We start from the raw sequence: 57,671 nt of genomic DNA on the forward strand, positions 1-57,671 counted from the left end.
AACGCCATGTTGCCGTTATCAACCGCAGAGACTTTGCCGTCCGCCGAAACGGTCAGCTCACTGCCATTAATGCCATAGAGCCAGTAAAACAGCCCATTCCAGCGAGGTGCGTTTTCCAGGACTGTGAGTACAGACTCCATACGGGTGATCGCATCCGCATTTCCGCTGCGCTGCATTTCTGTCAGCAGGTTCAGGTACAAACCGACACCGGTAATATTGGTGTAATTCGCAACTGTGTTACCCGTATCTGCCACCATTATGTGGTCGTATGGAACCCGGGCCGACGGTGAAACGCCAACGCCATCGATAAAGAAGTTCAGGTTCGACTGCAGCTCTGCACTAAAACCAGCGGGATAGTATTTGGAAGCGATCCTGACCTGAGTGATAACTTCAGGTTTTATCTCTGCCGCAGCCGACTCAGCTCCGCCGCACCCGACTGCGCCAAGGGATAACGCTCCCGCCACCAGCATATTGATTGCCTTTGCCATAGCTATCTCCTGCTCAGAAAGTCCAGATCACGCCAACTTTTGCAAACACACCTTTTTTATCACCCCAGGTGTACTCGTTGCCGTTTTGCTGCTTGTGGTCACGATAAGCCAGATCAGCCAGCAGGCTGACAGTGTCATTGACCGGGATCTCTGAGTAGAGGGCGTAGTTGTTATACTGGTAGCCGGAACCGTCATGGATTTCCGTATCGCCACGTTCGTATCTGAGCTCCAGGTAGACCTCATTGTCAAAGCGGAACTGAACCAGCGGCTTGATCGCCTTTTCTGTCCAGGCAAAGTCATTGTTATCTTTATGATACAAAGCCTTGGCACCCAGACTAATCCAGTCGTTCAGACGGTAAATATACAGAGGCTCGGTTTCATAGAAACTGGCGTTTTCTTCCTGCCAGTGGCCCATTTCCATATTGAGGTGAACGAAATGCTTTCCAAAGGTGAAGTTCGCCTCAGGCGTCACCTGATAACGGGTTCGCTCTTCCAGGCCCGTCATCTTCTCGTAGCCCACTTCCAGCGCGTAACTGAAGGCTTCGTTAACCCACTTCTCATAGCGGGGCATCAGTTCAAGACTCAGTGTTGGCTGACCTTCCGGCGTTTTGTCTTTGCCTTTGTAACGATGGATTTCCTTCAGCACATAAGCCACACGCCAGTTTTCCGCCAGCTTAGTGTTACCATCAGCAAAAATGTAAGACTCAAACAACTGACTCGGCGCGTTATCGTAGACATACTCTTCATACTCAAAACCTGTCAGTACGCGGGTGCGTTTGGCTGATGACTCCGGCGCTGCTACCAATAGCTGACCAAAGCCCCCGACCTTTTCAATACCGCTGAACTGAATTTCAGGCTCGCCGTAACCTGGCAGCTCAATATTTTCCCAAATTCCGTCCTGTGCCATCGCCGCGCCACAAGGAGCCAGCCCGACAACCACTGCTAATAAATGCTTTTTCATCCTGTATGTCCCTTATCAGTTGTTTGGTACGTAGCTCTGGTACATAGCTTCGACTGCCGGTGTGTACCCTTTGGCATCGAGGTAACGCTTCACATCGGCATTGATCTCTTGCGCCAGAAACGCGCCCACAAACATGCCCTGATCCAGAGACAGGATCTTGGTTGAGATACGGCCTTTGTTATCCAGTGCGTCATACCAGCCGTATGGCGATTCAATTTCAGGATAGTGAGCTTTTATCGATTTGAGCGCTTTAACCGCGGTGTCCGGGCTCACCAGGTAAGAAAGTGCGACCGCGTGCGGTGTCCCGGTTTTTCCCTCGTCAATCTTGTTGTTGAACTTCACCTTGCTTTCCGAAAGGTAAGGCACACCAAAAGCGGCGTACTCATCGTCAACTGTGGCAGCAGAAGAGACCAGAGGAATGTTGTGCTCAGCGGCATACGCCATCTGAATGAAAGTCATGTCCTGAACCATGGTGTAGTCAGGCATCAGCTCTTTTTCATTCAGCCAGATAGCCGGCAGCATGGCCTGAAAATACGCCCCATCCCAGGTCAGCATTGGATTGTAAGTCCGCCCGTTGTAGGAATACTCCTGAGTGTAGAGCTCCATATCATTGAACGCGCTAGCAGGAACTGCTTCCTCGCCCATATCTGCGGTGATCAGGGCTGCCCACATAGGAGCCAGACGGCTCTCGTTAGCTTTACGATCGACAAAATAGCTCAGTTGCACGTCATTCTGTACCGACCAGCCCGCGACCATTAATCCGCGGCTCTTGTTGTACAGTTTCACCCAACCCGGCTTTTGCGCTTCCAGCAGAGCATCGATACGCTGAGAAATACTCTGTTTCAGCGCATCATCACTGCCGATAAAGGCGCCAGCCACCCCTGCAAGTGCAAAGGCCAGGTTACCGTTGTCAACTGCCGGCACCGTGCCATCATCAACTGGCTTAAGCTCCTCGCCTTCTATGTCGTAAGGCCAGTAGAACAGACCATTCCAGGTCGGTGCTTTCTCCAGCGTATCCAGTACTTCTGCAATACGCTCCAGCGCACCAGGTGTGCCACCCTTGTCAGCTTCGACCAGAATGTTGAGATACAAACCGATCTCTGTGGTGTTGACGTAAAAACGGTGTTCGATATTGCCGTCTTTTACCAGAATGGTGTCGTAGGGAACATTGGCTTTCGGATCGACGCCAACACCGTCAACAAAGAAATCCAGGTTGTTTTGTAACTCAGCCTTAAAGCTGGCCGGGTACAGGTGGTCCCTGAGCGTCAACGAGTCAATGGTGACAGCGGCAGCGGATGTCACTCCGGCAAATGAGAGCACCATAGCGCCTGCCAGACTGGTCAATCTTGTCTTCATCGTTTGTTTGTCCTTGTGGTGAATTACAATGCAACCTGCTTAAACGTTTCGATAAGATTTCCAGATTTGAAACGTTTCGTCAATCAACATGCCACCATTTCTGTGATCCGGTTAAATTTATTTTTTCTACACAAACCCCGTAAACTGCTCACAAAGCAACCATAAAACACTTTAAAAACAACAAATAAAACTAACAAAATCATTAAAAGCCGGAACTCTCCCCCCTGAAACCCACCAGAATTCTGATTAACAGCAGCAATGCGACCCACAAAACCCATAGACCCGGCACATACCAGAAAGAGTGAAAATTGGCGAAATAATGTCCTTGATCACAGATCTGTCACCAGGAATTCCACTTTTTCTTGCATAAGAGCAGTGATTACATCATCGTCACAGTCGAAACGTTTAAACTCAACCCTACAATGGAACCTGGCACCTGTAACACTCGCTAAAACAGAAGAGATAAAGGACATGGAAAAACACACTAAAACCCTGTTAGCCGCCGCAGTTTCGCTTGGCTTCCTGAGTGGCTGTCTGGACGACCCCTACAACTACCCCGAGCCAACACCACCCTCGGCACAAAAGGAGATCTACAGTGCACAGAGTGACGGCACCTATGCACTGAGCATTGTGGATCAGGCCGATATTGAAGCTCAGGTAGACAGCAGCGGTAACGCTTCACAGGGTAACGTCTCAGTAACGGGCCTGAATACAGGCACCAATCCTCCGGTAAACTTCCGGGTGACAGGCTCTGCCAGGGGACGCCTGCAGGCCAAATCAGCCAACAACAATCCGGTAGATATGGGCGTGGATAAAAGCAGTTCAACACTGCAGTTTGATTTCCGCCCGCTGGACAAACCAGCTCTGAAACAGGCGATCTATGTATCCGCTCAGCAGACCGCCGGGACGGATTCGTCTCAGGTATCCCTGAGCAGTGCGGCCATGGCATTGAGTCAGTCTTCAGGTCAGACCCTGAAGATCCCACTGTCCTGCTTCAACATGGACTTCAGCCAGACGGTAACGCCATTTGTGCTGCATTCAGATGGCAATCTGAACGCGGACGTGAGTAACATTCGGGTAGTAACCAATTCTGTGGAAGGGGATAAATCGGTACTGGAGTGCAGTAACAACAGTATTCTGGTTGAACCTGACGCAGGCTCGGAGAACTCCAACCTGTTTATTATCGGTAACCCTTCTCAGGGATGGGCTACCAACCTGACGACCTGGATGACTGACGGCTCTGCTTTGCAGCTGGACTGGGGACACGACAGCTTTTCCATTACTTACCCAAGCCCCGCGGCAGGTGCCAACGGCGGGGTCATTCTGCAGCCACAGGACAATAATCCAAGAGATGTCGCTGCGTATGTCGCAACCGGCGTTCTGGAGTTTATGCTTAATGTTGAAAGCTATGGCAGCCACCCGACCAAACGTCTTCAGGTTCAGATGGAGTCAACGGTCGGCAACTCTCAGCCCTACCTGTTACCGCAAGGGTTTGCAGAAAATTCCTGGCAGCAGGTCCGGGTTCCGCTTAAAACCCTGTTTACTCAAAAAGATGGCAGCGTTGATATCAACGTACTGAGAAATATCAACAAACCTTTCTCACTGCTGCCGGAGTGGATTTCTGAAAGCGACACTCTTGCAGGCATGAAGTACACCATCGCAGGCGTGAAACTGGTTATGAATCCATAACCAAAGCGAAAGGGGCATATCCGCCCCTTTCCCTGCCTCATACTTCCCGGAGCCGGATTAGCAAACCACACCCAACGCTTCCAGCTCCAGCTTCGCCTGCTCTGCATTCTCAAACACAATCGCATGGATCCCGGCTGCCCGGGCGGCTTCCACATTGGCCGGATTGTCGTCCAAAAATACGGTTTCTCCGGCAACCAGACCGAGGTCTTCGAGCAGATGCTGATAGATCCTGGCTCCAGGCTTAAGACAGCCAACTTCCGCAGAGATAATCGCGCCATCAAACAGTGGCCAGAAGTCATATCTCTGTTTCAGGAACGCCACGATCTCATGCACGTTGTCAGTCAGTGCGCAGGCCCGGTATCCGGCGACTTTCACCGCTTTCAGCAAATCTTCACAGCCATAAAGCGGAAGCTGGGTTTCCTTGATGTAGTAAAACAGCTTATCCATCTCGTGGGCAGAAAAACCCAGCGTCTGCTGATAGGCCAGTTTGGTCTCCTGCTCACTGCGCTCTCCCCGGTTCAGTGCCATCCAGATATCGTGTTCGAAAATCTGCTTCGCCAGGGCGATATCACCACGCTGCTCACCGAAAGTGAGCCGGACAATTTCCAGCGGTGCCCAGCGCACCAGTACGTTACCGACATCAAACACCACATTTTTGATCTGCATAGCTTCTCCCAATAATAAAAATGGCCACCTTAACGGTGACCATTTTATCGGTTCTGACCTACTCAGGTATGAGTATTCTGTCAGATTTCAATCATTTCAGGTCAGTACGATAACGGGCCATCACGCCGGTTGTCTGTTTCATCTGGGCGCTGACTTCACCTGCCAGGTCCGGGCGGTCCGCTTTAATGGTGTAATTTTTACCATTATTGAGCTTGTTGAAATCTACTGCGTACTGGGTATAACTGTCGCCGTACTGGTAACGAATATTCATCACTTTCTGGTCCAGGTTGTACACCAGACCGTAGATGGTCGCGTATGGTGTCATAACACCGTTCAGCTCGCGGTTGGCCGCATCGAGCGGAATTTTGTATGTCACACTGTCGATCTTGGCGATACCGTTGGTGTAGCTGCCAGGCTCGGTCAGCTGGCTCTTCATGTACTTATTCCACACAAAACGCTGAGATGACTCAATGTTACCTGGTATTTCGAACCTGGCACTGTAGTCTGATTTAGACTTCGGTTTGACCTTTTCCCAGTTTTCCAGATGGTTAGCAAATTCCGGACTGTTGGTCATCACGTCATACTGCTTACCGTGGTGGATCTGCCATTTACCATCGATGACTTCCAGAATTGCCGAATCACCGGAAGCATCCTGAAGCGAGTAATGGCCTTTCAGTGCCACACCGTTGTGACTGAACTGCTGCAGCTGGATCTGGTCAAGACCTTCCAGCGCCTGCTCTACCGTAGCAAAGTTATCCAGGAAATAGGCAATAAGGGCCAGATTTTCAAGCTGTTGCTTGCTGCTGTCCTGCTCTCCCGGGCTCTCTTCATCCAGGTAAAGTGCATTGGCTGCCAGGCCGGCTTCATTGAAGCCATCCACCAGCCCCATACCGTAGATGGATACACCCAGTGACGCATACTTCGAAGTCCAGCTCGCCGCATTTTCGCCTTTGGCACCGGCGTAGCTCTGCCCTTTGGGGCGAACATCAACGGTTGGCTGATTCTCTTCCATCCAGTCCATAGTACGGCTTACAAATACGCCGTGAGTATCGGTTTCCCACACCAGGCGCGAACACGCCGAAGCCGTGGTTGAAACGCCCGCCATCATTGCCGATACAGAAGCCGCCAGCAGCCATTTCTTTGCATTCATTTTCATTGGTTGTTTCCTTTGACTGGTTAACTGAGCTCCATTTTTATGATTATCACCACACAAGTAATCTCAGATATGTTGTAAAGTTTGCAACGAAATCAGCAGAAGCCCGGAGAAGGAAGCATGCCAAGAGCCAGCCTGGAACAACTCACCGCCTTTGTCGCGGTAGCCGAACACGGCTCATTCAGTGCCGCAGCGCGGGCGATAAGAAAAGACCGGGCCACCCTGCACCACCAGGTAAGTGACTTGGAGGCCGACTGGGCGGTGACCCTGTTTGAAAGGGAAGGAAGAAAGCCACAGCTGACCGATGCCGGAGCCATGCTGCTCACTCAGGCCAAGCATATCCTTTACCAGATGAGCGCACTGGAGCTGGCGTGTGACAACCTGTCAGACGGCAATCCAACCCGGCTGACGGTGTGCCATGATATGTCAGTGCCCTGCGATGCTATTGCCCACTTTGAGCGCAACCTGCATCAGGACTTTCCCCAGACCAGCATAAACTGGCTGCACACCAGCCGGGATAACGCGGTCAAAGCCATTCTGGAAGGAACGGCTCAGTTTGCAATTACCATCAACCAGAACCGGCCTTTTCCCCGCGATGGCATGAGCTTTATTAACCTGGGTTACCCGAGGTTCGCATTCTACGTCCACAGGGACTCGCAGCTGGCTCAGAAGGAAAAGGTTACTCTGGCTGATTTGGCCGAGCACCGACACTATATCTCTGAAAATACAGCGGAAAGCTGGATGGCGGCACAACTCGACTTTTCACCCTATACATCAACAGTCAGCAACATTGATGTACTGCTGGCCCTTTTGAAAAACGGTGGCTACGCCCTGCTGCCTTCGCACCTGTTCTTCTCGGAGGCCTATCAGGGACAGTACCGCAGGCTGGATGTCGATTTTCTGAATCATGACGGACGCGCGGGCTATGTGCTGCTGGCCCCGACATTTCAGGGCCAGAGTGAGCTGCACGGCAGGTTTGCAGAGATTGTCCGGGAGTGGTTTAAGCCTCTGGGGTGAACTGGCCAGCCTCTTCCACCAGCCAGTTAACAAAGCGCTGCACTTTCTGCGAGCGCTTGCCCGGCCCTGTCGCCAGATAATACTTCTGCTGGCAGCGTACTTCGGTCCCTTCAAATGGCGTGATCAGCTCACCACTCTTTATCCTCTTTTCGACCAGACTGAAACGCCCCATCGCGACACCGGCATTATGGATGGCGGCAATCACCGCCAGATCGGAACGGTCAAATCCGATACTGGGGATCCCATCGATCGCAGGCAGGCGGTTGGCTTCGGCCCACTGGGTCCACTCGTCAAAATCTGAATCATACTCCCAGGCCTGATTGTCGTGCAGCAGGGTCGCGTTGACCAGGTTGTCAGGATTCCCGCAAAGCGCATACTGACTGGCATACTCCGGGGTGCAGACCGGAATAATGGTCTCGTTCATGATTTCCGTGCAGTCGAGTTTTTCCGGCATCCGGTCATCGAAATAGAGCGCCACATCAATGCCATAACCCTGGAAGTTCACGTTCTCGTTACCTGTCAGGATCTTAAGGTCAATCAACGGGTAGCGCTGCTTAAAACGGTAGATCCGGGGCACCAGCCAGCACTGGGCAAAAGACGGGCGGGAGTAGATGGTCAGCACGCCCGAAATATCACCGCTTTTCACGTCCAGGATCTCCTGATTGAGCTCGTTCAGGGTTCGCCTGAGCGACAGGTAGATCCGCTCGCCTTCTTCGGTGAGGCTGATCTTACGGTGCGAACGGATAAACAGGGCGATACCCAGCTCCTCTTCAAGCTTCGAAATACGGTGGGAAATCGCACTCGGCGTCATCGACAGCTCTTCGGCCGCCAGGGAAAAAGAGGCGTGACGCGCTGCCACTTCAAACGTATGCAGCTTGGACAACTGGAAGCTGTTCAGCCTCTGATTGCGGGCAAACATGGTTTCTCTGCTGTACATCCCGATCTCCGGTGCCTGTTCGAATTGGGGCGAGTATAGAGCCATCGGTTGAGCAGAGATATAACAAAAACACCCAACCCGCCCAAACATGGACCAGATCACACACTTGTTTCAATTCAGTTCATCTGAATGTGAGTTTTGATCGTTTGTCAGTCAGACCATTAATTCGTCTAATTGATACAGAACACAACAAACACAAAGGTCTGAATATGGATTCTCAACTCTGGGTTATCGGAACCCTGATAACCAGTATTTTAATGATCGTCTTTGCGATCGTCCGCTTTAAGCTGCACCCTTTCCTCGCCCTTTTGATGGCCAGCTTCTACGTCGGAACCATGATGGGCATGCAGCCACTCGAAATGGTCAGTGCGATTGAAAACGGCATCGGCGGTACCCTTGGTTTCCTCGCCACTGTCATTGGTCTTGGCACCATCCTGGGTAAAATGATGGAAGTCTCAGGCGCCGCAGAGCGCATAGGCATTACCCTGCAGAAAATCCGCTGGATGTCGCCGGAAGTGATCATGGTACTGATCGGTCTGGTCTGCGGTATCACCCTGTTTGTCGAAGTGGGCGTGGTACTGCTGATCCCACTGGCATTCTCTATCGCCAAAAAGACCAACACCTCGCTGCTGAACCTGGCGATCCCGCTGTGTACAGCCTTGATGGCGGTTCACTGTATTGTGCCTCCTCACCCGGCAGCCCTGTTTGTCACCAATGAGCTGGGCGCAGATATCGGTTCGGTGATCTTCTACGGTCTGGTGATAGGCCTGGCGGCTTCGCTGATCGGTGGTCCGCTGTTTCTTAAAGTGCTGGGCAGCCGCCTTCCGTTTAAACAGGTGCCTCAGGAGTTCACCTCGCTGGAAGTCCGCGACGAATCTGAACTGCCGTCTCTTGGCGCTACCCTGTTTACCGTGCTGCTGCCTATTGCGCTGATGCTGATGAAAACCGCGGCAGAGCTGAATATGGAGCACGGCACTGCGCTTTACACCACGCTGGAGTTCATCGGTAACCCGATTACCGCCATGTTTATCGCTGCATTTGTCGCCTACTACACCCTGGGTATCAAACAGAACATGGGCATGAGCACCCTGCTGGAGAAAACCGAAGGCGCGTTCTCATCTATCGCCAACATCCTGCTTATCATCGGTGCCGGTGGTGCGTTCAACGGCGTACTGAAAGGCAGCGGCCTGGCCGATGTACTGGCCCAGATCCTCTCAAACCTGGACATGCACCCAATCCTGCTGGCGTGGCTGGTTGCGATTGTGCTGCACGCCGCGGTTGGTTCAGCCACCGTTGCCATGATGGGTGCAACCGCCATTGTTGCTCCGCTGCTGCCGCTCTACCCGGACATCAGCCCTGAGATCATCACCCTTGCGATCGGCTCCGGCGCTATCGGCTGCACCATCGTGACCGATTCCCTGTTCTGGCTGGTGAAGCAGTACTGCGGCGCCACCATCACCGAAATTTTCAAGTACTATACGACAGCTACCTTTATCGCATCCTTCGTGGCGCTGGCCGGCACGTTCCTGCTGTCGTATATCATTTAAGGTAAGGTACCACTATGACAACAATTAACACCCAACAACTGATCGCGGACTTCCCTCTGGTTGAAAGACTGATCGCCCTGGAAGAGCTGGCCTGGTTTAACCCGGGCACCACAGGCCTGACTGACGCGCTGCCTTATGTGGGCCTTGGCAAAGACGATATTCAGGATGCCAGTGACCGCCTTAAGCGCTTTGCTCCGTATCTTGCTAAGGCTTTCCCGGAGACTGCGGAAACAGATGGCATCATCGAATCCGAAGTCGTCGATATCCCGGCGATGAAGCAGGCGCTGGAGTCACGCTATGACATGCAGATCACCGGCCGTCTGATGCTGAAGAAAGACAGCCACCTGCCAATTTCCGGCTCAATCAAAGCCCGTGGTGGTATTTATGAAGTGCTGACTCACGCGGAAAAACTGGCGATGGAAGCCGGTCTTCTGAGCGAGTCTGACGATTACAGCAAACTGCTTGGCGAAGAGTTCCGCAATTTCTTTAAGCAGTACAGCATCGCCGTTGGTTCGACCGGTAATCTGGGCATGTCTATCGGTATCATGAGCGCCAAACTGGGCTTCTCTGTGGCAGTGCACATGTCTGCCGATGCCCGCCAGTGGAAGAAAGATAAACTGCGTTCTCACGGCGTTGAAGTGGTGGAATACGAGCAGGATTACGGCGTTGCGGTTGAGCAGGGCCGTAAGGAAGCGGAAAAAGATCCGAGCTGCTTCTTTATCGATGATGAAAACTCAAAAACCCTGTTCCTCGGCTACTCGGTAGCAGGTGAGCGCCTGAAAAAGCAGTTTGATGAGATGGGCGTTAAAGTCGATAAAGAGCATCCGCTGTTTGTCTACCTGCCCTGTGGCGTTGGTGGTGGCCCTGGCGGCGTCGCCTTTGGCCTTAAGATGGCGTTTGGTGACAACGTCCACTGTATTTTCGCCGAGCCAACCCACTCCCCTTGTATGCTGCTGGGCGTTCACACTGGCCTGCACGATGCAATCGCGGTGCAGGACATCGGTATCGACAATATCACTGCCGCAGACGGCCTGGCAGTAGGCCGTGCTTCCGGCTTCGTGGGACGTGCCATGGAGCGTCTGCTGGATGGTTTCTACACCATCTCAGACCCGCACATGTATTCTCTGCTGGGTGAACTGAGCAAGCAGGAAGATATCCGTCTTGAACCGTCGGCACTGGCTGGCATGATCGGCCCGGTGGAAGTCACCCGCGCCGCTGAGTACCAGCAGCGCCACGGCTTCGATGCTGACACCATGGCCAACGCAACCCATCTGGTATGGGCAACCGGCGGCGGTATGGTACCTGCGGCAGAAATGGCCTCCTACCTGAAAAAGTCCCGGGCTTAAAAAACAACCCAGGCTAAATAAAGAAGGCGCAGCATAAGCTGCGCCTTTTTTGTTCTGTCACAAGCCCCCTGGCCTGCTGACAACAGCTCAGTAAACCCCTGGCTCCCCCCTGAACAGTACCCTGTCGTTACCACGATAAACACCAAAGGTCAGCACCGCCCGGGGGCTCTCATCCCCCCGGCCATCCCAGTTGTAATAGAGGTACTCCTGACCTCCGGTGTTGACGCCATAACAGTTCAGACCGGTTTCATGACCGGACTGAGCCGTACCAATCCGCAACCAGAGTTTGACCTGCTCCCTGCGGTCCGCCACGTTCTGACTGGCGCTCAGCGCGCTGCTTTCCCCACCCGTGACGGAGCCCGCGCCACTGAGAGAAGCCAGAGAAGCACCGTCCCCCGGCCACAGCTCTTTGCGGCAGTAATTTGCTCCGTTAAACGCACTGCCACTGTCGAGCGGATTAGTGACAAAGTCGCTGCCATTCCAGTATTCCGCCTCAACCGGCACCGGAAGGTCGGCACCACTTACACCACCGATATCAAACAGCTTCAGGCGTCCATAGCGCACATCCAGCGGGCTGCCCAGCTTTGTCCCATCAACGGAAGCCGTGCCATTGTTACGGTATGTATCCAGAGTCTGGAAGCCGGTGCAGCCGTCCTGACTACAGTCAACAGTACCACTGCTCACCTCAAGCCCGATCTGCAGCTGATACGGCCCATCCGGCACGGTTTTCCTGGGTGAAGCTGCCGTTTGTACCCGGTTGAACTTCAGAGCAGACAGTGGCAATCCGAGCGTACCGCCGGACCAGTCTGACTGCCAGCCCGGCGCGGTAATCGCGCTGGTATCCAGCCGGGGGGTGAGATCATTTACCGCCGGAGAAGTTTTTGTGGAATCCAGCCCCGTCAGCCCGAGCAGCATCTGATACGCGGTCATAAACTCGTAGTTAGTGGTCGTCGTTCCACCAGAGCTTCGGGCGGCCACTTCAAACTGAACGCCGAAATCCTGCTCCATATAAGTAAAGCTGGCCTGCCCTTCACTGACTGTCTGAGAAGTCACCACAAACTCGTACGGATAGAAGCGCCCGATCGCCGCTACGCCCTGCTCCAGGCCCCCCAGTGCGTAGCCGGCATATTGCGCCTGCAGCCATAGGCTGCCCACCTCGTTCCAGCTCAGGCCGCCGACAGCAAGACCATTTTGTGCCTCATTGCGGTTAGTAAACTCATAAGTGCCACCAGATACCATTTGACTGAGCGTGCCCGCTACTCCACCATCCGGAGAGTGCAGTGTATGACTGAGAGTAACTTTTGCCAGTTGTCCGCCCTCACTGAAATAGTTCGGAGTAACCGGATGGGAGCATCGTGAATCGGAGATCAGGTCTGCGGTACCATCCCTGGAACTGTCACCACTGATAGCAGAGCCGGTCCAGGTCAGCGGATGGATCACCACACTGAAGGTTTCACCGGCTCTGGCAAAACCCGGTCCGGATTCCGCAGTACCGTTGTAACCGGTATTGATCCCGGACGACTGAATATCACAGATAGCAAAAGTATGCGGCCGCGAATGAACCAGAATATCCCCGGCATAGCCGTCACTGGCTTCTTCAATGCCGAGCGTCACTTTACCCGCATCAGCATAGTTCACGCTGATTTGTGCCACGCCCTTGCTGAAGATGACCGATTTGGTCAGCAATGTTGCGTCTATCGTGCCGGTTGATGGCAATACTTTGGTGGTATCGGTCAGTTTAAGGGTTTTGCTGCCCTCATAAGTCTCTACTACCACCCCATTTTCATCCACAGCTTTGATGGTCACCGCTGTATCCTGACCGGCGATCATAGTCAGCGGACTGGGCTCAAACATATAAGCATTAGCCAAAAACTCATAGGAGCCACTGCTGGCAGTCACTGCGGGCTTTTCCACCCATAAAGCCGTCACATCTGCCTCTGCAGCAATCGGAGAATACAGGTAGTAAGTCACGCTTCCCGCGACAAATGGTGAAGAGGAGGTGTCGGTGATACAGCTGCCTGTTGCGCTCTCTTTCCAGCACACTTCAGCAGGCCCGTCGTGGACAATATCCAGATTACCGGTGGCGTTCGTATCAACTTGCCCCTGGCTGTTAGTAATGGAAAAAGTCACCGGAATAGTTTTACCCACAACCTCACTGGCTGATACAGGGCTGATACGAAGCTGCTGAATGTCGTCATCGCAACTTGAAATATCACCGATAAGCTCTGCGCTTCCCCCCATTTTCAGATACAGGGAAGCCACTGCCCCGGTAATTCTGGTAAGGCCACCATACATATCGACGATGGACTCAGAGATCACAAACGCTATCGCCTGACCACTGCCAGAGAAATAAACTCCGTTAGTTGCCGGAGCATTTGCAGCCAGATAATCGACCTGATAATTAATCCCATGTGAAATCAGATACAGGTCGTCCGCCACACCAGCTGGATTTACTCTGGAGTTACCGGATACCAAAATCTTGTTGGCATGAACGCGGACTTTACCATTAATGTTTACCGTGGCTCCTCCCCCTACGGTAAAGGTTTCCATAAAGTAATCACCCGCTTCCAGAGTCACCGTTTTCCCGCCGATAATATCGATACTTTTGTACTGCCCGGGGACCAATACATCACCGTCCATAGCCACAACATTGCCTGAACCTGGAATAAAACCAGAAAAGTCATAAGCAGGAACTTTCAGGCCGGGATCTGCCACACAACGGGTTCCGTCACAGAAATTGGTCGAATTATCAGGCTGAGTGACATTATCAAACCCTACTCTCCCTGTGGGTACCGTTCCCGTAATAATCGAATCCCAGCCCAGTTCCATCTCCCCCGCGGTACTCCAGGTCTGGGCCGCACCGGTAAACTGGGTGCACTGCGCAAGTGCCTGGTTGTTGATACAGAGCAACAACAGGCCAAACAGCAATTTTCTCAGCAATCCTTTCATATTCAGCCACCCTGAACAAAAAGTCGGCACACGTCCTTTCAGTTTAGACCAGCCATATTAAGTTAAATGTCTATAAGCACTGATAATCTGTCATTTTATGTTAAAGCTCAGTTATCCCTGTTTTCAGACAAAAAAATCCCCGGAACTCAGTCCGGGGATTTGTCTTTTCAGGTGCGCTTATTTCAGCTTGTAGAACACGGTCGCCAGCGGCGGGATGCTCAGCGACAGTGACTGATCCAGCCCTTCGCTCTCAACCTTGCTGGTTTTGGCGGTCTTCTTCACTTTGAAACCGCTGCCGTTGTACTTGCTGTCATCGGTGTTCAGCAGAAGCTGGTAAGTACCTTCAACCGGCATACCCAGACGGAACTCTTCGTGTGGTACCGGGGTGAAGTTAGAGATCACCAGAATACGCTCGCCGTTTTCACTGATACGCTCGTGAGCCAGGATACTGGCATCGCGCGCGTCCTGCAGACGCCATTCAAAGCCCGCCGGCTCGCTGTCCTGATCGTGCAGGGCAGGCTGGTTTCGGTACAGGAAGTTCAGGTCACGGGTCAGGTCGCGTACGCCCTGGTGACGTTCGAAGTCCAGCAGGAACCATTGCAGCTGGTCATCGTGGTTCCACTCACCCGTCTGACCGAATTCCGCACCCATGAAGTTAAGCTTCTTACCCGGCTGAGCGTACATGTAACCCATGTAAGCGCGCAGGTTAGCGGTTTGCTGCCACTCGTCGCCCGGCATCTTGTTGTGGATAGAACGCTTGCCGTACACCACTTCATCGTGTGACAGTGACAACACGTAATTTTCACTGTGTGCGTACACCAGCGGGAAAGTGATGGTGTCGTGGTGGTATTTACGGTGAACCGGATCTTCCTGGATATAAGACAGACTGTCGTGCATCCAGCCCATGTTCCACTTAAAGCCAAAGCCCAGACCACCCATAAAGGTTGGCGCAGATACGCCAGGGAAAGCGGTGGATTCTTCAGCAATGGTCATGGCGTTCGGGAAGTGACGGTACACCTCTTCGTTCATCCACTTAAGGGTCCAGATAGCGTCGTGGTTTTCACGGCCGCCGTCGATATTCGGGATCCACTGGTCATGGCTGCGCGAGTAATCCAGGTAAAGCATCGATGCAACCGCATCAACACGGATACCGTCAATGTGGAACTGCTCGAACCAGTACAGGGCATTAGAAACCAGGAAGCGGCGTACGTGCTCGCGGCCCATATCGTAGATATAAGAGTTCCAGTCCTGGTGCCAGCCGCGGCGTGGATCCGGGTCATGGAACAGTGGCGTGCCGTCAAAGTCTGCAAGACCGTGGCTGTCAGCCGGGAAGTGTGCCGGAACCCAGTCCAGAACCACACCCAGGCCAGCCTGGTGACACTGGTCGACAAAGTATTTGAAATCATCCGGTGAGCCGTAGCGGCTGGTCGGTGCAAACAGACCAACCGGCTGATAACCCCAGGAGCCGTAGAACGGGTGCTCTGATACCGGCATCAGTTCAACGTGGGTATAACCCATGTCGGTCAGGTACGGGATCAGCTCATCAGCCAGCTCACGGTAGTTAAGGAAATCGCCATTATCATTACGCTTCCAGGAACCCGGGTGCAGCTCGTAAAAAGAGAGTGCTTCCTTGTTCTTGGCGGTAACCGGACGTTCCTGCCACTTTTTGTCCTGCCACTGGTAACGTGCGTGGTCGTAGGTCAGGGAAGCAAATGAAGGGTACTGCTCAGCGTGGAAACCCCATGGGTCCGCCTTGTGTGGCAGGCCTTCACCGTCTGGCCCTTTCAGCTCAAACTTGTACTGGGTACCTTCCGGCATATCCGGCATAAAGATACCCCAGATGCCGTAGTCCAGACGCTGCATCGGGTTACGACGGCCGTCCCAGTTGTTAAACGCACCGATCAGGCTTACCGCGCTTGCGTGCGGTGCATAAACCAAAAAGCGCGTGCCTGAGATCTGCTCTCCGCCGCGCTCAAGGGTGACAAACTGTGCGCCCATATGCTTGTACATTTCAACCGGGGTATGAAGGTCTTCGTATTCTGCGTACAGGGTATGATACTGGTAAGGGTCATCGACGATTTGCTCGGCACCATCCCAGTCAACTGCTAACCGGTAGTGAGTGAAGCGAAGGTCGTGATTATTTAGTGTAAAGCCGCTGGTCTCTTCGCGCTTAAGCGTCACGCGCTGACCGTCTCCTAGCACCAACTGAACGCCATTAGCTCCCGGCATCCATACTCGCAGTGATACGTCCTCTTCCTGATTGAAAGGACCTAAAAACGAAAATGGATCCGCAAAAGCCGCATGGGATAGTTGGGTGTAAGCCTGAGTAAATTTTGCTTTTTTAGTCAATGCCTTTTCCCCTGACATATTATATTCCGCCCATTTTCTCTGGTTCAGAAAAAAAGGGTTATCTCCTTGCAAGAAAGCCCGCCATATTATGGCGAGCATAAAAAATTAGGTAGGGCTGAAAAACGTGTTACGCCATACGCTAAAACGCCACCAGTCTAACATGGTTTCTATAAAGTGAAAGACATTGCATAGTTGTCTGACCAACGCCTGACACTTTAATTTCTAACTATTCCCCCGGCCAATACCTGACCGGGGGAATATCCCATTATCGGCTGGCTTTAGCCCGCACTTCTGTGAGGCGCTTAGCAATATGATTGACGTCCGGGTTGGCAAAGACCTGATCCAGGTTCATTGACAACTTACGACGCCAGTTTGGATACTCATCAACGGTACCCGGGATGTTGACCGGCTTATCCATTTCCAGCCAGTCTTCAAGCTGTACACTCAGCAGTGAGCTTGAACCCGCTGCCACGTGCACCTGAAGCGCTTCGCTCAGATACTTGTCCATCGGAACCAGAGTTGCATCACGGCCGATACCTTCAGGCAGGTTACCGTGACCGGCAACGCTGTTGAGGATCTGCTGCTTGCTCTCCAGACGATCCTTAAACAGACCTTCCAGTTGCTCTGCATCAGGGTAGAGACCCAGCTCCTGGCCCATCTTCAGGTCATCACAATGCCAGAAACCACGCAGGGTTGGCATATCGTGAGTACACAGAGCGGTCATGGACTGCGCCGTGTAGTGCTCCGGTGAGTAGAAGCCGCCATCTTCTGCGGTTTCGAAGAAGAACACCTTGTAAGAGTGAACACCGGCATCAGCCAGAATGTCCACGATCTCATCCGGCACGGTACCCAGGTCCTCACCAATCACAGAACAGTTGTGACGGTGGCTTTCCAGCGCCAGGATTGCCAGCATGTCTTCTACCGGGTAGTAGATGTACGCGCCATTGGTCGCGTCTTTACCGCGCGGGATCCACCAAAGGCGAAGCAGGCCAAGAACGTGGTCGATACGCAGAGCGCCACAGTGCTTCATGTTGGCACGCAGCAGCTCGATGTACGGGCCGTACGCAGTCTCCAGAAGCTTCTGAGGGTTCAGCGGAGGCAGACCCCAGTTCTGACCCAGAGGACCCAGGATATCCGGCGGAGCACCGATGCTCACGTCCTGACACAGGTCACCTTTATCAGCCCAGGTTTCTGAACCGGAATCAGCAACGCCTACCGCAAGGTCACGGTACAGACCAACGCACATGCCCTTCTCTTCTGCCAGAGCCTGAGCTTCGTTGATCTGAATGTCCGCCAGCCACTGCAGATACATGTGCAGCTGAACTTCATCCTGATTCTTATCAATAAATTTACGAACCGCCGGGCTGTCGAACTTGCGGTACTCTTCAGGGAACACCGGCCAGCCCCAGACGTTTTCATCTTCTGCACGCAGTTTACCGTGCAGCGCATCAAAGGCCGCCTGTTGCAGCAGGCTGTCACCGCCTTTCTCAACAAACGCCAGGAAATCATCAGCACGTGCGCTGGTCTTCGCCAGGTGGCGGGACTTGAACTCTTTGTACAACAGCGGCAGTACGCTCATCTTAAGCGCAGATACTTCGCTGTAGTTCACCCAGTGTGAATCACGGGCTTTTTGTAAACGCTGCTGGAAATCAGCACTGCCAACCAGTTGCTGAGCCTGAGTGCTCAGGGCAAATTCCGGTACAGAGCTCACATCAATGTACAGCACGTTCAGCCAGCGGCGTGAAGACGGGCTGTATGGGCTCGCACCTTCCGGGTTAGCCGGGAACAGCGAATGGATCGGGTTCAGACCCACAAAGTCACCACCGCGGTTTGCGATTTCACTTACCAGCTGTTTCAGGTCACCAAAGTCACCAATACCCCAGTTGTGGTTGGTACGCAGCGTGTAAAGCTGAACACTCGGGCCCCAGATCTTCTTACCGGTTTGCAGCGGCTCCTGCTTGTAACAGGCCTGCGGCGTGATCACCAGTGTCATTTCGTAAGGGGTCTTACGACGCTTACGGGTCACGATCAGTTTGTGGTAACCCCAGGAAAGGTTGTTTGGCAGTGAAAACACTAAAGGGCCACCCTGTTCACGCTCGTCTGAAACGATTTGTGATTGAAGATAGCCCTCAAGGGTCTCACCCTGCTCGGTTTCCAGTTTCCAGCTGAATTCGCTCTCGCGGGCGCTGGTTCCCAGATGAAGGGGTACATGGACCGGCTGGTTGTCTTTCAGCACCAATACCGGAGGCAGTACATCTTTCTTGTGCTTTTTCTCTGCGGACTTAAGCAGTGCTTCATCGTCAGAGGTGTCGTAGCCTAACGCACCAAGCAAATAACGAATGGTTTCATCCGACACAAAGGCTTCGTCGCCCCATGCGCTGACGTAGCTGTCGGTAATACGAGCCATTTCAGCGACTTGTTTTAATACTGATTGTTGTTTCATCGCTCTCTCCGAAGGCGGGACGAGCCCGCCTTCATGGTAGGGTGGAATACTCTCTTAACGTTTAACCGCTTCAAGTTTCCAAATGTTGTTAACGTAGTCACGGATACTGCGGTCAGAACTGAACTTACCAACCAGCGCAGTGTTCAGGATGGCTTTGTGTGCCCAGCCAGCCTGGTCGCGGTACTGCTTGTCCATGTCTTCATGCGCTTTCACGTAAGAAGCAAAGTCAGCCAGTACCAGGTATGGGTCACCACCGTCCAGCAGGCTGTCGTATGTTGCGCGCAGCTTGCCTGGTTCACCCGGAGTAAACTCGTCGCCCAGCAGCAGGTCCAGAGAAGACTTCAGCAGATGATCTGCGTGGTAGTAGTCGTATGGGTTGTAGCCAGCCGCTTTGGTCGCTTCAACCTGATCAACTTCCAGACCGAAGATGTAGATGTTCTCGTCACCCACTTCTTCACGGATTTCCACGTTCGCGCCATCCATAGTACCGATGGTCAGTGCACCGTTCAGGGCCATCTTCATGTTACCGGTACCTGATGCTTCTTTACCTGCAGTAGAAATCTGCTCAGAAACGTCAGCCGCCGGGATGATGATCTCAGCCATGCTTACACGGTAGTCAGGGATGAATACCACTTTCAGCTTGTCGCTGATGCGTGGGTCGTTGTTCACCTTCTCTGCGATCTTGTTGATTGCGTAGATGATCTCTTTCGCCAGGTGGTAGCCAGGCGCCGCTTTCGCACCGAAGAACACCACACGTGGGTGCATGTCGAACGATGGATCGTTCAGCAGGCGGTGGTACAGAGACAGGATGTGCAGCATGTTCAGGTGCTGACGCTTGTACTCGTGCAGACGCTTGATTTGTACGTCAAAGATAGCATCGGTATTCAGCTCGATACCCATGTTGTCAGAAACCCACTCAGCCAGACGCTCTTTGTTCTGCTTCTTAACGGCCATGTAGTCTTTCTGGAACTTCTTGTCGTCAGCGAACTTGGCGATTTCAGTCAGTTTATCCAGATCTGCCGGCCACTTGTCACCAATCTTGTCAGTGATCAGAGCAGACAGGCCAGGGTTACAGAACTTCAGCCAGCGACGCGGAGTTACACCGTTAGTCACGTTGTGCAGACGGGTCGGGTACAGTTCGTGGAACTCAGGGAACAGGTCACGCTTAACCAGCTCTGAGTGCAGCGCAGCTACGCCGTTCACCGCGTAAGAACCAACCACACACAGGTTAGCCATGCGAACCATACGGTGGAAACCGTCCTGGATGATAGACAGCTTCTGCTGTTTCGCTACATCACCAGGCCACTTGGCACGAACTTCCTGCAGGAAGCGGTGGTTAATTTCAAAAATGATTTCCATGTGACGCGGAAGCAGACGCTGGATCAGAGACTCGCTCCAGGTTTCCAGTGCTTCAGGCAGCAGGGTGTGGTTAGTGTACGCAAAAGTATGCGAGCTGATTTCCCATGCTTTTTCCCATGACAGGTGCTTCTCATCGATAAGGATACGCATCAGTTCAGGAATCGCGATAGTCGGGTGAGTATCATTCAGCTGGATAGTTTCGTACTTAGGCAGGTCTGCCAGTGCGTGGCCAGCGGCTTCGTGACGACGCAGAATATCGCGGATTGACGCTGCACTGTGGAAGTACTGCTGCATCAGACGAAGAGTCTTACCTTTTTCGTGGTTATCGTTCGGGTACAGAACTTTGGTGATGTTACCTGCGTCGATCAGCGAGTGCTGAGCTTCGAAGTAATCACCGTTGTTAAAGCTTTCCAGAGAGAAAGGCGCAATTGCACGACATTCCCAAAGACGCAGCGGGTAAACCGTATCGCTCTCGTAACCTACGATTGGCAGGTCCCATGGCATACCCTGTACCGCCATGCCTGGTACCCAGCGACGACGGGTTACGCCGTTTTGCTCGTATGACTCAACATGACCGTAGAAGCCGATTTCCTGAGCCAGCTCAGGACGTGCAACTTCCCATGGGTAACCTTCAACACCACACCATGCATCCGGTGCTTCCTGCTGATGACCTTCTTTGAAAGACTGCTTGAACAGGCCGTACTCGTAGTGCAGGCCGTAACCTACAGTCGGGAACTCCTGCGCAGCACATGAATCCATAAAACACGCAGCCAGACGGCCCAGACCACCGTTACCCAGCGATGGGTCACGCTCTTCTTCCAGCAGATCAGACAGGTTCTGACCCAGCTCTTCCATCGCTGCACCGATTTGCTCGTACAGACCCATGCTGATCAGGTTGTTCCCGGTCAAACGGCCGATCAGGAACTCAAGAGAAAGGTAGTTTACGCTTTTCGCTTTCTTAATTTTTGGGTCGTTCTCAGTCGCCAGCATGTCAAAGGTGGTCATCTCAGCCAGGGCACGGCCCATAGCCAGGTACCAGGCACGGCTGTCAGCCGTTTCTTCTGTCTTTGCATACGTCGATGCCAGATGCTGTTTTACTGCACTTTTAAAGTGCTCCTTGTCGAACTTTTTCTGTTCACTAGGCTTCATGATAAAAATCTCACTTCCTGATGTAATCCAATACGCTATATCGTGCATGGACGACGTGGTTGAAACATCCTCCCGCAGCAAGGGCGGAGGAGGATGAGAAGCGAGGGCGTAGAGGAGGACTCCCCCTCCCGGGAATGAGCTGCGTCACAAATTCCTCCCGTGATACAGAGGTTTGACGTGATTCATCTCACACACATTCTTTACCCTTCAGGCGCAACGGTTAATCTTTGTTCAGCACACTAAATCGCTTCTCATCGTCAATAATGCAGCCCCGATCACATTTCGCTTTCAGATAGACGCTGCCCCGATTAAAAAAACAGCACATTCTGTGCAAATATCAATGTTGCATAGATAACAATTCAACCCAAAGGTGACCAGGATCACAAATACAGGGCGTACCCCATGTCACAAACGGTTACATCTGCTCAATTAAGAGGTGGATCATAGTTGGGGGGATTACTGATAAGTATATTCGCCCGAGGTCAACACAACATAAAGACGATATAAAGACAGATTATGTGGATTCCTTCTAAACTGACCCGGCCGGGACGCCTGCACAACGCCATTTTGCGACCGCGGGTACTGGACCTTTTGCAACAGGCCCCCTGCTACAAGCTGGTTCTTTTTCGCTCGCCTGCCGGATATGGCAAAACTACCATGGCAGCCCAGTGGCTGGCTGACAAAACCAACGTAGGCTGGTTCAGCCTTGATGAAAACGACAACGACAGCTTCCGCTTCGTAAACTATTTCATCCAGGCGCTGAACAAAGCCACCAACAACGCCTGCCCGAATGCCCAGGCACTGGCTGAGCGCCGCCAGTTTTCTTCGGTCACCAGCCTGTTCAGTGAGCTGTTTGCGGAACTGAGTGAGTACCAGCAGGAATGTTATGTGGTACTCGATGACTACCACGTGATCCATAATGATGAAGTGCATGAGGGAATGCGCTTTTTCCTGAAACACATGCCTGACTGCATGACCCTGATGGTAACGACCCGGGCAACCCCGCCGCTCGGCACCGCTAACCTGCGCGTACGTGACCTGATGATCGAAGTGGATAATGACTCACTGGCCTTTGACAACGAAGAAACCACGCGTTTCTTTAATCAGCGCGTCACCGATGGCATTGATGATGCCACAGCCAATACCCTGCGCAGCTATGTTGAAGGCTGGCCGTCCGCCCTTCAGCTTATCGCCCTTCAGGCCCAGCACCAGAAACGCACGCTGGCTCAGTCTGCCGAGTCTGTTTCCCAGTTCAACCACGCTCATCTCTGGGAGTACCTGGTAGAAGAAGTGTTTGAACTGCTCGACAGTGAAACCCGCCAGTTCCTGATGCAGTGCTCGGTACTCGATACCTTTAATGACAGCCTGGTAGCAGAACTGACCCAGCGTGATGATGCGCTTGGTATGATCGAATCGCTCAACCGCTACGGCCTGTTTATCTACCCGCTGGAAGGGGAGCAAAACTGGTACCGCTTCCACAACCTGTTCAGCGAGTTTCTGTCTCACGAACGTCAGGCACGGATCCCTCAACAGGAAGAGCAGCTTCACCTGGCTGCATCCAAAGCCTGGCTGCACCAGGGCAATCCGAACCAGGCACTCAGCCATGCGCTGAAGTCGAAAAACGGCGAACTGGTCGGCGGGATCCTGACTGAATACGGCTGGAAACTGTTTAACCGTGGAGAGCTGGTACTGGTAGAGAAAGCCATTCTTTCCCTGACCAGCGATCAGCTGTATGCCTCACCTAAACTGCCATTGCTGCGCGCCTGGCTGGCACAGAGCCAGCACAGATATAACGATGTGGGTGACATGCTGGCGCTGGCAGAAAAAGAGATGCAGGCACGCAACATCAAACTGACCAGCGATGACGAAGGCCAGATCAACGCCCTGCTGGCTCAGGTCGCCATTAACCAGAACCGTCCGCAAAAAGCGCTGGAGCTGGCTGAACTGGCACTGGAGCAAATCGACCCGACCACCTACCGAAGCCGAATCGTGGCAACCTCTGTCGTGGGAGAAGTCAACCACGTACTGGGACGCCTTGACCGTGCCCTGCCACTGATGCAACAGACCGAAAAGCTGGCTCGCCAGTACCATATCATGCCTCAGGCATTGTGGGCACTGTTGCAACAGAGCGAAATTCTTATCGCCCAGGGTTTTGTTCAGGCCGCTTATGAAGTACAGGACAGCGCGTTTAAACTGGTCGAAGAGCAGCAGCTGCACCAGCTTCCGCTGCACGAGTTCCTACTGCGCCTGCGCGCTCAGGTACTGTGGTGCTGGAACCGTCTGGAAGAAGCCGAAGACTGCGCTTACAAAGGCATTGACGTTATCGGCCCGCAAAACACCAGCAAACATCTGCACAGCCTGTCGATGCTGGCCCGGATCGCGATGGGCCGTGGTGAGCTGGACAAAGCCGCCCGCTTTATCCAGCAAATCCAGCACCAGCTGGCCCACTTCAACGATCACATCGACTGGCATGCCAATGCTTCGCTGGCCCTGCTGCTTTACTGGCAGCATCGCGGGGAAGGTGCGGAAATCGAGCGCTGGACAGAAGAAACCGCCAGGCCGGAAAGTGCCACTAACCACTTCTGTCAGCTGCAGTGGCGTAACTTCGCCCGGGCGTACATCAACCTGGGGCGTTATCAGGAAGCAGAAGAAGTCCTGGCACTGATGCAAAAGCAGGCTCAGGCGCATCACCTGCTCACCGATCAGAACCGCAACCTGATTGTTGAAGCGGTACTGGCAGTGAAACAAAACGACATGGCCCGCGCTGAGCAACAGCTAAAAGAGGCTCTGGCCCTGACCAACCAGACCGGAATGGTAGGCAACTTCCTGATCGATGGCGCAAGCCTGGAAGGCGTGCTGGAACGGCTGATGAGCAAACCTGGTCTTGGCGATCTCGAACGTCACCGTGCTCAGATGCTGCTGAAGGACATTTCCAGCAAGCAACGGTCACGTTCGGTGCACTTTGACGAAGACTTTGTAGAGAAACTGGTCACTCACCCGAACGTACCAGAGCTTATCCGTACCAGCCCGCTGACCCAGCGTGAATGGCAGGTACTGGGGCTTATCTACTCAGGTTTCAGTAACGAGCAGATCGCCCAGGAGCTGGATGTGGCCGGAACCACGATCAAAACCCATATTCGCAACCTGTATCAAAAACTCAATATTGCAAACCGAAAGGAAGCTATCGAAACAGCAGAAAACCTGTTAAAACTAATGGGTTATTAAATGAACAGCCGGCGGCAAGGATGCCGCCAGGTTAAGGACAGGGATATGCTGACCGAATGGGCCCCAAACAGGATCTGGTATTGTGATGCCATCGCAGGCAGCGGCGTGTCAAAGCGTCTGCAGCGAATGGTCGTGATCCGCCTTACCGGGGGCAAACTGGTCGTCCTCTCCCCAATTGAACTGACCACCGCCCTGCAGCTCGAACTGAGCAAACTGGGCACCATTGAAGCCATCGCGGCACCAAGCCCGGCCGATCACCACAACCTGTCTGACTGGTGGCTCGCCTATTCTCAGGCCCGTTTTCTCGCAACTCCTACCCTTATTCAGAAACGTTCTGATCTGAATTTTGATTCCGCCCTTGGGACAGAAAGCGCGCCCTGCTGGCAGGGACAGCTCCTCCAGACCGCAATACTGGGTATCCGCCAGCCACGGAAAATAGTGCTGTGCGACCCGCAAAGCCGGACCCTGTTGTTGCCCGATCTTCTGGTCGGCAATCAGCCCCACCTGCCCGGCCCTCAAAAGCTGCGCGCCATGCTCGAAGGTGGCTACCGGGAATTCAGGCTGCCACTTAAAGACCGGCTGGCGATTGATAACCCCGCTCTGCTGCGGGCTTCCGTCCAGCAGGTGATGACCTGGCCATTCGACAAACTTATCAGCAGTAATGGCCTGTGCATTGAAAAAGACGCCAGGCAGGCGTTCTACCACGCCTTCTGGTGGGCCTTCCACTGACAACTATCTCAATTAGCTCACACTTCTCTCATTAGCTCAACTTTTTGCACAGGCAACAAATTTCAGAGCAAGATCACACTCTCTGTTACGCAAACCCATAAATCCGTGTCTAAACTTTCATGTGAAAAAAAAGCCAATTGCACAAGTATGCAATTGGCTATCATAAAAATATTTGGTGAACAAAATGTTCACTAACAACGTCAGTTGGCTAGGTGACCCTCGGCTTAAAAAGGGTCAATTACAATAATGCAGATAACGTGCCAACTTTTTTCACCGCTCACACCCATTAAAACGGCGAATTAATGTACGCATCCACATGCTTATTTGCAAATCGCAATTGCATTTTGCAAAGCAACGCATTTTGTGAATCGGATTGATTACTCCATTAATAAAATATCACCCTGTTTCATAGTGAGGATTGGCTATATAAACAGAAATGATAAACAAACAGTGCGCGGGAGCAAAAAAGAGGGGGATGCCAACTACATGCCCATAAAAAACAATTAGTTAAAAGAATTACGGCTGGGAAAAAGCAAAAAAAAAAGCCAACCGCTAAGACAGCAGTTGGCAGAATAAAGGAGTGAACAAAATGTTCACTAACAACGTCAGTTGGCTAGGTGACCCTCGGCTTTAAAAGGGTCGAAAGGGATAATGCATTATCCGTGCCAACTTTGCAAGCATTTATAAAAAATTTAATTTCACTTTTATGAGTGCCCGTAAAATTGTTGCAGATTATGTTTTTGCGGCTTGCGCCATCCCGTTCCGCTTTCCATGGTGTGGTTTCTGGTTCATAATCCGCCATCTGACTATGAACTATCCCACACTCAATTCATGAATCACTTGTATACCTTTTTAAAAGGCGTCGCCATGGGCGCCGCTGATGTAGTGCCTGGCGTATCGGGCGGTACCATTGCATTTATTACCGGGATCTACGATACCCTGCTGGAAAGCATCCGCCGTATTAACCCGTCCCTGCTTGGGATCTGGAAAAAGCAGGGCTTTAAAGCGGCGTTTGAACATATCAACGGCGTTTTCCTGATCACCCTGTTTACCGGCATCATCTCAAGCATTTTGACACTGGCTAAGCTGATCTCCTGGCTGCTGACCGCACACCCGATCCCGACCTGGTCGTTCTTCTTCGGTCTGATCATCGTCTCTATCGTCCATGTGCTGAAAGAAGTGGAACGCCGTGATCTGTTTACCGGGGTGTTCTTTATTCTGGGTGCGCTGTTCGCTTACGGCATTACCGTGCTGAACCCGCTGCAAATGGCAGATACCGGCTACAACGTGTTCTTCGCCGGTGCTATTGCGATTTGTGCGATGATCCTGCCAGGCATTTCAGGCAGCTTTATCCTGCTGCTGCTGGGCATGTACGCGCCGATCCTGGCCGCTGCAAAAGGCCTGCAAATCGATGTGCTGATGCTTTTCGCTACTGGCTGTCTGGCCGGCCTACTGAGCTTCTCACACCTGCTGTCCTGGTTGCTGAAGCGCTTCCGCTGCTTCACCCTGATGTTCCTGACCGGCCTGATGATGGGTACCCTGCCAAAGATCTGGCCATGGAAAGAGACCATCAGCTGGCGTATCAACTCTAAAGGCGAAGAAGTACCACTGATACAGCACAACCTGAGCCCGTTTGATTTTGAAGCGGTCACCTCTCAGCCTTCTCAGCTGGTTATGGCTGTTGTAATGGCAGCTCTGGCTATCGTGCTGGTGCTTGGTCTGGAGAAACTGGCGGATAAGAAGTAACAGCGTTACTGATTGTTGATGAGACGGAGGCTTTGGCCTCCGTTTTTTTGTTTTGAGGGATTGTAGCGCCGTATGTACTCCGTCATCCCGGGCCCCGACCCGGGACCTCGTGAAGCGATCTGTGAACTGTGCTGGAGCACGTATTACTAAGCACTGACCAGCAGGAGATCCCGGCTCGCGCCCACCACTGAGCAAGTGATGACGTTCAGTGGAGCGCGTCCGGGACGACGATTTTCCGCATGCGTCGTCGCAAACAAAAACATTCACACAAGCAACAAAAAAAGTCCCGGCCAAAACCGGGACTCCCTTTCAAACCAAAGCAACCACCTTAGTCGTCACGCATCTCCGCCCATGCCTGAGCACAGCGGACCGCGCGTTTCCAGCCGCTGTAGCGCTGCTGGCGCTTCTCTTCGTCATCCGCCGGAGCGAAGCTGCGGTCGATTTCCGCCTTGTCTTTCAGCTCGTCCAGGCTGCCCCAGAAGCCTACCGCAAGACCTGCCAGATACGCCGCACCCAGCGCAGTAACTTCGGTCACTTTCGGACGCAGCACCTGAGTATCGAGCACATCCGACTGGAACTGCATCAGGAAGTTGTTTGCTACCGCACCGCCATCCACACGCAGCGCTTCAAGGCGGATGCCTGAGTCAGCCTGCATCGCATCGAGTACGTCGCGGGTCTGGTATGCGATACCTTCCAGGGTAGCGCGGATGATGTGGTTAGAGTTCACACCACGGGTCAGGCCAACGATAGTACCGCGGGCATAGGCATCCCAGTACGGTGCACCCAGACCGGTAAACGCCGGTACCACGTACACACCATTGGAGGTATCAACCTTGGTCGCGAAGTATTCAGAGTCGCGGGCGTCTGCCAGCAGTTTCATCTCATCACGCAGCCACTGAATAGAAGCGCCGCCCATAAATACTGCACCTTCCAGTGCATACGCAGGTTCGCCGTTCGGGCCACAGCCAAGAGTAGTCAGCAGGCCATTCTTCGAGGTCACTTTCTCCTGACCGGTATTCATCAGCAGAAAGCAACCGGTGCCGTAAGTGTTTTTCGCCTGACCAGGCTGAACACACATCTGGCCGAACAGGGCGGCCTGCTGGTCACCGGCAATACCGGCGATTGGAATACGGGTACCGCCTTTACCACCAATGTTGGTCTGACCATACACTTCCGAAGAACGTTTTACTTCCGGCATCATGGAGAGTGGAATATCCAGCGCCTTAAGCATCTTCTCATCCCACTCCATGGTGTTGATGTTAAACAGCATGGTACGCGATGCGTTGGTGTAGTCGGTCACGTGTACGCGGCCCTGGGTCATCTTCCACACCAGCCAGGTATCCACGGTACCGAACAGCAGTTTGCCGGCTTCCGCGTCTTTACGCGCGCCTTCAACATGGTCCAGAATCCATTTTACTTTGGTACCTGAGAAGTAAGGGTCCAGCACCAGGCCTGTGTTTTCACGAATGTACTCTTCCAGCCCCTGACGCTTCAGTCCTTCACAGATCTCTGCGGTGCGGCGGCACTGCCATACAATGGCGTTATAAACCGGTTTGCCGGTCTCTTTATTCCAGACGATGGTGGTTTCACGCTGGTTAGTGATACCGATACCCGCGATCTGGTCGCTGCGGATCCCCGCTTTACCCAGCGCTTCTACCAGGGTAGAGCTTTGGGTGGCATAAATTTCCATTGGATCGTGTTCAACCCAGCCTGCCTGAGGGTAGATCTGAGTGAATTCACGCTGTGACACACTGACAATGTTCGCGTCGTGGTCGAGCACAACGGCACGTGAGCTGGTAGTTCCCTGATCAAGGGCGACAACGTATTTTTGCTCTGTCATGAGGTAGATCCTTTCTGTTTCACGTTATTGGATAATTATATCAGTTATTGGCTGCAGCCCCTTTGTACGGGTAAGGTTACGGGTCAGGCTGCAGCGCTGTGTTTTATGTCGCGGTTATACCGCCGCTTCAGTGTTCTCTGCGCTTTCAGCTTCAGCTTCGGTTTCATTACCTGGCAGGTAAGCACCAATGGCTTTTGGATACAGCCAGCCACCAAAACAGGCACCTGCGATTGGCGCAATAATCGGTACGATGAAGTAAGGGATATCTTTGGCACCGCTCAGGGCGTAATCCCAGCCCGCCAGGTAGGCAAACAACTTAGGACCAAAGTCACGGGCCGGGTTCATGGCGAAGCCAGTCAAAGGACCGAGAGAACCACCGATCACCGCGATCAGGACACCGATCAGCAGCGGGGTCATAGGACCGCGCGGCGCACCGTTCTTACCATCACCCAGCGCCAGAATGGCAAACATCAGAACCGCAGTAATAACAAACTCAACCGCCATCGCACCACCGAATGAGAGCGCTGCATTCGGGTAAGTAGAGAAGATCCCCGCCGTTGCCAGGGCTTCCTGGCTGCCACGGGCAAAGCCGTGCACCACTTCGTACTCAACAAACAGATTACTGTAAAGGCCGTACACCAGCGCTGCTGAGCAAAATGCGCCCGCCATCTGAGCTGCGATATATGGCAGCACTTTCTGGCGGTCAAAACCGTGAAACGCCGCCAGCGCAATAGTCACCGCAGGGTTGATATGTGCACCAGACACCCCCGCTGTACAGTAGATGGCAATGGCCACGCCAAAGCCCCAGACAATGCTGATTTCCCACTGACCAAATTGCGCACCGGTTAACACCAGTGCGGCAACGCAGCCGACGCCAAAGAAGATCAATAAACCGGTGCCTATGAATTCTGCTACGCACTCTCCCCAAAGAGTTGGTTGCTTTTTAGTATTCATATTCCAATCCTTTATTTATCCCAGGTTTAAAAAATGGCATTCTCAGAGTCCTCTCCAAAACTGCCTGAGTAAGTGAATCTCTCACTTAATGTGTGGGCATTCTGCCAGCAAAAATTCATTCGAAAAGTGATCGTGCTCGTATATGAGCGTTCGAACCCTGAAATTTGAAATATTTGCTCCAAAAATGTTAAACAAGTCAAATTCCGAACATAAAACGAACAAACGAAACCCTTTGCAAACCTATATACCAAACGTTTACTTTCGCAATTAACATAAACCAACAGAATTACTTTCACTCGAACCAGTCGTTATCAGACTGGTAACATTTGTCACACTAACTGGTACTACCTGACGGTAAAACACCGGCACAAATCAAGAAATCAGCGGTTTCATATTGATGCTCGATTGAATTACCCCGGCGGCGGAGTAAACTTGATTGAACGCAAACGAACGCCCCAGCTAAGGAAGTAGTGAGTGAAAGCGACCAAACGACAACAAGAGATCATCGAATTAGTACAAACTCACGGCTATGTCAGTACGGACGACCTGGTAGAGAAATTTAACGTCAGCCCGCAGACCATCCGCCGCGATCTGAACGAGCTGGCGGATGCCAACCGTATCCGACGCAACCATGGCGGTGCCACCCTGATCACCAGCTCTGAAAACTCTTCCTACAGCACCCGCAAAGTGATGGCACTGCAGGAAAAAGAGCGCATCTCACGCGCGCTGGTAAAACACATCCCGGACGGTGCCACCCTGTTTATAGACATCGGCACCACCCCGGAAGCGGTTGCCCGCGCCCTGCTGGACAACCACCAGCAACTGCGTATCGTGACCAACAACATCAACGCCGCGACGATTCTGATGGCCAAACCAGACTTCAAAGTCATCCTGGCCGGCGGTGAAGTGCGCAACCGTGATGGTGGCGTCACCGGCGAAGCCACACTGGACTTTGTCTCTCAGTTCCGTCTCGATTTTGGCATTCTGGGTATCAGCGGCATCGACTACGATGGCTCACTGCTCGATTTTGACTATCACGAAGTGCGGGTGAAAAAAGCCATCATTGAAAACAGCCGCCGTGTTCTGCTGGGCGTGGACAACACCAAGTTTGGCCGTAACGCTATGGTGAACCTGGGCAATCTGACCGAGGTGGATTTGGTGATCACAGATGAAATGCCACCGGAGTCAATCTGTAAGATGCTGGAACAGGAAGAGATTGAGCTGGAGATTGTATAACACCTCCGGCAACTGGTATTTGGAATAACCAGGCCCTGATGTTTTCATCAGGGCTTTTTACTGGCTGCTCTCAAGGTAAGATTTGAGTTTTTCCCTGAGCCAGCGGTTAGCCGGACTGTGCTTCATCCGGTTATGTGTCATCATACGGTGCTTGATCGGCAGGCTGGTAAAAGGCGCATCGAGCACCTGCAGATCCAGCTTACCAGCAAACTGACTGGCGATGCTTTTCACCATGACAGCCAGACAGTTGCTGTTAGATATCATGGTCATTTGCGAAACCAGCGAGTCACACTCAGCCGCTACCTGTCTTTCCGCAATCGCCTCTTCGGTGAAGTAATCCGCAAGATAAGCCTCTTCCCGGCGCAGCTTCAGTGTTACGTGTTTCTCAGCATAGAACTGTTCCAGGCTGAGCACGTCCCCGACCCTGGGGTGACCCTTTCGCGCAATAACACACAGCTCATCGGTACAGAAATACTCAGAGAAAAAAGAAGGGGCGGAGTAGTTGGCAAAATCTATCGCCAGATCCGCTTTCTGCAGGCTGAGGTTATTAAGCAGTTTCTCTTCACTGGACAGGGTTGGATGAAGCTCAATTTGCACTTTTCCCAGCGTCTGATCGGCTTCAATCATGGGTAACAACTTCAGCATAACAGGCTCAGAGGTATAAACCACAAAGCGGCGTGAATGCTCTGTACTGAAGGTATCAATCCCCTTCAGAGCATCCGAAATCTGATTGAGGGCCGGCTCAATCTGGCGGGCGAGTTCATGTGCCTGATGCGTTGGCGCAATTCCCCGGCCGGAGCGGATGAAAAGCTGCACGCCAAGCTGCTGCTGCAATCGTTTGAGGACGCCACTCACACCTGGCTGAGTCAGCCCCATCACCTCTGCCGCAACGGTAATCGAGCGGTGCTGATAAACTGAGATAAAAACCTTAAGCAGGTTCAGGTCAATATTTTTTTCCGCCAAGTGCCCCTCCAACACATAACAAATCGTGATGCTTTAAATAAAGCTTCATGTATGTATTGTGATGTGTCAACCGAATAAAGTAGCCCCGTACCCACAACAAGACACAACGAGGCTCACTATGACTACCCGTTTTGCACTATCTTCTGTTTCACTGGCACTTATGGTTTCATTTTCAGCTACCGCGGATTACGCCAGCCTGGACACCTACCAGGGTAAACCCGCAACAACACATACAAAACAGGCCAATGAAGCGTTAGCAAAACAGCTGCCGTGGCAGGATGTCAGCGCATTTGAGCGCACGCAGAAGGGATTGATTGCAGAATTTGGTACCCATGAAGCGGGTGAGCTGAAAAACCGCTTTGAGTACATGGCAGAGATGAGCGTTGACCAGTTGCCTGCTTCCGTGAACCCGTCAATCTGGCGCCAGGGCATGCTGAACTATGCAGCGGGTGGTCTGTACAAAGTCACCGATGGCGTATATCAAATCCGCGGGGCAGACCTGTCTAACATGACCATCTACCGCACAGACAATGGTTATGTAATCCACGATCCCCTGCTGTCCAAAGAGGCCGCTGCCGCCTCCTGGGAATTTGCCAAAATGCACCTGCCAAAAATCAATGGCGGGCATAAGATCACCGGCATGATTTACTCACACATGCACGCCGACCATTTTGGCGGCTCGAGGGGCATTCTTGAGTCGGGCGACTTTATCGACGGCGCACCAATCTACGCACCGAATGACTTCATCAAAGAGCTGGCCGATGAAAACGTGATTGCCGGCTCCGCAATGGGCCGCCGTGCGAACTATCAGTACGGCACCACGCTGGATAACAACACTCAGGGCATTGTCGATAACGCGCTTGGTCTGGGAACCTCACGCGGAGAGGTCACTCTGGTTGCACCAACAACAGAGATCAAAGAGCGTGAAAAAGTCGTCACCATTGATGGCCTGGAGTTCCACGCGATTAACATGCCAGGCGCAGAAGCCCCGGCTGAGATCGTGCTTTATGTGCCTGAGTACCGCTCCCTGAACACTGCAGAGCTGACTTACGACGGCATGCACAATATCTACACCTTCCGCGGTGCGAAAGTACGCGATGCGCTGGTCTGGACCAAGTACCTCACCGAGCTGAAGTTACGTTACGTGGACAGTGGTCTGGTCGATAACATTCACGCGGCTCACTCCGCGCCGGTGTGGAATGATCCGAAGACTGCGACCAACGAAATCGCAGACTACATGACACTGCAGCGCGATAACTACGGCTTTATCCACAATCAGGCGATGCGCCTGGCTAACCACGGAGTCACCATCAACGATGTGGGCCGCGAGATTGAAAAAATCGTTCCGCAGTCTCAGTTGGATACCTGGCATACCAACGGCTACCACGGCTCGTACAGCCATAATGCCCGTGCGGTAGTGAACCTTTACCTGGGTTACCACGATATGAACCCGGTGAACACCAACCCACTGCAAACCCGCGATAAATCGTGTGTTTACGTGGAAGCCGCCGGTGCAGACACGCTGTTTAAAGCGGGGCAAAAACACTTTGAGCAGGGTCAGTACCAGCAGGCGTCTCAGCTGTTCAACGACCTGGTACAGTGTGAACCAGGTAACATTGACTACCGCTTCGCGCTCGCAGACAGCTTTGAGCAGCAGGGATATCAGTCTGAAACCATGGCATGGCGCAACTCGTACCTTCAGGGAGCGGTTGAGCTGAGAACCGGCGAGATCAAGCCATCAATCAAGATTGCGTCTCCGGATGTGATCGCCAATACACCGACCGGCATGTTCCTCGATTTCCTTGCGGTAAGGCTGAACGCAGAGAAAGCCGAACAGGCAGGACTCGATTTCAGCTTTGGTATTGTTCACCCGGACCTGAATGAGTCCTACTTTGGTGAGGTTTCCAACTCGAACATGGCCAATATTCAGGTGGAAACCCTGCCGGCAACCGATGTGGCGCTGGAAATAACCAAAACCGACATGACAGAGCTGGTACTGGGCAAAACAAACCTGGAAGCCCTGCTTAAATCCGGTAAAGCCAAACTGACTGGCGATAAGAGCCTGGTAAAACAGCTGACAAACAGCCTGGATGACTTCGACGGTATGTTTGAGATTCTGCCAATGCCAGAAAAGTAATCCCCGTTGGTTAAACTCCCCCACGCCCCGGCAGCCACTGCCGGGGCGTTTTTGTCTGAACCTGAACAAAAAACGGACAATCATCAGGTAATCTGCATACCGAAACTTTCGAACGAACGATATGAAACGGCGATTCGAGCGCTCATTCGAACATTTGTGAACATGATCAACCCATAAAAACGAAAAAAATGACACACTTGCCCGGGTTAAATCAGAGGACCGGGTGGAGCTATGGACAAAATACCTCGCTTTGAAACACAAGTAGTGATCATAGGTGGTGGTGCAACGGGTACCAGCATAATGCGCGACTGCGCGCTGCGGGGTATTGGCTGTATCTTGCTGGAGAAAGATGATCTCGCCTCCGGCACGACCGGGCGCAACCACGGCCTGCTGCACTCCGGTGCCCGCTACGCGGTGACCGATATGGAATCCGCCAAAGAGTGTATTCAGGAAAACCGCATTCTTAAGAAGATCGCCCGTCACTGCGTTGAAGCGACCGACGGTCTGTTTATTACCCTGCCAGAGGACGAACTCAGTTTTCAGGATACCTTTGTCCACGCCTGTGAGGCAGCAGGGATTGATACCGAAGTACTGACGCCAAAACAGGCTCTGATGCAGGAGCCTAACGTCAACCCGGCACTGCTGGGCGCGGTCAAAGTGCCGGACGGCACCCTGGACCCGTTCCGCCTGTGCGCCGCCAATGTTCTTGATGCCAAAGAGCGTGGGGCACGCCTGTTTACTCATACTCAGGTGCTCGGCCTTATCCGCGAACAGGATCGCATCGTCGGCGTGCGTTGCCTTAATACCCGTAACCATCAGTTTTTTGAAGTTTATGCCCAGGAAGTGGTCAACGCCGCCGGGATCTGGGGCCAGCAGATCAGCGAATACGCCGATCTGAGCATTAAGATGTTCCCGGCCAAGGGCTCGCTGCTGATCCTCGACTACCGGATCAACAACCTGGTGATCAACCGCTGCCGTAAGCCGTCTGACGCCGATATTCTGGTACCGGGCGATACCATCTCACTGATCGGTACCACCTCTGAACATATTGATTATGACCAGATCGATGACCTGCACGTAACCGCCAAAGAAGTCGACATACTGCTTGAAGAAGGCACCAAACTGTCACCGATCATGGCCAATACCCGCATTCTGCGCGCCTACGCCGGGGTCCGGCCTCTGGTGGCGGTGGACGATGATGGCAGCGGCCGCAATATCAGCCGCGGTATCGTCCTGCTCGATCACGCTGAGCGTGACGGCCTGTCAGGCTTTACCACTATTACCGGCGGCAAGCTGATGACCTGCCGCCTGATGGCTGAATGGACCACCGATCTGGTGGCGAAAAAACTGGGTAACCACACCCCATGCAGCACCCACGAAGTACCGCTGCCAGGTTCCGCTCAGGCAGAACAGAAAGTGAAGAAGACCGCCAGCATCGCCAAGCCGGTTTATCAGTCCGCGTTTTATCGCCACGGCGAACGGGCAGAAAGCTTCCTGACTGAAGCACCTGAAAGCCAGGCGATCATCTGTGAGTGTGAAATGGTGACCGCAGGCGAAATCGAATACGCCATCAAAGAGCTCGACGTACATAACCTTGTTGACCTGCGCCGCCGCACCCGCCTGGGTATGGGGCCATGTCAGGGCGAGCTGTGTACTTACCGCGCCGCCAGCCTGTTTGAAGAGTACGCCCAGCTTGATGGTCATCAGGCAAGTGGCCTGCTGGCCGATTTCCTTGAAGAGCGCTGGAAGGGGATCAAACCGGTTTTCTGGGGTGAGGCCCTGCGCGAAGCAGAATTCAGCTACTGGATATATGAAGGCCTGTTTGGTGCAGGCGAACTGAGCAGCAAAAACAGCCCGGCTGAAGAGGAGACAAGCCATGATGAAGTTTGACACCATTATCATCGGCGGCGGACTGGCCGGTTACACCGCAGCTATGCGCAGCCTTGAACTGGGCAAACGCACTGCGATGATCTCCCAGGGACAGAGCGCGCTGCATTTCTCTTCCGGCTCGGTGGACGTACTGGGCAACCTGCCTGGCGGCGCTGACGTTATCGCTCCGCGTGAGGGCATCGACCAGCTCAGCCAGATGGCTCCAAAGCACCCCTACAGCAAACTGGGCTCAAAAGCCGTATTTAACGGCGTGAACTGGTTCTCCCGCCTGCTCGGCGATCTGAATATTCCACTGCGCGCCCAGGCGAGCGGTGAGAACCACCAGCGCATTACCCCACTGGGGACGCTTAAAACCACTTACCTGTCTCAGCCGTATGTTGAGCAGTGGAGCATGGACCACGGTGCCAAGTCCTTTGACAAAATCGTGGTCGTGGGTATCGATGGATTCCGCGATTTTCACGCTCAGATGGTGGCTGACAACCTGGCCCGTAACCCGGATTTTGACCGCTATCAGATCCACCGCGCCAGTGTCCGTATTGCCGGTTTTGACGCCCTGAAACGCAATCCCTGTGAGCTGCGCTCTATTGATATCGCCCGCCTGCTCAGAAGTGAAGAAGCGATCAAAGCACTGGCGAACCAGCTGCTGGCTGTGGCTGCGCCGGGCGATCTGGTTGTCATGCCTGCTATCGTGGGCAACGGTGATGGCCTTATCTGGCTTAACCAGCTCCATAAACTGACCGGACTGACCATCCATGAAGTGCCAACCATGCCGCCATCTCTGCTGGGGATCCGCATCGAAGAAGCGCTCAGCCGCGCCTTTATCCGCCGCGGGGGTACGCTTCTGAAAGGCGACCAGGTGGTCAAAGGCGACTTCAGAAACTCCGGGGACGAACTGGAACTGACCCAAGTCTATACCCGTAATCACGGCGCGATGACTCTGGCAGCGGATCACTTTATCCTCGCTACCGGCAGCTTTTTCAGCATGGGCCTGAAGGCTGACCGCCAACAGATCTGCGAGCCGGTATTTTCGCTGGATATGGCACCATTTGGTGAGCGCGACAGCTGGCACCAGCCTGATTTCTTTACTAAAAATCCTCACCCATTTATGGCGATGGGGGTAGAAACCAATAATAACTTTAACCCGTCAATTGGCCAGAAGTGCATTCGCAACCTGTACTGTGCAGGTGCGGTGCTGGCTCACTACAACCCGGTGACCGAAGGCTCAGGCGGTGGCGTGGCAATCGCGACCGGTTTCCACGCCGCCAGCCAAACCCAAAGCTCTGGCTCTGTTAAGCCTCAGTTGGAGGAAGCGTTATGACAGACACCCTAATCCCGGTTAAGACTCATCAACCGGTCGGCAGAGACACCAGCTTTGACCAGTGCCTGAAGTGCACTGTATGTACCGTTTACTGCCCGGTCGCCAAAGCGAATCCGGACTATCCGGGCCCGAAACAGTGCGGCCCGGATGGCGAACGCCTGCGTATCAAGAGCCCTGAGTTCTACGATGAAATGCTCAAGCACTGCACCAACTGTAAGCGCTGTGAAACCGCCTGTCCGTCCGGGGTAAAAATCGGCGATATCATCGCGGTCGCCCGCGGCGAATACGGTAAGCGGGAACTCAACCCGAAAGCGGTGCGTGACTACGTGCTCAGCCATACCGACCTGTTCGGCACCCTGGCGACCCCGTTCGCGCCCGTGGTTAACTTCGCGACCTCAATCCCGGTGGTGAAAAAAATCATGCACAAAACCATCGGCGTGCATGACCACAAACAGTTGCCCAAATATTCACATGGCACGTTCCGCCGCTGGTTTAAGCAAAACTGCACCAGCCAGCCGCTCTACCCGCGCCAGGTAAGTTACTTCCACGGCTGCTATGTAAACTACAACCATCCGCAGCTCGGCAAAGACTTCGTACAGCTGATGAATGCCATGAGCATTGGCGTCCGCCTGCTGGATAAAGAGAAATGCTGCGGCGTACCGCTGATTGCCAACGGCTTTCACGACAAAGCGAGAAAGAATGCCAGACTCAATGTTGAACAGCTGACCAAAGCAGTAGAAGAGCACCAGACTACCATTCTGTCCACCTCCTCCACCTGCTCGTTTACCCTGCAGCAGGAGTACCCGCACGTACTCAAAGTAGACAACAGCAAAGTGGCAGACCGAATCGAATACATCACCCGCTTCCTGCTGCGCGAGTTTATGTCCGGCAACATGCCGAAGATGAAGCCGCTGAACAAGAAAGTGGTGTATCACACCCCGTGCCACCTGGAGCGCAGCGGCGGTGCTATCTTCACTATCGAACTGCTGAAAATGATCCCGGGGCTGGAACTGATCGTGCTCGACAGCGAATGCTGCGGCCTGGCCGGTACTTACGGCTTTAAGGAAGAAAACTACGACGTCTCGATGAAAATCGGCAAGGGTCTGTTTGAAGCGATAAAAGCGGCCGATGCAGACTACGCCATCACCGACTGTGAAACCTGCAAATGGCAGATTGAAGAAAATACCGCGCTGGAGACCATTCACCCGGTAAGTCTGATTGCGGAGGCGCTGATTTAACGACAAAAATCGCGCTCAGGCAGATACTGACAAGCAGACCCTCCCGGTCATGGAAGGGTTAACGCGTGTCTGTGTTCAGTATCTGCCTGAGTAACAAACCATTTCCAATGGCTCATTTGATCATTCCTGTGATCCGGCACCTCCCCCGTGCCTCTTATACCCAATGGTATTCAGATCTGCTTCGGCAGATCTTTTTTTTAACCATCACATTACACAAACTAAACCGTGTCCCAATCCGCCCGGCTCTGATAAAGTCACACTTATTTTTTTATGAAATACCAGAGAGATGCATAAACATTTCACTTCAGCCCTGGCGGTGCTCGCTGCCCTTGGACTTGGCTTTTTTGCCCCGGACCTTCTTAAATTCATGCCGGAAAAATCCGGCCCCAAAGTGGACCTGAGCCAGTATTGCCCGCTCAGCACCACGCCCTGTGAGCAGGCCGGTGCCACTATCACACTTGAGCACGACGTTACCGCTCCGCTGAAACCCACCCAAATCCGGGTAGAGTGGCCTGATGCCGGTACCGGCACCCTGCAATTGGAACTGAAAGGCGTGGAAATGGAGATGGGCATAGTGAAAGCAGAGCTGACCCGGGCCGAAGACGGCAGCTATCAGGGCACTCTGCTGTTGCCGGTTTGCACCGCCGATGCCATGACCTGGGTTGGGCGCATCACTGCCGGCAAGAAACAACTGCTGACATCAGTAAGGATGGCACGATGAGCAAAAACTTATCCCTTGCGATGGTAGTTGCCTTTGTTATCGGCTTTTCAGTACGAAACTACCTGATCGAACAGGAAAAAGTCGCCAATCCACCTGAGCCAGAAGCTGTTTCCAGCGCCGTTTTTACCGGCAAAGATGACCAGGCCGTTGACCTGTATGACCCGACCGACAACCGCATCCGGCTGGTCTACTTCGGCTTTACCCGCTGCGCAGATGTCTGTCCGACCTCACTGGCCATGCTGGCCGGGGCACTGAATCAGGTCAGTGAAGAAACCCGGGCACAGTTCCGTCCGGTGTTTATTTCTCTGGACCCGGAGCGCGATAACGCTACCCTGGCTTCCACCTACGCCAGCTACTTTCACCCGGATATCGAAGGCCTGAGAGCGCCACTGAGCACCACCCAACCTGTGGCTGACCGCTACGGCGTGATTTTTCATAAAACCGAGCTGGAGAACTCGGCCATGGAGTACACCCTGGATCACAGCTCTTACTTCTATTTTCTTAAACCCGATGGAACGCTGATAACCAAAGTGCCTCACACCATAAGCCCGGCGCCCATCGTTGAGGCCATGCAATCTCTGATAAAGGAAGAACAATGAGACTCAAAACCCTGTTGCTCAGCGCACTGCTGATCAGCCCTGCCGCCCTGGCGGCCCACCACGGCGGTGATATTGAAATCCATAACCCGTATGCCCGTGCCGTACCACCAGGCGCACCAGCCAGTGCGGCGTTTATGCACATAAAAAACAAGTCTGATTCCCTGCGCACTATTGTCTCAGCCTCCACCCCTGCTGCCGGCGTTACCGAGCTGCATACCCACATTAAAGAGGGTGAAGTAATGAAAATGCGCCAGATCGAGAAGATCGACATTCCGGCGCACGGTCAGGCTGTACTCAAACCTGGCAGCCTGCATGTGATGTTCTTTGAACTGAACGAAGCATTTAAGGAAGGGGACAGCATCGAACTAACGCTGAAGTTTGCCAACGGCGAAGAGCAAACCATCATAGCGCCGGTTAAAAAAGTCATGAAAGGCATGAAGCACAAACACTAGTGCCCTATAAGCAGGGAACGACGCCGGAACTTACCTTTCCATTAGCTCCGGCATCGCTCTGCTCAGGGCTGATTCTGTGCGGAGAAAAACGGCACCTGCGATTCCTGCACCACAAACTCAAAACTTGGAATGTGACTTCTCAGGGTATGTGACAGCTTACTGAAGTTGACCGGCTTGGAGACAAAGCCATCCATTCCTACTTCAAAGCAGCGGGACTTTTCTTCCGCCAGCACGTTAGCTGTCAGGGCCACAATAGGCACCCGAAGCGGACTGCCCGCTTCAAGTTTTCGAATCGCCAGAGTCGCTTCAAAGCCATCCATTACCGGCATCTGACAATCCATAAACACTAGGTCATAGTGCTCAACCGCGCAACGCGATACCGCAATCCGGCCGTTTTCCGCTACTGTGACTGAAACACCCAGGCGCTGCAGCATCTTCTTCATCACCACCTGATTCGATACCTGGTCTTCCACCAGCAAAATCTTCAGCTCCACCCGGCCCTGACTCTGCGGCAGCTGATATTCAGGCACATTGTCTGTATGCTCTGCGCCGGAAAGCAGCTTACGGACATGATGTTCCAGCTCCTCTGTCCGGTATGGGCGCATCAGATAACCTTTGATGCCATAACGGGAGAGATCGTCACGGTTTAATTCTTCCGCTGAAACCATAAGCACAGGCGGCGCTTTGTCTGCCAGTTCATGGACAATCTGTTGTGCCAGTTCCGTTCCGCTGATCCGCGGCATGTTTTTATCCAGCAATACCAGCCGGAACGGCTGCTGTTCACGCACTGCATTCCAGAGCTGGGACATCACCTGAGTTTCATCTTCAGTGCATTCCACGGACAGGCCCATTTTGTGAAGCTGCAGTGAAGTAATCCTGTTATTAAACTCACTGTCATCCACTACCAGCACCCGGCTGCCTTCCAGCCCTGTGGTTACAGGCTCCTCTCCGGCGGCCTGGGTTTCAAAACGAAGGGTAAAGTAGAAATGGCTGCCAAGGCCAGGTTCGCTGTCGAGAGCCAAATCTCCACCCATCAGGCGTACCAGTTGCCGGGATATCCCAAGCCGCAGACCCGTACCGTGCTCCTGCTGCGGGTCGGCAATCTCTGCCCGCACCGTACTGTCAAACAGGGTTTCCTGTTGAGAACGTTCAACCCCTATGCCGCTGTCTTTCACCTCAAACAGTATGGTTTCGCTGCTGTCGTCATACGCAAGGTGCTGTACATCAAGCAACACATAACCGTTATGGGTAAACTTAATCGCATTGCTGACCAGGTTCCGTAAAACCTGACGCAGGCGGTTTCTGTCCCCCAGCAGGAAGTGACTGATGCTGGCATCCGCGGTGCACTGAAACAGCAGATCTTTCTCAGTCGCCCGTGGCCGGAATGTAGCATCAATTTCAGCGATCATCTCCGCAATATCCAGCCTGCTGTTAGACAGCGCCAGTTCACCAATTTCAATCTGGGACAGGTCATGAATGTCATTCACCAGGTCCTGCAATCCGGCAGCAGAGTTGTGGAGCAGTGAGGCGTACTCTTTCAGATCACGCGCGCTTGGGTTTTCACGCAGCAAAGTAATCAGCCCATACATGCTGTTGAGAGAGGTGCGGATCTCCCGGCTGACCGTTGCCATCGACTCGCTCTTACGCTTTCTCGCCTCTTCTGCCGCCAGACATCGCGACGACAGCGACTGACAGGTGTTGCGGATACGCTCTGCCGATTCGTTGTACCGTTGCCTGAACTGCTCTACCTCATCACCAAATCGACGATCCGGCAGTTTGAGCGGCATTAACTGGTTATCGGCACCAATCGCCCCCACCCTGCGGGCAATCTTTTTCACCGGAGACAACACCTGATGCCTTACCAGGACGTAAAATCCCAGCGCAAACATCAGGGCACACAATCCCTGCAGCGCAACCATCTGGCGCAGGTGAACGCTGTCAAAAACCCATTGAGTATCAGGAGAGAGCCGGACTTCCAAAACATAGCGACGGGTTTCACCAGCATAGTTCTCGGTCAGCACCGTCCACAAATGCGGGGCTGGCAGGTCAGCAACACCGGAAGGGGCAGGCGGTCCGAAACGCACCACCTGCGCTGAATTACGCAAAATGGCCACTGAATGCACTTCAGAAAGCTGATAAAGATCTTCTGTAATCAGAGTCAACTGGTATTGATCATCGGCAACCAGACTACGCTTGATCCTGGGCAGATAGTACGCAGGTATGGATTCAAGCACTGCATTGCTGCGCTCCATACTGTGACGGTACTCCGACCACACCTGAACCGCGACCGAAACCACCGTATACAATCCGCTTAATATGACCAGCCCCAGAAGAAGCTGTGATGCAAGACCTAGCCGAGCCTTATTAATCAATACGTTGTTAAAGAATGCCATCTTCAACTCCACGTACCGTTTTATTTTTTATACGTTAAGCATAGACTCTGATTTTGTTGCCGGGGACAACGGGCAGGGGAGAAAATTCTGTCGCTTCCCGATTCTTCCACTAAATTCAACCAGTTGCGTATCGTGAATTTTTTTGATCTTTTTCACATTTTTAGCTCCTTAATACCAAATTAAGCATACATTTGAGCAACAGAAAACAACACAAAACACCACAACTGTTAACCAGGGCAAAATACAAAAGATAAAAACACGTTACTTTATAGACAAACTTACCGCAAAAGTTATGATTAGCAGAACCGGCTAGTCATAAGCCGGGCAAATAGCAACACACATCATTTATTTACAGGTAGTAATATGAATAGTAATCCTTCCCTGCTGAAGCGATTCGCAGACGGAAATCTGGTTTACCAGATCCTGTTTGGAATCCTGTTCGGCGTTCTGCTGGCCATGGCCTCTCCGCAAACTGCACAAAGCGCAGGTATGCTGGGCAGCCTGTTTGTTGGCGCCCTTAAAGCTGTAGCACCGATACTGGTGTTCATTCTGGTTGCGTCTTCTATCGCAAACAAAACCAAAAACCAGAACACCAATATGAAGCCGATCATTGTGCTTTATCTGGCTGGTACTTTCTTTGCTGCCCTGACGGCAGTCGTAATGAGCTTCGCCTTTCCGACCCAACTTACGCTCGTTACCGAAGCCGCTTCTGCTAACCCGCCTCAGGGTATTGCCGAAGTCATGCAGACCCTGCTGTTTAAACTGGTAGATAACCCGGTTAACGCCCTGATGAACGCCAACTACATCGGTATTCTGGCATGGGGTGTGGGCCTTGGTTTTGCGCTGCACCACGCGTCTGACACCACCAAAGCGGTATTTGAAGACCTGAGCCACAGTGTGTCTCAGATCGTTCGCTTCATCATCCGCCTGGCGCCGTTTGGTATCTTTGGCCTGGTATCTTCTACCTTCGCCAGCACCGGCTTTGAAGCCATTGCAGGCTATGCACACCTGCTGGCCGTTCTGCTGGGTGCGATGGCGTTCATGGCACTGGTTGTAAACCCTGCAATGGTTTACTTCAAGATCCGCCGTAACCCATACCCACTGGTACTTCAGTGCCTGCGTGAAAGTGGCGTAACCGCCTTCTTCACCCGCTCAAGTGCGGCGAACATCCCGGTGAACATGGCTCTGTGTGAGAAGCTGGAACTGCACGAAGATACATACTCTGTATCGATCCCACTGGGTGCAACCATCAACATGGGCGGCGCGGCTATCACCATCACCGTTCTGACCCTGGCAGCTGCTCATACCATGGGTATCGAAGTAGACCTGGCAACTGCCCTGCTGCTGAGCATCGTTTCTGCGGTATCAGCATGTGGTGCATCCGGCGTTGCCGGTGGCTCGCTGCTGCTTATCCCGCTGGCGTGTGGCCTGTTCGGTATCTCCAACGACATCGCAATGCAGGTGGTAGCGGTTGGCTTTATCATCGGTGTGATTCAGGACTCGGCTGAAACTGCCCTGAACAGCTCTACCGACGTGGTATTCACAGCTGCAGCCTGTCAGGCTGAAGAGCTGAAATACGAAGCTCAGGAACTGAAACGCGAAGCTTGATTCTTAAGAGTTTGAAATGGAAAGCCCCCGCTTAGTTATGAGCGGGGGCTTTTTTTGTTTTTGAGTTTTCTGATCGCTACAAGAGATCCCGGCTCGCGCCCGCCTCTGAGTGTGTGATGACGTACAGCGGAGCGCGTCCGGGATGACAGTACGTATTTATTCAATTAAAACAATCAACTAAATAGAAAACCATGTCATCCCGGGCTCGACCCGGGACCTCGTGAAACGGTCTGAAAACTTACCTACGGCTCAGCTTTCCCCACACCCTTCCCGCCCATCGGCTGACTGAAGTCCAGTGGCTGTTCCACAACAACGGCTTCAGTATCCTGAGAATCCCCTTCATCAATCGCATCTTCTTCCGGCTCCGCTGAAACCGGTTCGCCGACCATAAACTCATTCCCGTCTATATCCGGAAAATACGACGGGCGTTTATACATCTTATTCAGCGCTTTAATAATGGAGTGAGTACGCACTTTCCCTTCTGACATCCGGGCAAGGATAGGCTTGGCAATACCCTGCAGTGCCACCACTGCGCTGATGTCTATTTTATTAGCCACACTATCGCGACGCTTTTTCGCCCGTTCATAGCCGCCTTGAGCAGAAAGGAAATACCAGATATAGCCCAGGGGCGCTGCGTACTCCAGCTCTTCCTGGTTAGCCCAAAACTCACCGGCAGCAAACTGGGCTTTGGCATCACCGGTTTCTGAGGCCAACTCCAGCCAGTAGGTCGCCCGTTCGATACTCTTCTCCACACCCCGTCCTTCAGCGTACTGACGGCCAAGACGGACCATCCCTTCGGTGGAGTTCTGTTTTGCAGCCCGGTAGTTCCATTCCGCTGCAGCGGTCGGATTCGGGTTAGGGTTAGACTCCGCCACACACCAGTCCCCCATATACAGCTGAGCGTCGAGAATATCGTCTTCCGCCACTTCCTCAATAAAACCGATGCCTTTTTCAACATCCAGGTCAATACCTTTGCCTTTGAGCAGACACAGACCAACCTCAAACATCGCCATCTTGTCCCCGGCGCGCGCTTTAATGACGTTACTCCAGTAGGCCGCCTGCAATTTCAGCAGCACATTGTCCTGACCGTACTTTTCACACATCCGCACCAGACTGTGCATCGCAATTTCGTTATCCGCCTTTGCGGCTTTCTCATACCAGTGCAACGCCTCACGCGGGCTGGAGTGCTCAGCCTCCTTGGCCAGAAATAGCTGGGTCGCTACGTGACCGGTTTCGGCCTTATAAATACGTTCCTGATGCTCTCGCTCTTTGGCGGCCTGCATGGCTTTCCGGTAGGCCGTGTCACGGGCCTCCTTTTCAGCTTCTTCACGCTTTTTCTTTGCTGACAGGGAAATCATCCAGATTATCACCAGAATCAGTGATATAGCTGATGCCCCTATCGCGATACTCATTATGCTCATATACGACTTATTTCAATTGGTTGCATTTATAGTTTAACGGCAACCCGTGATTTTGATGATAGCTTTTGCCAGTTTTTATGAGCAAAAAGCAAAAAAGCCGCCATTTCCCCTTCCCTGACCAGGCAATGCCACCCTGAATCTGCACACTTCGGGATGCAGCTTCAACTTCAGCGCCATTACTATTTCAGCGGCACAGCAGTTGTTGTTTACTGGCAGCGAAAAGGCAGAACAACAAGAACTCCCGGCCCAACCAGGGGCCGCTTAATAACAACGCACAGCTGCAAAACTGTTTGGATTACCCATGAAACAACCCACCCCGACTCTTTATCTTAAAGGCACGTTCAACGGCTGGGGACTCGACACCCCGTTTATCCGCCACAGCGATACTCTGTATACCGCCAGTGTGATTTTTTCCGCTGACCGCCATCAGTTTAAAATTGCCGATATGGATGGCAGTGAAGACTGGACCTTCTCTGCGCACCCTGTCGAAGCCGTCTCCGTCAGCACGGACACTCCGTTTTCCCTGAGACGCACCCAAAACATCGGCAATGATCTGGTGTTTTCCCCGGCTGAGACCGGCCACTTCACCCTTAAGCTGGACCTTGGCTCAGAAGAGCCTGCCCTGACCATCACATGTGGCAGTGAGAGCGGAGAACCCGGCCGGTCCCCTGTCTCTGCCAGACTCCCTGCCCCAGAAGGCAAAGCACAACCACTGAGCGGTACAGACTTTGCCCCGGCGCCAGAAGCGCTGTTTGAAATGCTGGCCATCGAAAGCCGTGAACCTTTCCCGTATGTGTTTGGTGATAACACCGATGGCTACTTTGAAGGGACGACTTTCACCATGGCATCCGGCGGGCGCTACCGTCACCATCAGGGCTGGTATCTGGGCGGTTTTGCCTCGCTTGCCGATGGCAGACTTAACGATAAAACACAGGCAGAGAACGCAAAGCTACTGCCATACGGCGCTGAGCACACCTTTCGCAGCGGCGCAGCCGATACCCTTTCCCTGATTTCCGGTCAGCGCACGGTGTGCCTGACGGTTCGCAGTGAGATCCCGGCGGCTCTGGCTCTGCTTCCGGAGTTAAATGTGGCTATGGCTCACAGCCATACAGAGCAGCATGAGGACGTCCTGCTGTATGAAATCAGTGCTGATGCCTGCCCTCAGGGCTGCCCGCGCTATATCGCCATCAGCGCCGATCAGGAAGTCATCGCAGAGGAAGGCCGGACCGGTCAGTGGCCGCAGGCAGAGCAGTCTCTCGCTCTGCCTGATCACAATGCCCGGCTGATGCTCTCCACCACAGGAAAAGCCACCTCGCTGACCGTCTATCTCTGTTTTGAGCATGACAAACAGACCACCATCGATAATGCCAGAAACGCGGCTTTCAGCCGGGCAGAAAAACGCCACCAGCAGGAAATCTATGATTTTCTGACCGCTGCTTACCTGCAAACTGAAAACAACGAATACAACCGCGCACTGATGTGGGCACGTCTTGCCAGCCGCACCTTTGTCAGCCATGAGTTTGGCACCGGGATCTGGGCAGGTCTGCCATGGTTCAAAGACTGCTGGGGCCGCGATACCTTCATTGCCCTTTCCGGCACCAGCCTGGTAAACGGCAAGTTTGCCGAAGCGCGCTCGATCATAGAAAACTTCGCCACCATGCAGATGGCGGATAAGACGAGCGTCAACTACGGGCGCATCCCAAACCGGGTGACCAGCAAGACCAACATCATCTATAACACCACCGATGGCACGCCGTGGATGATTCGCGAAATCATGGAGTACATCAACTACAGTGGCGATACAGACTTTGCCCGCACTATGTATCCGGTGGTACAACGCTTTATTGAAGGGGTGGAAAAGCACTACCTGGATGATGACGGGCTGATGAAGCATCGCCATCCTGATACCTGGATGGACGCCAAGATCAACGGTCAGATCCCCTGGTCCCCGCGCGGACCAAAAGCCAATGATATTCAGGCGCTATGGTTCGAAAGCCTGCAGGTCGCCAGCCAGCTGGCTGAGCTTTGCGAAGACCCGGATAACGCTCAGAAATGGCAGGCCATGGCAGCGAAAGCCAAAACCAGTTTCAGCCGAAAGTTCTGGGATCAGGACACGCAACTACTGGCTGACCGGCTTGAAGAAGGTGATGAAGCCGATTTCAGCATCCGCCCCAATCAGCTGATGACGCTGAGTATTCCACAGGCTGCGCCACTTATCAGTGACGAACAGGGCCCGCACATGGTGCGCTCATGCACGGAGCACCTGCTTTTCCCATGGGGGATCTGTTCGCTGGATCAGGCGCATCCGGATTTTCACCCTTACCACGATAATCGCAACGAGTATCACAAGGACGCGGCTTATCACAACGGGACTATCTGGGGCTGGAACGCAGGCTTCACCGTCAGCGCCCTGACCCGCTATTACCAGCAGGATTTTGCCTGGCAGCTGAGTAAAAACCTGGGCCGGCAGATCCTTGAACAGGGCCACCGCGGCACCATGAGTGAAAACCTGGACGCATTCCAGCCAGATACTGACAACCTTTCTGAAACCGGCACTTATGCTCAGGCCTGGTCGGTGTCTGAATACGCCCGTAATGCGCAGCAGGATTACCTCGGCTTTAAGCCTCAGCTTCTGAACAACCGCCTGGTACTGGCACCACGTGTTCCGTCTGAATGGGGCAACTTCACCGCTACCCTGCCATTTGGCAGTAACAACCAACTGCTGGTGAGCCGTGAAACCGGGAAAGATGGCACGGAGAAGTTCACCTTCTCCCCGAAAAAGGCCGACAGCAATATCACGCTGGAGCTGAACCTGATTTGCGGAGATAAACGGGTGAATACAACATGCGTTCTGGATGCCCCCCTGAGCATTACCCTGAACACGGAAAGTAATGAGTATTGCTGTGACTGTGACAGAGAGGATGTAACTGTTTACGCCTCACAGCGTGAGTCATATCCGGTACTGGATGGTCTGGCATTCGCTACGCCGCAGTGGGACCGAAGCTTTAACGCGCTGAACAGCGAAAACTATCTGCTCAACAAACGCAATCACGAAACGCTGCCAGCCTGCAGGGACTGATACTCACTGGCATAAAAAAAGAGCTCCGGACGGAGCTCTTTTTTATATATAGAACAGCTTTAGTTTTTCAAAATCCACTCCAGAAACCCCGGTAACCGCTCAGACCAGGCCTGCTCATTATGCAGGTGCCCCTGACCTTCACTGTAAGTCAGCCGGATATGCTCTGCCTGGTGCAGCAGGCCGCTCATCTCCCGGCTTCCGTCCCGGTATACAGAAGCAAAATCATCACGCTGATCATCACTGGTTTCCTCTGTGCCCATATCCATATAGACACGCAGCGGCAGTTGAGGGAAATGACTTTGAACATAACCGAGCATCGCTGTGCGGTTAAACCAGAACGCCGGAGAGAACACTCCAAGCCGGCCAAACACATCCGGTCGCCGCAGGCCGCCATACAGGCTGATATAACCGCCCATCGAGCTGCCAGCCAGAATCGTGCTCTCACGACCCGCCAGGGTGCGGTAATGATTATCTATGTATGGTTTGAGTGACGAACAGAGGAACTCAATATACGCCTCCCCCTCTCCCCCGGACTGATGAATCTCCCTCCCGCGACCCGGCAGTTCAAAATCCGGATCCATCGGCCAGGGAGAGTATTCATCAAATCGACTCAGCCCCTGCTTCGCCGTTGCACAATCAACAGCCACCAGGATCACCGGAGGAATTGTACCGGAACGCGTCAGTTCATCGAGCGCCTTTCCCGCCCGCCAGCTGAAGCCATAAGAAGCCGTGGCATCATCAAGGACATTCTGCCCGTCATGCATATAGAGCACCGGATACGCCTTGTCACCCTGTTCATAGTTTTCAGGCAGATAGATCCGGACCGTTCGGCGGCGGTCCAGCTGGGGCATATCAAAGTCCGGAATAACGGTCAGTCTGTTTGGGTCAAAGTGCATCTCATGTTCCCCATGTTCAACGAAAAAAGGCGCTCAACTGAGCGCCTTTTCTGTGGTTATCACTATTTGCTGTTTACCGCTTTTACAAACGCTTCCTGAGCACCTTCAATGTTCAGTGCTTTGGCTTCATCAAGCAGACTGAGCGCTTTTGGAATGTCGCCTGCGGCGACGGCGGTTTCGATGGCGTTATGATAATACGCCTGGGTTTCTGGCTGAACAGTCACAGGTTTTGGCTTAACTGCCTGAGGTTCAACCCTGAGTACCGATTTTTTCTTAACAGTACTTAATGATTTGGTATCGATTACCAGTTCCAGTTCACCGCTGTTTGCATGTACATAAACAGGGTCAACAACGATTGGGAGTGGTTCACCAGCTTCTTTTGCCCGGACTTTTGCCGGATGCTCAACTTTAACCTGCTTGCTCAGCTGACCCGGATCGGTATAGACCACCAGGTAAGGTGTTTTGTCCGCATCAATTTCAGCATTTAAACGATAATGTGTACGGGTAAACATATCTGATACCCGGATATTTTTCTCTGTTACTTCAAATTTTTTCTGAACCTGAAAAGAGGCATCAAGGACAACAACAACAGGAGCAAATACCCGCTTATCGGCCATTATGCTTTCCAGCTGAACAGAAACTTTTCCGGACTGAGGTGAAAACTCAAACGCCTGAAAACGACTAAAACCTTCTTCAAATTTAGCGACAGGGCTTGTGTCATCAATCGCCAGCTCCAGCGATTCCTCTTTACCTAACTGCTGCCAGGGAAAGGCAGAGTAATTGGTACAACAAACTTCAGCTTCGTTGAGTGGCTGAACTTCTTTGTCAGCAACCGTGACCGGAGATACAGAAGCGCATGCTGATAATAAACCACCTAATACCAGAGCAATCATTGCTTTATTTTTATTCATCTAAACCTCCGAATTGAAAGCAAAAAAGGCAGCCAAATGGCTGCCTTGACTATAACATCAGTTAGAACCAGATTTCAGCTTCTACGCCGAAACGGGTTTCGCTGCCTTTAGCACCAGAAGACCACTGGAAGTTGTCATCAGATGCTTTCATGTAAGCAACATAAGGTTTAATTTGTGGACGTCCCCAGTAGTCAGCATTTACTGTAAATACTGGTGCCAGAGTTGCTGTGTAGAACTTGGTATCACCTTCACGGCCACCCCAAATATCGTCCTGAATCTTCTCGTTGCCGTATGTCAGCACAGTTTCAAAACGGAAGTTCTCATTAACTTTGTAGCTAGGAGTCAAACCTACGATCATGCGCTTCACGCCGCCTTCTGAGCCCCATACATTACCAAGCTCATCATTTTTAAGATCCCAGTATACGACTTCAGAACCCAGCTGGAAGTTGTCAGTAATGTTAGCTACACCGTAGGAAGTAAAGAACAATGAAACATCATCTTTGTTCATATCACTCCACTTACCAAAGTTCATGCCTTTGATTGCAGCGAGGTCTTTACCGTAAGTTAAACCAGTGGTCGACCAGCCATCAAAACCATAGTAGTCACGGGAATATGTGATACCGGCACCAACACCTTTTTCAGCCTTATCGTCAGAACCTGCTTTTTCATCCATATTGGCTCGTGACATCAGCTTAAGGTCAAAGTCGAAACGCCCACCCAGAGCTTCAGCACCGTAGTAGTAAAAATCAACAGACGTCATAGTTGTACTACGGCCACCAGCAGTACCATCTGTAGTTTGACCTTCTTTATTACTCTTACCCTGACCTGGATCTGCAGAAACAACCGCTACACCCATATTGTTGTACTGAATACCAGCACCCACACCTGAAGACTGCTTCCAGAACTCTTTAGTAATGATACCAGCCTGACGGTTCAGATAACGCTTACCTGCCCAGATGCTCATACCTTCTTTAAAGTAAGACAGGTCACCCAGCTCAACATAGGCCTCTTTAACTTCCAGCGCGCCACTCATACCGTGTGCTTCGTTGCCCGAAGAAGAGTTATACCAACCACGGCCACTACCAAAATCAGGGTGGTCTTCGTTGTTACCGTACTCAGTTTTCAGTACATATTTCGACCAGGCACCGTTATCGTAGTTATCACCACGGGTTACGGTAAACTCAACCTGATTTGGGTTGCCTGAGAACGCTGCACCTGCAGCACGGTATCCATCGCGGTGTTTCCAGGTATCAGCCAGTGTCTGAGACTCACCGTAGTTATACAGAAGATGTGCATAACCATTAACAGTCCAGCCTTCCTGAACCTCTGCCATTGCAGAGCCTGCAAACAGAGCCGCACCCACTGCAGCAGCAATTACGCTTACTTTCTTAAAAGACATCGTTATCTCCTTAACGATTGATTTTCATTGTATTGATTTCTCTCCCGGTCCCTGGTGAGGCAACAAAGGCAGTAATTGCCAAATAGAGGGTCACAGGTTTGTGAATCAGTTTTTGTTTCACGGTTTACAATGTTAAGGAGTGATGACAAAAGCGGCTTCCTCCACCCACGTTTTTTTGCAGGGGGAGGAGAAAGGAGGAGATCGTTTAGCGTATAGCGTTTTTGCGAGTCAAATCACCAAAACAGGGTTGAGTATGACGTTGAACGAACCAATTATTAACTACAGAGTGAGAGTTTCATCAAACATCTGCTAAGGTAGGTAAGGTAAAAAGAAATAAACTTTCATGACAAAAGTTGACCAAAAGGCGGTTGACGGATTTTCGTCACAACTCATACTTGTAGAGAGCTATAACTAGAACCAAAAATACATGATCATGGAAAACAATCTGGCAAGCCCATACCCTTTAGGTGCGACCCTGGACAGCAACGGATGCAACTTCGCCATTCACGCACCAGAAGGGAAGAACATTGCTCTGGTACTGTTTAAAGACAGCCAGGAATTTGAAACGTTCCCTTTAACGTCCGGTCCGAAGGGAATTTTTTATACCTATATTGAAGGAATCAAAGCCGGACAGCGTTACGGTTACGTCGTCGATCATAAAGACGAAAAATTACTCATCTCCGACCCATACGCAAAAGCATTAGATGGGCCACTTGGCTACGCCCCCCCTTTCAGCCCTGAAAAAAGCTGGCAGATCAGCAAATGTGTGGTGGCTGACCATCACTTTGACTGGCAGGACGTAAAATCACCAAACCGGCCGATTGAAGAAATCGTCCTTTACGAGACTCATGTAAAAGGCGTCACCAAACTTCATCCGGAAGTGGAAGCCCGTCATCAGGGAAGTTACCTGGGGCTGGTCTCTCCGGCAATGCTCTCTTTCTATAAAGAGCAGGGCGTCACTGCGCTTCAGTTACTGCCGGTTACCGCCTGTATGCACGAACCGCATCTGCTTGAACGCGGAATGGTGAACTACTGGGGCTACAACCCGTATCTGTTTATGGTGCCGGACCCAAGGTACGCCACCCAGGATGCAGTCACCGAATTTAAAACCGCGGTGCGCGAGCTGCACCGTAACGGCATCGAAGTGATTATGGACGTGGTGTACAACCACAGTGCAGAAGCCGGCGATGGCGGACCAGTCTTTAACCTGAAGGCACTCGACCACCGTCACTACCTGCGCCATGACCATCACTTCTCCAACTATACCGGTTGTGGTAACGCGCTGGATCTGACCCACCAGCCAACCCTGAACCTGGTGATGGATACGCTGCGCTACTGGGTACAGGAATACCGTATCGATGGTTTCCGTTTCGATCTGGCGGCAACGCTGGGTCGCAACCGGGAGCACTTCAACCAGGGCGCTTCGTTCTTCCAGGCGGTTGGCCAGGACCCGGTACTGCAAAAAGTTAAACTGATTGCAGAGCCGTGGGATATCGGTCCGAACGGTTACCAGGTCGGTAACTTCCCTGATGGCTGGAATGAGTGTAACGATAAGTTCCGCGATATTACCCGCAGCTTCTGGCGCGGTGATTTCGGCTATCTGAAGGAGTTCGCCACCCGGATCATGGGCTCTCGGGATATATACTCCGCCAGCCGCTGGCCGGAGAAGCTGACCGTCAACTACATTACCTATCACGACGGTTTTACCCTGCAGGACCTGGTCTCTTACAAACATAAAAACAACGTCAAAAATGGCGAAGGTAACCGTGATGGCCACGGTGACAACCGCTCTGATAACTATGGCATCGAGGGGGAAACCACCAACCCGCTGATCCTGGCAACCCGTGAGAAGCAAAAGCGTAATTTCATCGCCAGTCTGCTGTTTGGTTTTGGTATCCCGCACATTCTGATGGCGGATGTGGTCTCCCACACCCAGGGCGGCAACAACAACGCCTACTGTCAGGACAGCGAAACCAGCTGGCTGGACTGGAACCTGACCCATACCCAGCAAAACTTCCGGCAGTGGCTGGCTGATATGAATGCCGCCCGCCAGAAGTATATGCTGCCGTTCGTCAAAGCCTTCAGCGGTAACTCACGCCATCGCAACCGGGTCAGCTGGATGCGTACCGGTGGTGAGCTGATGTCTCATGACGACTGGAACCAGATCCGGGCTATTGCCCTGCATCTGGGGCTGGATGAAGACGGTGATGAACTGCTTTACCTCATTAACCAGTCCAGTGTACCGGCCCGCTATAAGCTGCCTTCAGACCTGGGCCAGAAATGGACGGTGCTGTGTGATACTACCCAGGCCAAGGTCGAACCCCAGCCAGCAGACCGCGAACGACTGGTTGAGCCATTTTCTATGGTGATCCTGTCGTGCAGGGAGCATGGGGTGAAACGAAAAGCAAAGGCGAAAAGCGAGAGTAAAGAAACGGAAGAGTAAGAGCTTGGTACTCGGTCCTGGGTTCTAGGTACTGGGTTCTAGGTACTGGGTTCTCGGTTCTCGGTTCTCGGTTCTCGGTTCTCGGTTCTCGGTTCTCGGTTCTCGGTTCTCGGCAATATGATAAATCCCGACAGCTAAGCTGTTGGGATTTTTTTCTCCCCACCTTCCTGAACCAAACCCGCGAACCACGTACCACGAAGTGAAGCAAAGCGCTCCATCACCACCATGGCCTGTATACGTTTCAACCCCTACCATTGACCATTAATATAATCATTGATAGGTGCCAGATTTCACAATAATATGGCGCCCAGGTTCAGATACCAGACGACATACGAAGCGTAAGGATCTGGCCAAATCAAAATAATTTAACAAAAAACATATACGTCAATGGCATTACCTAAATACATTCTGAGACTGCTGCGTCCGCTGCTGGTCTCCCTTGCGCTGTACAGTTTATATCTGGCCGGCGTACAGGCTACAAAATCTGAACTCTCGGCTTATCAGCAGTCCCAGACCAGCATCCGCATTGCCAGCGCAATGTTAGATGCCCATCTGAGTGCTGCCATCAACAAGTTCTATGTACTGGAACGGTTATGGGAAGAGCAGGGCTCTGACTCTTACCAGCAGACGGTTGCAAAGCTGCTGCGTGATACCCCACTCTATTCAGACATAGTGCTGCATGAAAAAAACAACAATAACTACCTGACGGCTGCGCAAAGCGGACTCTCCCCGGCAATGGTCAAAGGGCTGAGCTGGCACTCCCTGAGTGAATATGGTGAAGCTTTCGAAGTGTCGTCCATTTATGAAAAAACCCCGGGCCACTGGGTGTTTGCCGTCAGGCATTCCAATGATACTCCGGCTTATGCACTGTGGATTGAGTTTGACCTCCTTTACCTCACCCAGCATCTTAAACAGCTCACTCCGCTTAATCATGGCTATCTGTTTATTGTAGACCGGGATACCCGCAGACTGGTTTATCACCCGCAAAGCCGCAAGATCGGCCAGCAGTCGATCAATTATCTTGCCGGCGTTGAGCCACTGATCAACAAAGGGCAGAAACATGGCAAACTGGAGTTCTACCACAACAGCCAGAACCATATCTCCGTGTTTGATGCCGCCAATGACCTCGACTGGGTGTTTGTTGCCGGTACCAACCGCGCCGATATCCTGTCCAGCAGTAACCAGTACTATCTGACAGCCCTGATCCTGTTTGCACTTATCTCCACCTGGATTGCCATCAAATACCTCGGTGTTCAGCTCAACCGCGACCTGCGCCGCCTGAGCAAAACCGAGGATCTGCTCGCTTTCCAGAGTCTGCTGAAACAAACCATCAAGCGCTTCTGCTTTGCCCGCGGTGTTCAGCTGTATATCTACTACCCATGCAGCCAGACTTTTGCCACCCTGGATTACCGTGGCCACCGCCAGCTGATTGTGGAAGCGAAAAAGCTGTCAAAGCAGCTTCAGTCAAACAAAGTGGGTTACTACATGGGAAAAGACGCCGACCACCTGGCGCAAAACCTGCGTATTAACCAACGCCACTACCGGATCCCACTCAACCACAAAGGTAAGCTGGGTGGCATTCTGTACATCACATGCCGTCTGCCGCTACCAGGCGTTGTGATCAAATCCATTCAGACCTTTGCTTCAGCCGAGCTGAGCAACCACATTCTGCGCGATCACCTGAAATACAAAGATCCGCTGACCCTGCTGGATAATAAGGCCCGGCTGCGTAAGGAACTCGATTTTGCTCTGATCAAACCTGACTACTACCTGGCGTTTGTGGATATCGACAACTTCCGCAACTACAACGATCGCTTTGGTCACGCTATCGGAGACCGGGTACTGAAAGAGACCGGGGCTATCCTGCGCTCTTACTTTCCAGAACCTGGCGCCCTCAGCATCGCGCGGATTAGCGGTGCAGAGTTCTGCGTGTTGTTTCATGCCCGTGACAATCAGGAGGCCTATGCCCAGCTGGAGGCACTGCGTTCAAGCATCGCCAACCAGCCAATCCTGATTGGCAGCCACACCCTGCACCTGACGGTCAGCGTAGGTCTGAGCAAGGTAGAAGAAGGTGAGCAATCGAGTATCATCCGGGCAGACAAAGCCCTGCTGCAGGCTAAAAACTCCGGCCGCAATCAGGTGATAATGAAAGCAGCTTAAACAGCTCATAATCAACTCTTCATGCCGGGCCTGCCCGGCATTTTTTTATTCTTCCTATTCTGCCTGCTTTTACCCCTCATCAGAGTGCAGCACACAACCTTCCCAAAAAGATTTGTTGAGATACGTTTCATCTACCCTGACTGTTCCTTTCCAAACCACCACTCACCTCATCAATCTTCATCCATAATAATCGTCAGAATTACATAATTAACCATTGAAATAAAAGAAAATACCTCCAGTAAAACCAATAGACCCGGGGTTCATCTCATCCCCTGACACACCCGGAGGGGCGTAGAAAAGGAGGCTGAGTTAGCCAAGTCACAGCAATTAAATTCGAAGCCGCACAATGTGGACACGGCATCACATTTTGCTGTTTCAGGCTCTTCAGGCACGTTTTTTTTGTTCTATGTGTTGGGAGTCGGCACTGACGCCGGCGCAGGACAAAAGGAACAGATAAAAATGAAAACCCTACCTCTGCTTTTCACCGGTCTTTGCCTGGCCAGCAGCCAGGCATACGCAGACTGGTATTTCCGGGGAACACCCAACGACTGGAACGCTGCCGCGATGACCCGGCTGACCAGCAATCACTATCAGACCTGCCAGTACTTCGCCAGCGGCGACGAGAACGGCTCACCGCGCTTTAAGCTCGACCGTTATGGCGACTGGCAGCAGGCCATTCCGGACCAGGATTACGTGGTCACCGGCAACCAGCACTATAAAATCGACCTTTACCCGGACAGCCAGACCATCAATACCACCCAGGTCAGCAGTTGCGATGCAGGGGAGCCGGGATTCGCCCAGCTCTACTTCCGTGGCACCGCTAACGGCTGGGCGACCAGCGCCATGACCAAAGTCAGCGCCAATACCTGGCAGTTGGATGTCCATTTTGACGGCCAGAGTGAGC

38 protein-coding genes (2 of these 38 cut by a window edge) are annotated in these 57,671 nt (G+C 52.6%); 20 read left to right on the forward strand and 18 right to left on the reverse strand.

Features of this window, described 5'->3' with window-relative positions:
* The 3 genes in view from ACVB80_RS08280 to ACVB80_RS08290 are tightly spaced (at most 15 nt apart) and all read right to left on the reverse strand, a layout consistent with a single transcriptional unit that may run on beyond the window.
* Window positions 1-488, reverse strand: partial view of a hypothetical protein gene (locus ACVB80_RS08280; RefSeq protein WP_481080814.1) — the beginning only. 889 nt of this gene lie to the left of the window's left edge; 488 of the gene's 1,377 nt are visible here — the first part of the coding sequence; the start codon lies at window positions 486-488; its stop codon lies beyond the left edge, outside the window.
* Between the two features lie 13 nt (window positions 489-501).
* A complete protein-coding gene (locus ACVB80_RS08285) occupies window positions 502-1,449 on the reverse strand; it encodes a hypothetical protein (protein ID WP_481080815.1) in 948 nt (315 codons plus the stop codon).
* A 15-nt stretch (window positions 1,450-1,464) separates the two neighbouring features.
* Window positions 1,465-2,805: a glucoamylase family protein gene (locus ACVB80_RS08290; RefSeq protein WP_481080816.1), complete on the reverse strand. Its 1,341-nt coding sequence runs from the start codon at window positions 2,803-2,805 to the stop codon at window positions 1,465-1,467.
* A 471-nt stretch (window positions 2,806-3,276) separates the two neighbouring features.
* Here ACVB80_RS08290 and ACVB80_RS08295 point away from each other — a divergent pair, with 471 nt between their 5' ends.
* The gene (locus ACVB80_RS08295; protein ID WP_481080817.1) at window positions 3,277-4,494 is read left to right on the forward strand and encodes a putative glycoside hydrolase; all 1,218 of its coding nucleotides are present in this window, start codon (window positions 3,277-3,279) and stop codon (window positions 4,492-4,494) included.
* A 57-nt stretch (window positions 4,495-4,551) separates the two neighbouring features.
* Here the strand turns inward: ACVB80_RS08295 and ACVB80_RS08300 are convergent, their stop codons facing one another.
* Window positions 4,552-5,160 carry an HAD family hydrolase gene (locus ACVB80_RS08300; RefSeq protein ID WP_481080818.1) on the reverse strand — a complete coding sequence of 203 codons (609 nt, stop codon included), beginning with the start codon at window positions 5,158-5,160 and terminating at the stop codon, window positions 4,552-4,554.
* A 91-nt stretch (window positions 5,161-5,251) separates the two neighbouring features.
* Complete coding sequence (locus ACVB80_RS08305) at window positions 5,252-6,316, reverse strand: linear amide C-N hydrolase (protein WP_481080819.1); 1,065 nt, start codon at window positions 6,314-6,316, stop codon at window positions 5,252-5,254.
* A gap of 117 nt (window positions 6,317-6,433) precedes the next feature.
* Here ACVB80_RS08305 and ACVB80_RS08310 point away from each other — a divergent pair, with 117 nt between their 5' ends.
* On the forward strand, window positions 6,434-7,330 hold the full coding sequence (locus ACVB80_RS08310) for a LysR family transcriptional regulator (RefSeq protein ID WP_481080820.1): 897 nt from the start codon (window positions 6,434-6,436) through the stop codon (window positions 7,328-7,330).
* Here ACVB80_RS08310 and dsdC read toward each other — a convergent pair.
* Entirely contained in the window at window positions 7,314-8,267 is a 954-nt protein-coding gene (dsdC, locus tag ACVB80_RS08315; RefSeq protein WP_481080821.1) for a DNA-binding transcriptional regulator DsdC, read from the reverse strand. The genes ACVB80_RS08310 and dsdC overlap by 17 nt on opposite strands.
* 209 nt (window positions 8,268-8,476) lie before the next feature.
* Here dsdC and dsdX point away from each other — a divergent pair, with 209 nt between their 5' ends.
* On the forward strand, window positions 8,477-9,814 hold the full coding sequence (dsdX, locus tag ACVB80_RS08320) for a D-serine transporter DsdX (RefSeq protein ID WP_481080822.1): 1,338 nt from the start codon (window positions 8,477-8,479) through the stop codon (window positions 9,812-9,814).
* A 14-nt stretch (window positions 9,815-9,828) separates the two neighbouring features.
* The gene (dsdA, locus tag ACVB80_RS08325; RefSeq protein ID WP_481080823.1) at window positions 9,829-11,160 is read left to right on the forward strand and encodes a D-serine ammonia-lyase; all 1,332 of its coding nucleotides are present in this window, start codon (window positions 9,829-9,831) and stop codon (window positions 11,158-11,160) included.
* Window positions 11,161-11,247: 87 nt separating this feature from the next.
* Here dsdA and ACVB80_RS08330 read toward each other — a convergent pair whose 3' ends face one another.
* From ACVB80_RS08330 to ACVB80_RS08345, 4 genes are all read right to left on the reverse strand, one after another.
* Window positions 11,248-14,109: a DUF6701 domain-containing protein gene (locus ACVB80_RS08330; RefSeq protein WP_481080824.1), complete on the reverse strand. Its 2,862-nt coding sequence runs from the start codon at window positions 14,107-14,109 to the stop codon at window positions 11,248-11,250.
* 177 nt (window positions 14,110-14,286) lie between these two features.
* The gene (gene glgB / locus ACVB80_RS08335; RefSeq protein WP_481080825.1) at window positions 14,287-16,458 is read right to left on the reverse strand and encodes a 1,4-alpha-glucan branching protein GlgB; all 2,172 of its coding nucleotides are present in this window, start codon (window positions 16,456-16,458) and stop codon (window positions 14,287-14,289) included.
* A gap of 265 nt (window positions 16,459-16,723) precedes the next feature.
* Window positions 16,724-18,901 carry a 4-alpha-glucanotransferase gene (gene malQ / locus ACVB80_RS08340; RefSeq protein ID WP_481080826.1) on the reverse strand — a complete coding sequence of 726 codons (2,178 nt, stop codon included), beginning with the start codon at window positions 18,899-18,901 and terminating at the stop codon, window positions 16,724-16,726.
* 54 nt (window positions 18,902-18,955) lie between these two features.
* A complete protein-coding gene (locus tag ACVB80_RS08345; protein ID WP_481080827.1) occupies window positions 18,956-21,409 on the reverse strand; it encodes a glycogen/starch/alpha-glucan phosphorylase in 2,454 nt (817 codons plus the stop codon).
* Between the two features lie 516 nt (window positions 21,410-21,925).
* Between ACVB80_RS08345 and malT the strand changes: the two genes are divergently transcribed.
* The 3 genes from malT to ACVB80_RS08360 all read left to right on the forward strand — a co-directional run bounded on the left by malT (window position 21,926) and on the right by ACVB80_RS08360 (window position 27,109).
* Window positions 21,926-24,634: an HTH-type transcriptional regulator MalT gene (gene malT, locus ACVB80_RS08350; RefSeq protein ID WP_481080828.1), complete on the forward strand. Its 2,709-nt coding sequence runs from the start codon at window positions 21,926-21,928 to the stop codon at window positions 24,632-24,634.
* A 45-nt stretch (window positions 24,635-24,679) separates the two neighbouring features.
* Complete coding sequence (locus ACVB80_RS08355; RefSeq protein WP_481080829.1) at window positions 24,680-25,363, forward strand: hypothetical protein; 684 nt, start codon at window positions 24,680-24,682, stop codon at window positions 25,361-25,363.
* Window positions 25,364-26,194: 831 nt separating this feature from the next.
* Window positions 26,195-27,109 carry a polyprenyl-phosphate transporter gene (locus ACVB80_RS08360; protein WP_481080830.1) on the forward strand — a complete coding sequence of 305 codons (915 nt, stop codon included), beginning with the start codon at window positions 26,195-26,197 and terminating at the stop codon, window positions 27,107-27,109.
* 328 nt (window positions 27,110-27,437) lie between these two features.
* On the opposite strand, the gene glpK is transcribed toward ACVB80_RS08360, so the two are convergent.
* Together glpK and ACVB80_RS08370 are read right to left on the reverse strand one after the other, a co-directional pair.
* Window positions 27,438-28,949: a glycerol kinase GlpK gene (gene glpK, locus ACVB80_RS08365; RefSeq protein WP_481080831.1), complete on the reverse strand. Its 1,512-nt coding sequence runs from the start codon at window positions 28,947-28,949 to the stop codon at window positions 27,438-27,440.
* A 114-nt stretch (window positions 28,950-29,063) separates the two neighbouring features.
* Window positions 29,064-29,903 carry an MIP/aquaporin family protein gene (locus ACVB80_RS08370; RefSeq protein WP_481080832.1) on the reverse strand — a complete coding sequence of 280 codons (840 nt, stop codon included), beginning with the start codon at window positions 29,901-29,903 and terminating at the stop codon, window positions 29,064-29,066.
* A gap of 474 nt (window positions 29,904-30,377) precedes the next feature.
* Between ACVB80_RS08370 and ACVB80_RS08375 the strand changes: the two genes are divergently transcribed.
* A complete protein-coding gene (locus ACVB80_RS08375; protein WP_481080833.1) occupies window positions 30,378-31,139 on the forward strand; it encodes a DeoR/GlpR family transcriptional regulator in 762 nt (253 codons plus the stop codon).
* 57 nt (window positions 31,140-31,196) lie between these two features.
* Here ACVB80_RS08375 and ACVB80_RS08380 read toward each other — a convergent pair whose 3' ends face one another.
* Complete coding sequence (locus ACVB80_RS08380) at window positions 31,197-32,102, reverse strand: LysR family transcriptional regulator (protein ID WP_481080834.1); 906 nt, start codon at window positions 32,100-32,102, stop codon at window positions 31,197-31,199.
* A 118-nt stretch (window positions 32,103-32,220) separates the two neighbouring features.
* Here ACVB80_RS08380 and ACVB80_RS08385 point away from each other — a divergent pair, with 118 nt between their 5' ends.
* From ACVB80_RS08385 to ACVB80_RS08415, 7 genes are all read left to right on the forward strand, one after another.
* Window positions 32,221-34,239, forward strand: a complete 2,019-nt coding sequence (locus ACVB80_RS08385; RefSeq protein WP_481080835.1) for an alkyl/aryl-sulfatase — start codon at window positions 32,221-32,223, stop codon at window positions 34,237-34,239.
* Between the two features lie 231 nt (window positions 34,240-34,470).
* The gene (gene glpA, locus ACVB80_RS08390; RefSeq protein ID WP_481080836.1) at window positions 34,471-36,129 is read left to right on the forward strand and encodes an anaerobic glycerol-3-phosphate dehydrogenase subunit A; all 1,659 of its coding nucleotides are present in this window, start codon (window positions 34,471-34,473) and stop codon (window positions 36,127-36,129) included.
* Window positions 36,116-37,447, forward strand: coding sequence for a glycerol-3-phosphate dehydrogenase subunit GlpB (gene glpB, locus ACVB80_RS08395; protein WP_481080837.1), 1,332 nt, complete (start codon window positions 36,116-36,118; stop codon window positions 37,445-37,447). Before glpA ends, glpB begins: the two co-directional genes overlap by 14 nt.
* Window positions 37,444-38,685, forward strand: a complete 1,242-nt coding sequence (glpC, locus tag ACVB80_RS08400) for an anaerobic glycerol-3-phosphate dehydrogenase subunit GlpC (protein ID WP_481080838.1) — start codon at window positions 37,444-37,446, stop codon at window positions 38,683-38,685. The genes glpB and glpC overlap by 4 nt, the downstream gene beginning before the upstream one ends.
* Window positions 38,686-38,971: 286 nt before the next feature.
* A complete protein-coding gene (locus ACVB80_RS08405; RefSeq protein ID WP_481080839.1) occupies window positions 38,972-39,406 on the forward strand; it encodes a hypothetical protein in 435 nt (144 codons plus the stop codon).
* Complete coding sequence (locus ACVB80_RS08410; RefSeq protein WP_481080840.1) at window positions 39,403-40,005, forward strand: SCO family protein; 603 nt, start codon at window positions 39,403-39,405, stop codon at window positions 40,003-40,005. Before ACVB80_RS08405 ends, ACVB80_RS08410 begins: the two co-directional genes overlap by 4 nt.
* Window positions 40,002-40,457 carry a copper chaperone PCu(A)C gene (locus tag ACVB80_RS08415; RefSeq protein ID WP_481080841.1) on the forward strand — a complete coding sequence of 152 codons (456 nt, stop codon included), beginning with the start codon at window positions 40,002-40,004 and terminating at the stop codon, window positions 40,455-40,457. The genes ACVB80_RS08410 and ACVB80_RS08415 overlap by 4 nt, the downstream gene beginning before the upstream one ends.
* A 62-nt stretch (window positions 40,458-40,519) precedes the next feature.
* On the opposite strand, the gene ACVB80_RS08420 is transcribed toward ACVB80_RS08415, so the two are convergent.
* Window positions 40,520-42,850 carry a hybrid sensor histidine kinase/response regulator gene (locus tag ACVB80_RS08420; protein ID WP_481080842.1) on the reverse strand — a complete coding sequence of 777 codons (2,331 nt, stop codon included), beginning with the start codon at window positions 42,848-42,850 and terminating at the stop codon, window positions 40,520-40,522.
* A gap of 363 nt (window positions 42,851-43,213) precedes the next feature.
* Between ACVB80_RS08420 and sstT the strand changes: the two genes are divergently transcribed.
* The gene (gene sstT, locus ACVB80_RS08425) at window positions 43,214-44,458 is read left to right on the forward strand and encodes a serine/threonine transporter SstT (protein ID WP_481080843.1); all 1,245 of its coding nucleotides are present in this window, start codon (window positions 43,214-43,216) and stop codon (window positions 44,456-44,458) included.
* 242 nt (window positions 44,459-44,700) lie between these two features.
* On the opposite strand, the gene ACVB80_RS08430 is transcribed toward sstT, so the two are convergent.
* Complete coding sequence (locus tag ACVB80_RS08430; RefSeq protein ID WP_481080844.1) at window positions 44,701-45,879, reverse strand: tetratricopeptide repeat protein; 1,179 nt, start codon at window positions 45,877-45,879, stop codon at window positions 44,701-44,703.
* A gap of 301 nt (window positions 45,880-46,180) precedes the next feature.
* Here ACVB80_RS08430 and ACVB80_RS08435 point away from each other — a divergent pair, with 301 nt between their 5' ends.
* Window positions 46,181-48,958 carry an amylo-alpha-1,6-glucosidase gene (locus ACVB80_RS08435; RefSeq protein ID WP_481080845.1) on the forward strand — a complete coding sequence of 926 codons (2,778 nt, stop codon included), beginning with the start codon at window positions 46,181-46,183 and terminating at the stop codon, window positions 48,956-48,958.
* Window positions 48,959-49,017: 59 nt separating this feature from the next.
* Here ACVB80_RS08435 and ACVB80_RS08440 read toward each other — a convergent pair whose 3' ends face one another.
* The 3 genes from ACVB80_RS08440 to ACVB80_RS08450 all read right to left on the reverse strand — a co-directional run bounded on the left by ACVB80_RS08440 (window position 49,018) and on the right by ACVB80_RS08450 (window position 52,164).
* Entirely contained in the window at window positions 49,018-49,854 is an 837-nt protein-coding gene (locus ACVB80_RS08440) for an alpha/beta hydrolase (RefSeq protein WP_481080846.1), read from the reverse strand.
* A gap of 62 nt (window positions 49,855-49,916) precedes the next feature.
* The gene (locus ACVB80_RS08445; RefSeq protein WP_481080847.1) at window positions 49,917-50,765 is read right to left on the reverse strand and encodes a MalM family protein; all 849 of its coding nucleotides are present in this window, start codon (window positions 50,763-50,765) and stop codon (window positions 49,917-49,919) included.
* A gap of 61 nt (window positions 50,766-50,826) precedes the next feature.
* Window positions 50,827-52,164, reverse strand: a complete 1,338-nt coding sequence (locus ACVB80_RS08450; protein ID WP_481080848.1) for a carbohydrate porin — start codon at window positions 52,162-52,164, stop codon at window positions 50,827-50,829.
* A gap of 433 nt (window positions 52,165-52,597) precedes the next feature.
* On the opposite strand from ACVB80_RS08450, the gene glgX reads away from it, so the two are divergent.
* The 3 genes from glgX to ACVB80_RS08465 all read left to right on the forward strand — a co-directional run.
* Window positions 52,598-54,607: a glycogen debranching protein GlgX gene (gene glgX / locus ACVB80_RS08455; protein WP_481080849.1), complete on the forward strand. Its 2,010-nt coding sequence runs from the start codon at window positions 52,598-52,600 to the stop codon at window positions 54,605-54,607.
* 387 nt (window positions 54,608-54,994) lie between these two features.
* Window positions 54,995-56,767 (forward strand): diguanylate cyclase, encoded by a 1,773-nt coding sequence (locus tag ACVB80_RS08460; RefSeq protein ID WP_481080850.1) that lies wholly within the window; start codon window positions 54,995-54,997, stop codon window positions 56,765-56,767.
* Window positions 56,768-57,226: 459 nt separating this feature from the next.
* Window positions 57,227-57,671, forward strand: partial view of an alpha-amylase family glycosyl hydrolase gene (locus ACVB80_RS08465; RefSeq protein ID WP_481080851.1) — the start only. The gene runs 2,141 nt beyond the window's last position; only the first 445 of its 2,586 coding nucleotides appear in the window; its start codon is at window positions 57,227-57,229; its stop codon lies beyond the right edge, outside the window.

It is taken from the genome of Vibrio sp. 9-16B-A1, from assembly GCF_056726165.1.

Coding starts and splice junctions, on each gene's coding strand:
- glgX (WP_481080849.1), top strand. CDS start 52,598: ATGGAAAACAATCTGGCAAGCCCATACCCTTTAGGTGCGACCCTGGAC.
- ACVB80_RS08345 (WP_481080827.1), bottom strand. CDS start 21,409: ATGAAGCCTAGTGAACAGAAAAAGTTCGACAAGGAGCACTTTAAAAGT.
- sstT (WP_481080843.1), top strand. CDS start 43,214: ATGAATAGTAATCCTTCCCTGCTGAAGCGATTCGCAGACGGAAATCTG.
- ACVB80_RS08360 (WP_481080830.1), top strand. CDS start 26,195: ATGAATCACTTGTATACCTTTTTAAAAGGCGTCGCCATGGGCGCCGCT.
- ACVB80_RS08440 (WP_481080846.1), bottom strand. CDS start 49,854: ATGCACTTTGACCCAAACAGACTGACCGTTATTCCGGACTTTGATATG.
- glpC (WP_481080838.1), top strand. CDS start 37,444: ATGACAGACACCCTAATCCCGGTTAAGACTCATCAACCGGTCGGCAGA.
- ACVB80_RS08330 (WP_481080824.1), bottom strand. CDS start 14,109: ATGAAAGGATTGCTGAGAAAATTGCTGTTTGGCCTGTTGTTGCTCTGT.
- dsdA (WP_481080823.1), top strand. CDS start 9,829: ATGACAACAATTAACACCCAACAACTGATCGCGGACTTCCCTCTGGTT.
- ACVB80_RS08450 (WP_481080848.1), bottom strand. CDS start 52,164: ATGTCTTTTAAGAAAGTAAGCGTAATTGCTGCTGCAGTGGGTGCGGCT.
- dsdX (WP_481080822.1), top strand. CDS start 8,477: ATGGATTCTCAACTCTGGGTTATCGGAACCCTGATAACCAGTATTTTA.
- ACVB80_RS08385 (WP_481080835.1), top strand. CDS start 32,221: ATGACTACCCGTTTTGCACTATCTTCTGTTTCACTGGCACTTATGGTT.
- ACVB80_RS08310 (WP_481080820.1), top strand. CDS start 6,434: ATGCCAAGAGCCAGCCTGGAACAACTCACCGCCTTTGTCGCGGTAGCC.
- malT (WP_481080828.1), top strand. CDS start 21,926: ATGTGGATTCCTTCTAAACTGACCCGGCCGGGACGCCTGCACAACGCC.
- ACVB80_RS08305 (WP_481080819.1), bottom strand. CDS start 6,316: ATGAAAATGAATGCAAAGAAATGGCTGCTGGCGGCTTCTGTATCGGCA.
- ACVB80_RS08460 (WP_481080850.1), top strand. CDS start 54,995: ATGGCATTACCTAAATACATTCTGAGACTGCTGCGTCCGCTGCTGGTC.
- ACVB80_RS08420 (WP_481080842.1), bottom strand. CDS start 42,850: ATGGCATTCTTTAACAACGTATTGATTAATAAGGCTCGGCTAGGTCTT.
- ACVB80_RS08295 (WP_481080817.1), top strand. CDS start 3,277: ATGGAAAAACACACTAAAACCCTGTTAGCCGCCGCAGTTTCGCTTGGC.
- ACVB80_RS08300 (WP_481080818.1), bottom strand. CDS start 5,160: ATGCAGATCAAAAATGTGGTGTTTGATGTCGGTAACGTACTGGTGCGC.
- ACVB80_RS08290 (WP_481080816.1), bottom strand. CDS start 2,805: ATGAAGACAAGATTGACCAGTCTGGCAGGCGCTATGGTGCTCTCATTT.
- ACVB80_RS08285 (WP_481080815.1), bottom strand. CDS start 1,449: ATGAAAAAGCATTTATTAGCAGTGGTTGTCGGGCTGGCTCCTTGTGGC.
- ACVB80_RS08415 (WP_481080841.1), top strand. CDS start 40,002: ATGAGACTCAAAACCCTGTTGCTCAGCGCACTGCTGATCAGCCCTGCC.
- ACVB80_RS08445 (WP_481080847.1), bottom strand. CDS start 50,765: ATGAATAAAAATAAAGCAATGATTGCTCTGGTATTAGGTGGTTTATTA.
- dsdC (WP_481080821.1), bottom strand. CDS start 8,267: ATGTACAGCAGAGAAACCATGTTTGCCCGCAATCAGAGGCTGAACAGC.
- ACVB80_RS08430 (WP_481080844.1), bottom strand. CDS start 45,879: ATGAGCATAATGAGTATCGCGATAGGGGCATCAGCTATATCACTGATT.
- glpK (WP_481080831.1), bottom strand. CDS start 28,949: ATGACAGAGCAAAAATACGTTGTCGCCCTTGATCAGGGAACTACCAGC.
- glpB (WP_481080837.1), top strand. CDS start 36,116: ATGATGAAGTTTGACACCATTATCATCGGCGGCGGACTGGCCGGTTAC.
- ACVB80_RS08355 (WP_481080829.1), top strand. CDS start 24,680: ATGCTGACCGAATGGGCCCCAAACAGGATCTGGTATTGTGATGCCATC.
- malQ (WP_481080826.1), bottom strand. CDS start 18,901: ATGAAACAACAATCAGTATTAAAACAAGTCGCTGAAATGGCTCGTATT.
- ACVB80_RS08410 (WP_481080840.1), top strand. CDS start 39,403: ATGAGCAAAAACTTATCCCTTGCGATGGTAGTTGCCTTTGTTATCGGC.
- ACVB80_RS08405 (WP_481080839.1), top strand. CDS start 38,972: ATGCATAAACATTTCACTTCAGCCCTGGCGGTGCTCGCTGCCCTTGGA.
- ACVB80_RS08370 (WP_481080832.1), bottom strand. CDS start 29,903: ATGAATACTAAAAAGCAACCAACTCTTTGGGGAGAGTGCGTAGCAGAA.
- glpA (WP_481080836.1), top strand. CDS start 34,471: ATGGACAAAATACCTCGCTTTGAAACACAAGTAGTGATCATAGGTGGT.
- ACVB80_RS08435 (WP_481080845.1), top strand. CDS start 46,181: ATGAAACAACCCACCCCGACTCTTTATCTTAAAGGCACGTTCAACGGC.